Below are 44,524 nucleotides of genomic sequence, written 5' to 3'. Positions count from 1 at the left end.
TCGATTATTAATGATTATCCTCTTCTTACAGTTCTGTTTGGTTTCGGACTTACAAAATTTCAAAAAAAAAAACGAGAAAAAAAAATCGTTTTTTTGCTTGTTAATTTGAAATGAAAACAGTCGCTTAATAATCAATCCTATATGCCAATATGGTTGGATATTAATCTGTTAGCTAAAAACAAAGCCGCCTAATCGATTGAGATACAGAATCCTGCGATAAGTGTATATTCGTCACCATATTGTGGAAAAATGAGATGTTATTTGTCACTTAAATGCATTCAATCAAAGGGTTTATATCCTATCTGCGACGGGTGGTCATATTTAGAATTAATCTAAATAACATCTCTCGGGGGTAATCCTGACGACTTGCGGAAAGTTAAAACAGGCGTACCCTCACGCTTAAATACCGCTCGGGATTTTGACGCAGGTCTTCAAGCAGTTTTGTTGCTGTATGGATAGTGTTTGTCAGACTGTCGTGCAACTCGGAGTCGTTGGTCAATTTACCCAGTGAGTTGTCGGCGCTGTTCAGTTTCGATGAGAGAAGCCTCAGGTTCTCCACCGTGCTGTCTATCGTGTTGAATGTTTTCTGGAGCTCCAGCGAGCCAAGCTCTGCGGTAAACTCCTTCAGGTCGTTCGATACGGAGGTGAGGTTTTGGGTGACTGTGGGAAGATCCTGCCTGACCGACGCCATGATGGCGTTCATGCTTTTGCTCGATTGCTCCAGCTGGGTCACGGTCGATCCGATACCGGCCACCGACTGCTCCCACATGGGATTGCTCATCAGCTTGTTGATCGTGAGGATGACAGAGTCGATGTGTGTCAGGATGGAGTCGGCCTTGGGTACAACATTGGCCACGCCATTCATCATTCCGGGTTTCAGTCGCCCATACAGGGTGTCACCCGGAACCAGTAGCCGGGAGACATCCTTGTTTGCTATCAGGCTCACGGTTGAAGCTCCCAGCAGATCTGATCCGAATTCGAAAAAACTGCCGTAAGGTATCCGGTAATCCCCTTCGAGATTGATGTCCACTGCAAACTGTATAGGATCGGTGCTATGCATCCGGATGGCGTTGACCAGACCGATCTGGAATCCGTTCACGTAGACCGGCGAAGAGGGGTATAGCCCCGTAACATCATCAAACAGAACAATATATTTGTTCTGTTTTTTCAAGATGTTTGTCCCCTTCAGAAAGTTCACCCCGAAATAGAGGAGGGCCAGGGCGATAAGGAAGGAGACGCCGATGATGAAGTTTCTGCTGAATTTGCCTTGAGCTTGCATAGTCCTTTTTATTTTACTCTTTTCCCGTTCCTGAATTCGACGATGAAAGCATCCTTGAATTTGGACTGGACTGTTTTAAGTGTTTTGGTTGCTTCTTTAAGATCGGACGAACGGCCGTAGGTATACTTGTAGGTGGTCCCTTCGATGTAGTAATCGACCGGGTTCAGCCCTTTCAATTGAGGAGAGTTGTCGGCCAGTCTCCTGGGAGATGTCAGGAACTGTATCCGGTATTCGGTTGTTCCGTCGGGTGCGACTTCCGTCGTTACGGCAGCTGTTTCCGTTGTCCGTTGTTGTGCAGAGGGTAACACCTGGCTCTTCTTGTCATACTCCCGTTTATACTCCTTGAATGCCAGGTATACCGAGTTAGCCAGCGACTTTTGTCCGCTTTCGCTTTTCATATACCGTTCGTCTGTAGCATTTGAGATATATCCCAACTCCACAAGGATACTTGGCATGGCCACCTCGCGCAGTACCAGAAACCCGGCCTGTCTGACATTCCGGTTGACCCTTTTTGAATTGTTTACCAGCCTGTTCTGTACCAGTGATGCAAAATAGACGCTCTGCTGAAGATACTGGTCGGTCATAAATTCGAACATGATGTACGACTCCGGTTCGTTAGGATCGAAACCCTGATACTTGGTGGAGTAGTCCTCCTCATAGAGGATAACCGAGTTCTCCGCCTTGGCCACATCCAGGTTGTCCTTGCTCCGGTGAAGTCCCAGCACAAAAGTCTCAACACCTTGAGGCGAACGCTTTCTCCTGTCCAGTGCATTACAGTGCAGCGATATGAAGAGGTCGGCCTTGGCCTTGTTGGCGATCTCGGCCCTTCTGTTCAATTCCACAAACTTGTCGCTCTCCCTTGTATATAAAACGTTTACGTCGGGATGATTGTTCCGGATAAGTTCGCCGAGTCTTTTGCCGACAGCCAGGACAATATCTTTCTCTTTTGATCCTGAGCCGATTGCGCCCGGGTCGCGACCACCGTGACCGGGATCAATCACGACGGTAAATCCCTTTTTTTGAGCAAAGGCTCCCTCCATCGGAATCAGCAGTAAAACCCCAAAACAACAGATAACAATTTTTCTCAGTTGTAACAGCATTTTCCGTCACCTCTTATTTCATGCAAAAATAGATATTTATTTTGTACTAAATTGCACCGAACGGGTAATAGTCGTTTTTTTTACAAATGAAGCCGCACCTGTGGTACGGCCTCATTCCAGAAGGAGATCGGATATTCTTATTCTCCCAGCAGTTCGTTCAGCTTGTTGTGCAACTCGGCACCACGCAGATTCCGGGCGATGATTGTACCCTCTCCGTCCAGAAGAACGGTGTGGGGAATTGCGCGGAAGGCATAGAGTTCCACCACCGATGTATTCCAGAACTTCAGTTCCGACATCTGCGGCCAGGTCATGTTAAGCTCTTTAATACCGCTCAGCCATTTCTCCTGCTCCCTGTCCAGAGAAACACCAACAATCTCGAACCCCCTCTTTTTGTAGTTGTTGTAAGCAGCAACCAGATTGGGCATCTCCTCACGGCAGGGACCGCACCATGCTGCCCAGAAATCGATCAGGACCACCTTCCCTTTACCGGCATAGTCAGACAATGAGATGTCGTTTCCTTTCGGATCTTTCATTGTGAAATCGATATACTTCTGGCCGATGGCTACCCTTTCGGCATTTTCAAGGCGAGTGATGATGCGCTGGATATTCTCCTGAGACCGGTATGCCTCGTCGGTGAGCGCCAGGATCTCGCGTTGGGTTTCAGGTTCAAACATCTCTGCAGAGGTCATGAAGAGGAATTTTCCCAGCGGGTTTGAGATGTTGGACTTGATAAAATCTGCTGTCTTCGCAGTGATGTCGTCCGACAACTTCTCATATTGGGCGGTAAGGTCGGCATCCAGCGAATCGGTCATTGTGCCGGTAGAGGCGGCTTCCTGATACTGTTCGGAAAGTGAGCGGATCTGCTTCCTTATCTTGTCCTGTTCTTCCCTGAATGTCATGTAGGCGTCATTCAGCGGTGTACCTGAGACAGTGGATATGGAATCGAACTGAACGAGAAGGGTTCCCGGTTCAATAACTGCGAGCACTCTTGATGGCCGTTGTGGATTGACCGTTTCATCTAGGGCAATGAAGCGCAATACAGTTGAGTCGGCACTACCTTCAAAGGTGAATTTGCCATCGGTAATCAAGGTCGTATCGACCGACACCATCTGGTTCTGCATCATCTCCTGAACATATACATACTTGCCTTCGTAGGCAGGATCGGCAACGGTTCCGGTAATCTTGTAATTTTTGCTGTTTTGACAAGAGATCAAAACAAGGGCTGTGATAAACAGCAATGAAATCTTCTTCATACGGTTGTTTTTAGTTTGTGAACGATACAAAGATAGATAAAATTAAGAGAGTTGACTCATCTACAGGACTTTTTTTACTGCCCGGACAATAAATGGAGTAAGAGGACGTTATTAAAAGAGACCGAGATAGCCATGTACAACCTATCCAGCCGATTCTCCTCCTCCGGAAAGGGCGATAAAAAAGGACCCGACCGTCTGGCTCTCTGCATTGTACTGCAATATGCAGCATCGTTGCGGATAGTGAAAAATATGCCTCCACGCCTGGCCTCCCTCCTGATCAATTGATTTTTTTTATTACCTTTGACCTACAAAATTGATAACGACATGAATCATCTGGTTGCACCGTCGCTCTTGTCGGCGGATTTCCTCCATCTTGAAAAAGATATTGAAATGCTGAATCGGAGTGAAGCCGATTGGATACACCTCGATGTAATGGACGGTGTTTTTGTCCCCAACATCTCGTTCGGGTTCCCTATCCTGAACCTGTTGAAGGAGAAGACAGCCAAACCGCTGGATGTACACCTGATGATTGTTCAACCGGAGAAGTTTGTCAACGAGGTAGCCGAAATGGGTGCAGAGTATATGAACGTGCACTATGAGGCATGTCCGCATCTGCACCGCGTGGTCCATGCCATCAAGGACCGCGGGATGAAAGCGGGGGTTACACTCAACCCGCATACTCCCGTGTCGCTGCTCGAAGAGATTATCAGCGACCTGGATATGGTTCTGCTGATGTCGGTCAATCCCGGTTTCGGGGGACAACGATTTATCGAACATTCGGTAGAGAAGGTGGCAGCCTTGAAGCAGCTTATTGCCAGAAAGGGGGCCCATGCGCTTATCGAAGTCGACGGCGGAGTGAACCTTGAGACCGGCAAAAGGCTGGTGGATGCCGGGGCAGATGTCCTGGTGGCCGGAAATTTCGTCTTCTCTTCCGAGGATCCTGTCGAGACCATCCATCAATTGAAGATGCTGTAGCGCAGGATAGCTGCGCTCCCTCATAAGCGTGACAGTTATGAGCGGGTTGGTGGAAAAGATACCTTTTTTCAGGCTATTACTCCCGGCTGTAACCTCATTAACTGTATCAGCATTTCTAGTTGAACTCCCATTTCCCCTGCTGGGATGCATTGTGGGAGCGGGAGTAGTGGCCATCTCCTTACTTCTCCCGGAGAAACGGCAATTTGCCTGCCGCTGGCTCTTCGGTGGGGGGCTTTTTGTGTTGATCTTCTTTCTCTTCGCCATGCTGTTCCGCCAAAAGGAGATGGAATCGGCCTACGCTTTTTCCGACACTCCGTTGGCCTGCATCGCCACGGTGACCGATTTTCCGGAAGAGAAGTTACGCACCTACGCCTGCAATGTCCGTATCGGCTATCCGTTACAACGCCGGATTGTGGTTTATCTGCAGAAGGATGAGCGGGCAATGAGTATCGGTCCGGGCGACGAGATTTGGTTTGTAGCCCCGATACGTCCTTTCAGGAATTTTGGAAACCCCGACGATTTCAATTACGCCCGGTTTATGCGGAACAACGGTTTTTCGGGCCATGCCTTTCTCTCATCCACCAACTGGCACGTTACAGGTAAAAAGCATTTTTCCTTCTATATTGCAGCACAGAAAGTGCGGAGCAGGGTATTGAGATTCTACCGGCAGTTGGAGCTGGATCGGGATGCCCGCTCGTTTGTCTCCGCGCTTACCTTGGGATACAAGCAGGAGCTGACAAACGAACTCAAGGAGGCTTTCCGGGCCTCAGGCACTTCTCATGTGCTGGCCGTCAGCGGCCTGCATGTGGGGATTGTTTATGGAGTTTTTGCTTTTCTCTTTTCCTTCCTTGGGAAAAGCGGTGCACGGGCTGTGTTGAAACAGCTGCTGATTGTAGTCGCGCTATGGTTTTATGCCTTTCTTACAGGACTTTCCCCATCTGTTCTCCGGGCAACCCTGATGCTCACTATTGCCTCCATCGGATGGGCTGCCGGTAAAAAAGGGTTTACCCTCAACTCACTGGGGGCAGCAGCCTTTCTTATCCTCTTCTTTGATCCGATGAGCCTTTTCAATGTTGGATTCCAGTTGAGTTTTGCAGCCGTCCTGGCAATTCTTCTATACAAGCCGGTGATGGATAGGCTCTTTCGGCCACGTGGCTCAATCGGTAAGTTTGGATGGGGCCTCCTCTCGGTTTCAATATCTGCCCAGGCGGGAGTCTTTCCCATCGTGTTGTACTATTTCGGAACCTTTCCCACCTATTTCTTTATTGCCAATATGGTGGTGGTTCCCTTGACAGGCATTGCGATCTACGCTACTGTTCCGATACTTCTCCTTGAGGGGATGAGGCCCCATTTTCATATCGTTGCCGATGGCCTCTATCCGGTTTGCGAATGGGGGTTGAAGATGGTGGTCCATCTTGTGCTGAAGGTGGTTTATCTTGTCGAATCCCTGCCTTATGCAGAGTTGGCTGTAAAACAGCTCTCCGCGTTGCAGGCATTTTTGTTGTCACTCATGGTTTTCTTCACGTTTCGTTTTTTTGGTTGTAGAAAAGCGGGATCCCTGATCTCCGGCCTGACCTGCTCGCTTCTCCTTATGCTGACTCTCACTTTTAGTAACCTGTACCGGGATCAGATGCAGTTGGCGGTTTTTAACAGAACTGGGTTCAGCGATATCGGCCTCTATGGGAGAGGTAGACGGATCTACTTCGAAGTTGAGGAAAACGGTTTTATACCCCATCCGACAAAAAAAATAGTCCGGCTCTCCGAAAATCGTTATATGGGTGCGAAGAGTGATCGGCCGATGGAGATCGATCTGCTGATTCTCTCAAGGGATCCCACTTTCTCGATAAATCAGTTGAGTGCCATTTTCAGTGCCGACAAGATAGTGCTGGACAGTTCCCTCCCTCCACACTGCAGATCCCGGCTGGTTGAAGAGTGTAAAAAACTTGGAATCTCCTTCCATGATGTAGGGCAGGATGGAGCATATTTCATAAATTTGTAGTAATTTTGGCTTTTTTCATTAAAGATGAACTATTTCGAACCCTTATCGGAGATTATAGAGAAGGCTGCTCTACAGCGGCTGTTTAAGCTGGTGGAGAGGAGCCGGCAGATTTTGATCACTACACACCTCTCCCCCGACGGGGATGCGTTGGGGGCGTCGCTAGCCCTCTATCATTACCTGAAACTGCAACAGAAGGATGTAAGGCTGATGGTGCCCAACTCGTTTCCCTATTTCCTCAAGTGGATGAAAGGTTCCGACGATATCCTCATTCACGAGTATAACCCTAAGGCTGCACAGGTAATTTTTGATCATGCCGATCTGATTTTCTGTCTCGATTACAATATCCCGAAACGGGTGGGGGGCATGGCGCCGCTGCTGGAAAAATCGTCCGCGCACAAAATACTTGTCGATCATCACCTTTTCCCCGGCGACATCTTTGATGTGGTGATCTCCCATCCCGCTATTTCATCCACAAGCGAACTGATTTTCAGGTTGCTATATCAGGCCGGCCGGTATGAGGGTATCGACAGGACCGTGGCAGAGTGTATCTATTGCGGGATGATGACCGATACCGGAGGTTTTACATTCAACTCCAACAATCCGGAGATATACCTGATAATAAGCCTGCTGCTCCGCAAGGGAGTGGATAAGGACCGAATCTATTCGCTTGTCTACAATAACCTTACCGAAGATCGTTTTCGGCTTCTGGGCTTTACCTTGTCTCAACGGATGAAGGTTTACCCCGAGCTGCACACGGCACTCATCTGGCTCTCGCTCGAGGATCAGAAGCAGTTCAGATACAACAAGGGCGACACCGAGGGGTTTGTGAATTATCCGCTAAGCATCAAGGATATTATCTTTTCCGTTTTTATCCGCGAAGAGGAGGAGATGGTGAAACTTTCGTTCCGGTCGCAAGGCTCTTTCCCCACAAATGAATTTGCAGCGCAGTTCTTTCAGGGCGGAGGGCATCTGAACGCCTCGGGAGGAGAGTTCTTCGGTTCGTTGAGTGATGCTCTTGCCCGGTTTGAGGAGGGGGTCGCGCACTATGCAGACAAGCTGAGGAGCATCTCAAGGTAGGATTAAATGATCATTTGCCCTAAGTTCAACTTAGAAGTGCAACATCCACGTGTTGTTTTTTGAAATGATTCTTCACAACAATCATGAAAAACACCGGGGGGGTTTGCCTAACGGCCGGGGGCGCGCAAGCCCCCGAAGAGAGTCGGACAGCAACATAAAAGAAAAAGGAGACCGAAGTCTCCCTAAAATTAACTATTATGTTGCTTATGAAAAAATACAAACAGTTAACTTCAGAACAAAGGTACGCGATTTATTTAGGTTTAGAAAACGGTGACACCCAGCGGACGATCGCGAGCTTGATAGGTGTCAGTCCTTCAGCGGTGTCCAGGGAGTTGCAGCGCAACAAGGACAAGCGCGGGGGCTACTCGTGGCGACTGGCCCACGAGATGGCGATGGAGAGAAGGGAACGCCTGCCCGGCAACCGGTCCACCCCGGAATGGATCACGGAGATGCTGGAAGCCCCGGTGTACTTCACCGACCCCTATTCGGCATGGCAAAAAGGATCGATCGAAAACGCGAACAAGCTCATCCGGCAATACATCCCCAAGGGGGCGTCCTTCAAGGACTATCCACCCGACAGATTGAAGCGGATACAGCACAGGCTGAATGAAAGACCGAGGAAAAAATTGGACTTTAACACACCCAAAGTTGAGTTTTACAAACAATTAATGTAAATTGCACTTGCTGCTTGACTCTGCCTGCTAAAAAAATATCACTTTCTGTGACGGAAATTCAGATTTCTTATCTATATTTGCGAACCAGTCCCCCATTGGGATTTGGACAACAATATGAGTTGAGATGGACATTGCCTGTTTTCCGAATAGAAACGGCGTGTCGCTTAAATTGATACAGATGTCTGTAAGCCCCTGCTGTACAAGTTGTTATTCTCTTCAAGGTCTCTCCTTTTACCGGATAGTGTTTCAGTAACAGGTGATTACCCTTGGAGCTTTTCGTGTTTGCCATTCGCAACCGGATAGTACAACAAATATTATGGGCTTTTTGATATGTTCTTAGTTTCTAAGGGATAGTAGCGTATATGGTTCATGTCGCTGATATGTTAAAAATAGGTCGACCATACTTTGGTATGGAAGCCGGTCGATATTCCGGATGGTCTTGAGTATGCAATCAGTGAAGGGCTTTTTGTTTAAGAGTTGAAAAAACCTGTTGCTCATTTTTACTGGACGATATGGCGGGTCATTATCGTGGAGATGTTTTAAACCAAAAACAGCCAATAAACCGAACAACCTTCTCCATACGATGTCTGTCAGACTCGTTTTTTAATTAATTACATTAACTGGATAAATCAGCGAACATCTTTTTATTTGCAGGTTCGCATAAAGCTGAAACATCTACAATGATACATAAAACCTCGGTACTGATTGTTAATTCTAAGGACAGGGAGAGTAAAGTTCGTCAAGTTCCTACCCATATCATCATGAACTGGCGTAAATATGCAATGTTTTCGGCCTTGCTGGTAATTGCATTTTTTCTGGTTTCCGGTTTCATGATCTACCAAAATACCAGCCGTCAATACAAGGAAAGGCTCGAGAGAGCCAACTTCATACGGAGCCAGATCGACGTCAACAAGGCGCTTGCCTCATTTGCCTCCATCGATTCCGGAATATACCGGCTCAATATGTTCCTCGAGGAGAGAGGGTTGGAAAAATTGAAGATTGACAATATGGGCGGGGTGAGTTCCGATTTCGACATCATCAACATCAACGAGTTCGCTACCTTTTATGAGAACCAGGTAGAGGGATTGGAAGAGGTGGTGAACATGTTGCCCCTGGGAAAGCCATGTGAAGGAAAGATCACCTCCGAATTTGGATACCGTCGCAATCCCTTTACACGGGTTGGGCGGGAGTTCCATTCCGGCATGGATATAAAAGGGAAGGTTGGCGACAGTATCCGGGTTACCGGTAAGGGGAAGGTTGTCTTTGCAGGTCATAAGGGGGGACTTGGAGGATGTGTCATTGTGCGGCATAATGAAAATTTACAGACACTCTATGCACACCTTCACAAGGTATTGGTAAAAGAGGGTCAAACAGTTGAAAATACAGAGGTAGTCGGCTTGATGGGAAATACCGGAAGGAGTACGGGACCGCATCTTCATTACGAGATAATATTTAACAACAAACGAATTAACCCCAAAGAGTATTTAAATGTTAACACAAAAGAAAAAAGTTATGATTAAAGATGAAAGGAGAAAAGAGGCTGGCGTCTCAAATTTGGACTCCATGCCCATAAACACTATAGTCGGTAATGATATTGTCTTTAAAGGCGATCTTTTTGGCGATAGTGTTATTCGTATCGATGGCAAGGTTGAAGGCAACATCTCGCTGAAACAGGGCATCATCCTGGGTGAGAAGGCGTATGTGGAAGGGAATATGGAAAGCGACTACATCATCCTTTTCGGACACATCAAGGGAAACATTAAAAGCAAAGAGGTTATCCTGAAGTCCACCTGTTCCGTTCAGGGAGATATTGTGGCAGATGCAGTGGAGATCGAAATGGGTAGCCGTTACGACGGTAATTTGAAGATCAGCCATATCGAGGCTGTCAATAAGGATCTCGAGATGAAGAGCAAGACCCTCGAAATGGTTCCGCTTAACAAGAAGGTTGAGGGATAACACTCTCTTTCAGCTGGCGGTGACCGTAACTAACTGTATAGGGTTCCCGGAGCGGTTTATCCGGTAAATCGCCCGGGGCTTTTCTTTTTTTCCGGCCGAGGTCATAACTTTGGGGGCTGATCGGCTCTGGAGACGTTTTCGTTTATTTTGCCTCAAATAACATTTTTTTTAAAGCGGATTGCTTACATTTGTAGCCAATTTTAATTTTCTCATTTTTCCGCAATGAAAAAAACATATTGCATTATATTTTGTCTATTGGGCCTGGCGCTGGTAGGCACATCCTGCAACAAGAGGAGGACATATGCTGAGCTTCTCAAGGATGAGACCCGGGCAATCGAAAAGTTCATCCTTGAAAATAAACTGGTCATCCTGGATGAATTTCCCGAGAATCTGGTTTTCAAACCCAACGAGTTCTATCGAGACCCCGCTACCGGCGTATATTTCAACATTATCGTGCCGGGAGATACCGCCCATAAGGTGAAAATTGGCGAGGAGGTCTACGTGAGGTTCAGCGGCCTGCGCTACTTCACCTCTTCGAATGACACGACCGAATATAGCAACGACAATCTGATAACCAACCCCTTTCCTGAAACATTCATCTACCGCGGAGCAGTAAATGTCTCCAACCGCTCCCTCTATTCAGGAACAACCCCCGGTTGGGTCGTCCCGCTCACCTATATTGGACATACTGGTGTGGTGAAAATGATCGTCCCGTTCAATATGGGCTCCTCTTCCGACCAGCAATCCTATTCGACAACATATTACGGCAATGTTAAATACAGGTTTGAATCGCAATCATAACAAGATATGACACTAATCAAATCCATATCAGGTATTAGGGGAACCATTGGCGGGGTTGTGGGCGAAAACCTCACCCCGGTCGATATAGTAAAGTTTACATCGGCATATGCATTGTTTATCAAAAACTCCACCGGCAATCCAAGACCAAGGGTGGTTGTAGGAAGGGATGCAAGGATATCGGGCAGTATGGTACACAGTCTTGTAACCGGTACCCTGATCGGCATGGGGTGCGACGTTACGGATATTGGGATGGCAACCACGCCTACCACCGAGATGGCAGTGGTAAAAGAGGCTGCATCTGGCGGTATCATCGTAACGGCCAGTCACAACCCGAAACAGTGGAATGCCTTGAAATTGCTGAATGGCAAAGGGGAGTTCCTCAATGCTGAAGAGGGTAACCTGATCCTGCAACTGGCCGAGTCGGAAAGTTTCGTATATGCTTCTGTGGACCAGCTGGGAGAGGTGAGCTACAAACAATACCTGCATGCCCATATCCAGGAGATACTTAAACTCGATCTCGTGGATACGGATGCCATTAAGGCTGCCCGCTTCAGGGTTGCGGTGGATGCGGTTAACTCGGTTGGAGGAAACGCTGTTCCTGAGTTGCTCTATGCATTGGGTGTAAAGGAGATCTTCAAGTTGCATTGTGCGCCGCACGGCAATTTCTCGCACAACCCCGAGCCGTTGCCTCAAAACCTGACTGAACTCTCCTCCTTGATGAAAAGCTCCAAGGCGGATGTCGGCTTTGCCGTCGATCCCGATGTGGACCGGCTGGTAATCTATGGCGAGAACGGTGAGCCGTTTGGCGAAGAGTATACCCTGGTCGCCGTTTCGGACTACGTGCTGCAACACACCCCTGGCAATACGGTTTCGAACCTGAGCTCGACCCGTGCCTTGCGTGATGTTACGTTGCAACGGGGCGGCAAATATTATGCAGCTGCAGTAGGTGAGGTTAACGTGGTGACAAAAATGAAGGAGGTTGGTGCCGTCATCGGAGGCGAAGGAAACGGCGGAGTAATCTATCCGGCATCCCATTATGGAAGGGATGCGTTGGTGGGAATCGCTCTCTTTCTGACCCATCTGGCTAAGTCGGGGAAGAAGGTAAGCGAACTCAGGGCAGATTATCCCGGCTACTTCATGTCGAAACAGAAGATCGAGCTTACTCCCGATATCGACACCGATGCCCTACTGCAAAAGATAAAGGCTCACTACAGCGGAGAGGAGGTAACCGATATCGACGGTGTGAAGATCGATTTTCCCGATAAATGGGTGCACTTGCGCAAGTCGAATACCGAACCGATTATCCGGATCTATTCGGAGGCAAAATCCCTTGAAGCGGCTGAAGCGGCCGGAAAAGAGATGATAGAATATATTGAAAAATTCAAATAAAAAGAGAAATAGTGATTGATTTCATCGATTACCGTATATTAAGACAGCCGATGTTTTAGTTGCGGTAATTTTTTGTTGAAATACAGACGACAATATCGCATGAAAGAACGCCTGATCAGTGATGACGAGATAAGAAGGTTTCATCCGATCTTTCGTGGAAAGAACGGAGAGAAGTACATAAAATGGGGAATGAAGTTGTCGGGGCTCAAAAATGCCTGCGAGATTTATGACCGATCGAAACACCTTACCGGCGTAGCTTTCTGCACCGATCTGCTCGACAAGCTGGGCCTGAAGCGTACAGTTGTGAATGCCGAGGTGTTGGAGCCATTCAGGGTTAAACCATTTATTGTGGTCGCCAATCATCCCAACGGTCACGTCGACGGGATCGCCCTCATCGAGACCGTTGCCTCCCGGGTGGACAACTTCAAGGTGATGGTCAACTTCATTCTTGGACTGGTAGATACGATGGATGAGAACTTCATCAAGGTCAATCCGTACAAGCATACCGATAAGATGAAGCACATCTCGCTCTCCGGTATAAAGGAGTGCATCGACCACTTGCGGGGAGGCAACCCGATGGGCTTTTTCCCGGCAGGATCGGTCTCCCGGTTAAAATTCCGCAATGGGCGGCTTATGATCCACGACCGCACCTGGCAACCTTCGGTAATCAAGCTCATTGAGAAGGCCCGGGTACCCGTTATCCCGCTTTACATCGATTGTCGGAACAGGTATCTCTTCTATGCTACCCGTTTTATCTGCTGGCAGCTGCAGAGTCTTGTCCTGTGCCACGAACTGTACAACAAGAGGGGGAAGGAGATGACATTGACGTTTGGTGAGCCTATCATGCCCGAAACGATCCGTTCGTTTGGCAGCACGGATGAGTTGGGTGTTTTTTTGCGTGATAAGACCTACGCATTGGCAAAAAAAAGGTAATTTTGCAATTGTCGGCAACTGCTTGTTGCTCTCTGCTTTCATCGTCTCAATAGAATGGCTAAACAAAATATACAACAAGTCAAGCAGCGTTTCGGCATTATTGGAGTATCTCCCGGATTGGACAGGGCGATCGATATCGCCTTGCAGGTTGCACCGACCGACCTTTCGGTGCTGATTACGGGTGAGAGTGGTGTCGGAAAGGAGAATTTTCCGCAGATTATCCACCAGTACAGTCGCCGCAAGCACGGTCCCTATTTTGCGATCAATTGCGGATCCATTCCCGAGGGAACCATCGACTCCGAGCTCTTCGGTCACGAGAAAGGGTCGTTTACGGGGGCGCTGGCAACACGGAAGGGATATTTTGAAGTGGCCAACGGCGGCACCCTCTTTCTCGATGAGGTGGGAGAGCTGCCGTTGTCTACACAGGCCCGGTTGTTGCGTGTGCTGGAGACCGGTGAGTTTATCAAGGTGGGATCTTCCCAGGTGGAAAAAAGCGATGTCCGGGTGGTAGCGGCCACCAACGTGAATATTGCCCAGGCCATTGAACGGGGGAAATTCAGGGAAGACCTCTATTACCGGTTGAACTCTGTCCCCATCCGCATCCCTGCACTTCGTGACAGACAAGAGGATATTGTCTTGCTCTTCAGAAAGTTTGCGAGCGACTGTGCCGAGAAATACATGATGCCGCCCATCACTTTGACCGACGATGCCAAGGAGTTGCTGAAAAACTTCCGCTGGCCCGGCAATGTACGGCAACTGAAAAACGTGACGGAACAGATCTCGGTAATCGAACATGAACGGGTGATCACCTCCGAGATCCTGCAGAAATATCTACCCAAAACAGAAACTGCCTTGCCTGTATTGGTTTCACAGTTCAGGGATGCAGACCAGAAAAATTTCTCGTCCGAACGGGAGATTCTCTATCAGGTACTTTTCGATATGCGGAAAGATATCAATGACCTGAAAAATGTGGTGAAGACCATACTGGAGGATGCCGCATCTTCAGTTCCGAAAGAGGATAAAACCGTATTCCATTCCTCCGTCTCCCAGCAGGAGAACCCTTCGGTGGCCCTGCCGTTGCAATACGACGAGTTGATGCACAAGAAGATGCACCTGGGTGAAATGCACGACAATGCCGAGTTCCAGGAGGCGACTGAAGTTGAGTTTGCAAACCTGTCGCTGGAGGAGGCGGAGAAGGAGATGATCATGCTGGCGTTGGAGAAACATAACGGTAAGCGTAAGCAGGCTGCCAGTGAGCTGGGTATTTCCGAACGGACCTTGTACCGGAAGATCAAGGAGTACAATCTAGACAAATGATGAAAAGATCAACCAACATAGCAATAGCGCTGTTGCTCCTGCTGAACTCCTGTTCCATCTCTTACAAGTTCAGTGGGGCTTCCATCGACTATAACCTCACCAAGACGTTGCAGCTGGGTCATTTCGTGAACCAGGCCCCCTTGGTTTATCCGCCGCTGGAGGCTCGTTTCAATGAAGCCCTGAAAGATATGTTCACTCGCAACACCCGTCTGCAATTTGTGAACCAGAATGGCGATATGGAGATCGAGGGCGAGATTGTGGGGTACGAACTTACACCGCTTGCGGTGCAGGAAGATGCGTTTGCAGCCGAGACCCGTTTGACGATGAATGTCCGCATGCGTTTTCGCAACAACAAGATACCGGGGCAGGACAAGGAGGAGACTATATCTGCCAACCGCACTTTCTCCAGTAATGTCAACTTGACTGACGTGCAGGATCAGCTGATAAAGGAGCTTACCGACGAGATAGTGGATCAGATTTTCAATACGACAATGGCAAACTGGTAGAATGGATCGATCGGATTTTTTCAGTTATATTGCAGACTACGGAAAATTGACCGAGACCAGCCTGGAGGAGTTGAAGGCGCTGGTGGAGGAGTACCCCTGTTTTCAGGCGGCACACCTGTTGTTGGCCAGGAGTCGCTATCAATTCCGTCGGGAGGAGTTCGAGAAACACCTGCCCGAAGCGGCTGTCTGCTGTGCCGATCGGAGCCGGCTCTTTTACCTGATCAATAATGAAAAGTATGCCAGGTTCTTCCCGAAAGCCTCCTCCCTGGAGGAGACCGACCGGACCCAGACCCTGTTGGATGCCTTTCTGGATTCATTCTCTTTGGATGAGCCCGAGGAGAAGATGCCCGAGATCGAGACAAACATTATCTCTACCGACTATCTCTCCTACCTGCAGAGCCTGGAGGGAGAGTCGTCGCCGAAAGAGGAGGATTCGTCCCGGCCCGAACTTAAGCACCAGGAGATTATCGACACTTTTCTGGAGAAAGCTGCCGCCAATGAGATCACGATAACTTCGCGCGAACCGGAGCCGGCTAAACCCAGTGAAGTGGAGAAAATGCCTGGGGGTAATGGATTCTTAACGGAAACATTGGCAACAATTTACATCAAACAGAAAAAATATGAACAGGCGTTGGCAATTATTAGGCAATTAAGTTTGAATTTTCCAAAAAAAAGTGTTTACTTTGCCGACCAAATTCGTTTTTTGGAACTTTTGATACTCAACGAGAAAAATAAAAAAGAATAAAACATGTATATCTTCATTACCATCCTTATTTTGCTTGCTGCCATCCTGATGATTCTCATCGTGTTGGTGCAGAACTCCAAAGGCGGTGGATTGGCTGCAGGTTTCTCTTCATCGAATCAGATAATGGGTGTCCGCAAAACTACCGACTTCTTGGAGAAGGCAACTTGGACACTGGCTGCAACGATCATCGTTTTAAGTATCCTGACAGCGAAGTATACCACTTCAAGATCTACTGTTCCAGAATCGCAGGTTGAAGTAGAGCAACCGGCTCCGCTCAATCCGGCCACTGCGCCCGATGTAGCTCCGGTATTGCCGGTTACTCCTCCATCGGAATAAACCGATTCGATCAAGACGATAGATGAAAGAGAGAAGCTCACCGTTTCTCTCTTTTTCATATCCATCCTTTCCTGCCTTTCAAATCAACATTTATGTTCCACACTACCGGTTCAACCTCCCTCGTACAAGATAGAAAACCGCACTATGAGATACTCGACGGACTGCGCGGGGTTGCAGCCCTGATGGTCATTCTCTACCATATTTTCGAAGGGTTCGCAACCAGCCCCATCGATTAGCGGTTTAACCACGGATATCTGGCTGTCGATTTCTTCTTCGTCCTCTCCGGATTTGTTGTCGGTTATGCCTATGACGATCGGTGGAAGGGTGGATTGAAAGTGAAGGATTTCTTCCGGCGGAGATTGATCCGGCTGCATCCGATGATTATCCTGGGCTTTCTGTTGGGCGCCATCACCTTTTTTATTCATGGTGGCGAACAGTGGGACGGGACACCCGTCTCTCCGGCTCTTGTGATGCTTGCCCTGCTCCTGAGCCTCTTCCTGATTCCCGCGGCTCCCGGATCATCTGTCGAGGTGCGCGGTAACGGGGAGATGTTCCCGTTGAACGGACCGATATGGTCACTCTTCTTCGAGTATATTGGAAATATCCTGTATGCACTCTTCATCCGCCGCCTTCCTACCGGTGCCCTGACGCTGCTTGTGCTGCTTGCAGGTGGTGGATTGGCTTCGTTTGCCCTCTTCAACCTTTCCGGTTTCGGGCATCTGGGTGTGGGATGGACGATGGCCGACTACAACCTGTATGGCGGATCTCTTCGTCTGCTCTTCTCCTTTTCGGCAGGCCTGCTGATGACGCGAAATTTCAAGCCGGTACGGATCCGGGGCGCTTTCTGGATCTGTGCGCTGCTGATCGTCATCCTGCTCTCCGTCCCCTACATCGGTGACGGAACGGCTCCCTGGAAAAACGGGCTCTATGATGCGGTCTCTATCCTGATTGTTTTCCCGCTTCTGGTTTATCTCGGTGCTTCGGGGAAGATCACCGACAAAAAAAGCTCGAAACTTTGCAAATTGTTGGGCGATATATCTTATCCGCTTTACGCGGTTCACTACCCCTTCATGTATCTCTTCTATGCCTGGTTATGGGGCAACGGAGTTCTCTTCTCCCAGGCTTGGCCAGTGGCCCTGTTGCTCTTTGCGGGGAATATCCTGTTGGCCTATCTTCTCCTTAAGTTCTACGATGAGCCGGTACGCAGATATCTGACAGGAAAACTACGCCGAGGGTGAACGGAATTCCGGAGGCCCGCCTCTAATGGAACAGGATGTCGCTCACTACATCCATTCCTGCATGTTCGTTCAGCTTGTCGATCAGGTTCTGTTTGTTCATGATCAGTTCGGCCCGCAACACCGACGATGTCAGTTGCACATGGAGGACGTTCCGCCGGAAATAGACATTCCTGGTATAGTGCGAGACACCCTCGCCCAGCAGTTCCCGCCATGCCGATACGGCACGGTGTTCGGCCATCGAGCTCTTCAACCCGGGATTCTCATCGAAGAAAGCCGAGAGGATGGTTGCTATGGGTTGGGCATTTTTCTTATCCATAAATCGTAACTTCTCCGTTTTTTACCGAATAGATATGCTGACTGTTGTTGATGCGGCTCAATATCTTGTCGAACGACTCCCGGTTGGTGTCGGAGATGAAGATCTGGCCAAACTCATCACTTGATACCAGTTTCACGATCTCTTCCACCCGGTTGGCGTCGAGCCGGTCGAAAATATCGTCGAGCAACAGGATGGGTCTCCTTTTCCCGGTTTTGAGCAGGTAATGGAACTGTGCCAGCTTCATCGATACGAAATAGGTTTTGTTCTGTCCCTGCGACCCCACCTTCTTTATTGGGAACCCGTCGAGCAGCATCTCCAGTTCGTCGCGGTGAATACCGGTGGTAGTGTGTCCCAGCGCCATATCGCGTTGGCGGGTTTGGCGAAGGATCTCCCTGAAGTTGCCATCGTTCAGTTGCGAAACATAGTCGAAGGTGGCTTTCTCGTTGGAGAGACTGATCCTTTTGTAAAACTCGTCGAAAACAGGGATAAACTCCTTTACGAATGCTTGCCGTTTTTCAGCTATCAGCTCGCCGTCCATCACCATCTGCTCTTCCCAGAGCTCCAGCAGGGTGTGATCGATTGCGTTCCCCTCCATTTTCAGGGTGGCGTTACGCTGTTGCAGCGCATTGTTGTACCGGATCAGCGCCTGCATGTAGCTTTTGTCGAACTGCGAGATGGCGATGTCCATGAACCTCCGCCGCTCGTCGCTGCCTCCCTGGATAATCCCGATATCGGCCGGGGAGATCATTACCAGCGGAATAAAACCGATATGGTCAGACAATTTCTCGTACTCCTTTTTGTTTCGCTTGAACTGTTTCTTCTGTCGCCGGCGCAATCCGCAATAGATCTCCTCCTCCGTCTCCTGTCCCTCGATCAGGTATCTTCCCTGTATCATGCAGACATCGGCATCGTGCTTGATGATCTGGCTGTCGACAGGATTGGTGTAACTCCGGCAGAACGAGAGGTAGTAGACGGCATCCAGCAGATTGGTCTTGCCCATGCCGTTGTTTCCCACAAAGCAGTTTATCTTGGGCGACAACTCCAGTTCTACCTGGGCCAGGTTCTTATAATTGATGATGGATAGATGATGTAACGTCATTGTAGCGATACTATTCTGCCAGGATCAACTGCTGCAACTCTTCGGGATTTACGTTCACCTTCAGTCTTCCCTCCTCGGCAAATGTTATTTTTCCGGTCTCCTCCGAAACGACAATCACCTTGGCGTCGGTCTCCTGCGTTATGCCCAGTCCCGCACGGTGCCTGAGTCCCATATGCTTGGGAATGTTCGGGTTCTGGGAGATGGGGAGAATGCAGCCGGCGGCCTTGATCTTCTTCCCTACCACGATCATGGCGCCATCGTGCAACGGACTGTTCTTGAAGAAAATATTCTCAATCAGCCGGGAGGAGACATCGGCATTGATGATCTCACCGCTCTGCTCATACAGGCTGAGCTGAAGATCGCCCTGAATGACGATCAGTGCCCCGACCTTGGCTTTCGACATGTTCATGCAGGCCAGTACGATCGAGGTGATGTGAGAGATGTCTTTCTGCTGCTTGTCGACCGGCACAAAGAGTTTCGAGATGAACTTCCATCCCTTCTTCGAGCCGAGCGACATCAGGAATCTCCTGATCTCATCCTGAAAGAGGATCACCAGCAATATCAGTCCGATATCCACAAACTGATCGAGGATAGAGCCCAGAAGCACCATGTCGAACACTTGCGATACCAGTACCCAGATAATCATGAAGACCACAATTCCGATAAAGAGCGGGCGCATTCCCGATATCTTCACCATCTTGAACAGGTAGTACAACAGTGCGGCTACCAGCAGGATGTCGATAAAATCTTTTATTCCAAAGTGTTCGAACATATGACGCTGTTGCTTATCTTTTTTGCAATTTTCACACACTCCACCGCCTCTTTCACGTCATGAACGCGCAAGATGGCGGCTCCCGACAACAGGGCAACGGTATTCAGGACCGTTGTCCCATTCAGGCTCTCCTGTGGTGAGCATTCCAATAATTTGTAAATCATCGATTTTCGGGAGATGCCTGCCAGGATCGGTACCTCAAAGATATTGAAATATTTTAAATAAGCCATCAACTGATAATTCTGATCCATCGTTTTACTGAACCCGAAGCCTGGATCTATGATGATGTCGTTCACTCCCAGCAGGTTCAGCTTGGCTATCCTCTCGGAAAAATAGTAGAGAATCTCCTGGATAAGATTGTCGTAACCGGTATGCTGCTGCATGGTTTGCGGTGTGCCGCGCATATGCATCAGGATGTAGGGTACATTGAGCCGGGCAACCGTATCGAACATCTTGCCGTCGATCTGGCCGCCCGAGATATCGTTGATGATGTTTACGCCATATTTTTCTACTGCCGGTTTGGCCACTTCCGAATAGAAGGTGTCGACGGAGAGGATGGCATCGGGAAACTCCTTGCGGATGATCCGCAATGCCGGTTCCAGCCGGTTGAACTCTTCAGTTGCAGGAATCAGTGAAGAGGTGGGTGATGTGGATTGGCCTCCGATGTCGATGATCCTGCCACCCTCTTCCAGAATCTGCCTGACACGATTGACGATCTCGCTCTCCGACTGTTTTCTACTCTCCTGGAAAAAGGAGTCGGGCGTTATGTTCACGATTCCCATGACCAGCGGTGTGGAGAGGTCGATCAGGTTGCCGTTTATGTTGATGGATGGTCTCATGAATGGGCGGTTATAGGGTTGAGTCAGTGTTCTGGCCGGGATAATCGATGGTATAGTGCAGCCCGCGGCTCTCCTTGCGTGCCATGGCCTGCTTGATGACCATATATCCCACCTTGATGATGTTCCGGAGCTCACAGATCTCGCGTGATACTACCGAACGCTGGAACAGATTCTCGGTCTCGCGAAACAGGATGTTCAGCCTGTCCATGGCCCGCTGCAGACGGATATCGGAGCGGACGATCCCTACATAGGAAGACATGATCTGACCCACCTCCTTGTAGCTCTGAGTGATAAGCACCATCTCCTCGGTGGAGGTGGTGCCTTCTGCATTCCAGTCGGGAATATCTTCCCGGAAAGTGAAATTCCTGAAACGGGGCAGGGAGTGTTTGGCCGCCGAGTCGGCAAAGACCACCGCCTCGATGAGCGAGTTTGAAGCGAGGCGGTTGGCTCCGTGCAGGCCGGTGCATGCACACTCGCCATTGGCGTAAAGCCGGTTAATGCTGGTCTCTCCGTCAAGGCTGACCAGGATGCCTCCGCACAGGTAGTGCGCTGCGGGCGCTACCGGGATCATCTCCCTGGTGATGTCGATGCCGTAGCTCAGGCATTTCTCGTAGATGGTAGGGAAATGTTTTTTTGTCTCCTCCGGATCCTTGTGGGTCACATCCAGGTAGACGTGATCATCGCCCCTGTTCTTCATCTCCGTATCGATGGCACGGGCAACGATATCACGCGGTGCAAGCGATAACCGCTCGTCGTACTTCTGCATGAACTCCTTGCCATCCTTTGTCCTCAATATGCCACCGTATCCACGCATCGCCTCCGTGATGAGGAAGGAAGGGCGTACACCCGGATGATATAATGCGGTGGGATGAAACTGCACAAACTCCATGCCCCTTATCTCGCCCTTGGCCCGTGCAACCATTGCAATGCCGTCGCCGGTGGCAACCAGCGGATTGGTGGTCGTCTGATAGATGCACCCGATCCCTCCGGTAGCCATCATCGTTATGCGTGAAAGGAATGTCAATACTTCCTGTGTCTGTAAATCCAGGATATAGGCTCCGTAACACTCAATTCCGGGAGTGTGGCGGGTGACCACCTGTCCCAAGTGATGCTGGGTCAGTATCTCGATGGTAAAGTGGTTGTCGAATACATCAATGTTGGGATGGTTTCGGATGGCTTTGATCAGGCTTGTCTGGATCTCGGCTCCGGTACTGTCCTTATGGTGCAGGATCCTGAACTCGGAGTGTCCTCCCTCCCGGTGCAGATCGAAATTTCCCTCCTCATCCTTGTCGAAATCGACCCCCCAGCTGATCAACTCCTTGATTTGTGCAGGCGCCTCCTTTACAACACGCTCCACAACCCGGAGGTCGCAGAGACCTGCCCCGGCATCGAGCGTGTCGGCAATGTGCTTCTCGAAATTGTCCCAGGGATTTGTCACCGATGCAATGCCTCCCTGGGCATAAAAGGTGTTGGCATCCTCGAGTGTAGTCTTGGCAACAATGGCCACCTTGCCATATTTTGCCACTTTCAGGGCGTAGCTCATCCCTGCAATACCCGATCCGATGACCAGAAAATCGTATTTGTACGCCATGCTCTTTTTCCTGTTTTTCTCTACAAATTTAGGCAATTAATGTTTACCATTTGCTGACTCAGCCCCATTAATTGAAGGGCGGGAGATTCAAAACCTTCCGGTTGCCTGAACAGACCACACTCCGCAAGGTGGAGAAGGGAAGTAGCCCGGCCTATGGCGATTGATGAAAAAATAAAGTTAAAACATTGAGGTTTAGTTTGATTGTTTCATTAAAAATATTTACTTTGTGTAGCGTTCGGATCCTGATTGTGACTAACAACTTAATCTTTCCATCTCAATGAAAAATAGTCGGATGGCTCATTTGCTGATGCTTCTTCTCTTTAGTTTTCAACTCTTTGGCAATAATCTGTTGCCGGCAGAGAGCTATACGTTGCGTGGCAGGGTATTGGCGGCCGATAACCGTGAACCGCTCTCCAATGCGAGTGTGACCGTAGGAACCCTGAATATTTCGACCGTAACCAATCAGGATGGATACTTTACGCTTAGGGTTCCGGAATCGGCCAGGAACTCCAGACTGATCATCCGATACCTGGGATACGAGAACCTTGAGATTCCGGTCGTTACACTGATCGACAAGCCTAATAACCACATCGTGCTGCAGCCCTCGTTCATTGAACTGGGAACATTAGAGGTGGTGTCGGGAAATGGTCGCGAGCTGATACGGGAGGCGTTGAACCGCATACCGCAGAACTATGCCGTAGATCCCACCATGATGGTGGCGTTCTATCGGGAGTCGATCAAGAAAAATTCCAATTATATCTCGCTGGTGGAGACTGTGCTGGATGTCTACAAATCTTCCTACCGTTCCTACGAGACTGATCAGGCAAAGATCTATATCGGCAGGAAGGCGACCGACATCTCCCCGCGTGATACCGTGCTGTTGAAATTTCAGGGTGGAATCAGTACGGCTCTTATGCTGGATGTGGCCAAGAATCCCGAAATAGTATTTGGGGAAAGGGGCGATGAGTATAACTTCACCATCGAAAGAATGGTCAGCATCAACAACAAGCCGCATTACGAGATTAGCTTCTTGCCCCTGCCGGGAATAACCGATATTCTCTTCCGCGGGAAGCTCTTTCTCGACAGGGAGTCGTTGGCCATCAGCCGGATGGAGTTCAATATGAATGTGGAGGGGAGGAGGGATGCTTCCAATATCTTCATCCGCCGGAAGCCCTCGAAGATGAAGGTTGATGTGGAGGAGGCCAGCTATGTGGCCGATTTCATCGAAGATGACGGAAAGTGGTTTTTCAACTACAGCAGCACCCAGGTCAGATTCAGGGTGAGGTGGACCAACCGCTTCTTTGGGCTTTTTGCCACAAACTACACCATCAACTCCGAGATGGCCGTTACCGACAGGTACCGGGATGGGGTCAACAAATTTCCGAGGGAGGAGCGTATCCGGTCTACCGATGTGATTGCTGAAAAGGTGGAGCACTTTCAGGATCCCGATTTCTGGGGTGAATATAACGTGATTGAGCCTGATATTGAGATTACCAACGCCATACGAAGGTTGAGCGGGAGATTGATACGGCGTGCAGAATAAATAGTTCTAAAATGTTTGTAATCTGAAAATTTAGCTGTATCTTTGCCACCCGAAACTTTTTATATAATTTTATTTACAAACAAGTTTTATGTATTTAGACTCTGAAAAAAAGAAGGAAATCTTTGCCAAGTACGGGAAGTCTAACACTGACACTGGCTCGCCTGAAGCGCAGATAGCATTGTTTTCATACCGTATTTCGCATTTGACTGAACATTTGAAGTCAAATAAAAAAGATTATAACACTGAACGTGCACTGAAAATTTTAGTGGGTAAGCGTCGTCGCTTGCTCGATTACCTGGTCGAAAAAGATATCGAGAGGTATAGGGCCATTGTTAAGGAGCTGGGTCTGAGAAAATAAAATTTTCACTGGAAAAAGAAAAAAGAGAGTCGACGGGTTTAACGTAGCTCTCTTTTTTGTTCCCGTCCAGCAAGAATTGATGGACTGATGGCTTTGGAAGCAAAAAAAAGAGGAGAAATTGAAAAATATGTTATAGAACATGTAAAAATATTTGGCAAGTATGGTTAAAGTGACCTATCTTTGTATCGATAACCTAAAACAATCTTTTTTACCTTATTGATAATAGCAGGATAAACCGAAGACAAAAGAGGTCATCTCTAGCGAGGTGACCTTTTTTTATTCCATCATGTAACCGATCAGCGGCTCTTTTTCAGGAAAATATAAGGTGTACTCTTCTCCCATTTCAGCAATCCTGTAGCCAGTCAGCAGCCGCGTCAGTTCACCGGCATCCAGTTCCAGTTTCGGAGCCGCTCCCTCTTCAGGGATTGAGACCCTGCCGTTCTCCAGCTGGAAATAAGCGTTGTTTCTTTCAATCAGGGAATCTGACACCTTCAGGGTGAGTGCCGTTTCGGGATGGGCCGCGGCAAATATGGCCAGCAATTTCTCCGCATCGATCACGCGCGACATTCCCGTCAAGCTTCTTTTTGGCGGATAGCCGAAGAGGGCAGCCTCTTCGGCTATTGCCCTGAAGTGGTCGACACTGTGTTGAATGGCCATATCGCGATGCCGGAAAAAGGAGTTGAATTCCCCGTATGCCAGATCAAGATTCTCCGAGCCGGATAGAAGTTGATGCAGATCGGGCAGCACTACTCCCTCGTCGAAGGTTTGAACAAAGCCAAACTGCCTGTAGTAGTTCATTACCGGTTCATCCTGCGGAACCAGCATGACGAGGGGAACGGCTCTTTTCTCCAATTCGTCGAAAGCTCTTCGGATCAAGGCCCCCATAAACCCTTTTCGTCGCGCCTCGGGCAAGGTACATAGTCCGGAAAAATAGGCAACAGGAATCATCCGGCCATGAAACGAGAACCGGAATGGGAGCATTTGCAGGGAGGAGACCGCCTTTCCGCTGTCGAAATAGATCAGCGTGTTTTCGTTCCTGTATTTTTCCCTGAAATAGATCTCCATATATTCAGGCGAGTCCCCGAAGACGGTTTTCCACATGTCGAAAACCGCTTGACGGCTACTGTTGTCGGCATACCGTATCATCGCGATCGATCCTTTAGGCGTGCGTTGTACTTTTCGAGCAGGATATCGGGCTGATATGAGAGTTTGGCATTTCTCAGGTTCTCGAAACCCATATCCTCTTCACGGTTTATATAGGTAAACCCGGTTGTCTCATGTTCGGCGAATTGCTGGTTGATGATACTGTAGGCGCCATGAATGGAGGTGTACGCCTTCTCCACGTGTACCACAAACGTATCGCGGGTAAGCGGCTCCCCGATGGTGAATGCGACGATCTTGCCCCTCACCCGGATGCCCCCCCCCTTCAACCCCAGGTACTCAAAATTATCCAGCATCAGTGTGGTGGCCACATCATCGTAAACCAGCGACGGATCCTTGTCGGCCATGTTGATCTCCATCCATTGGTCGAGCATCTCCTTGCACTCTTTTATCAGTGACGGATTTCCCGAAAGCGATCCATACTCCCATTCATTCTCGCGCTTAAACCGGTTGATGTGGTTTCTCTTGCTCTGTAACTTCTTTCCGGTGAGGTTGACCAGTTTCTCCGAACTGTAGATATAGTCAGACACACTTCGATTGAACTTGTAATCGAAAATATCCGGCATCTCCGCTTCGATCTCATCCATCATCTCCCGGGTCAACCCCCTGATCTGGAATACAGTGTCAAACTGCTTGTGATCATCCATGATCATGTCGATAGCCTCCCTGATGTTCCTGCCACCAATTGGTTTGAGGTATGAGTTCCGGCCGTTGTTATCCCTGAACCTGACGAAAAACCATTCTCCTTTGGTCGCAAATTGGGTGTCAAACTTTTTACCCCAACAGAACAGGTTGGTGAAGCAGAGGTCGGATGCCCTGTAATTCTGTTTGCATAGATAGGAATTGATGACCTCCTTATCTTTTAACTCTATGGGCTTAAATGGTAGCATAAAACGGTTGTTAGTACTTACTGAGTCTGAACAATCTTTTATGCGAAAAGTTTAACAAAAAAAGGAATGACACCGTCATTCCTCAAATTTGGGTCACTTTTTTTATCCTGTGCTAAAATTTCTTGAACCCGATGATCTCTCTTACGGGGACAATGGTTCTCAACGCATTTTCCCGTGCCTTTTCGGCCCCTTCACGGGTGACTTTTCGCAGGTAGGCGTCGTCCCGCTCAATCTCCAGGATCCGTTCACGGATGGGCGTCGTCACTTTGATGATATCTTCGGCCAGCTGTTTTTTCAGGTCTCCATACCGGATCTCGCAGCTGTTCCATTTCTCCTCGTAATGTTGAACCACTTCGGGCGTTGAGACCACACGCAGAATGGTAAACAGATTCTCGATATAATCGGGCTTGACGGAGTTGGGCTCGGTGGGTCCGGAGTCGGTAAGGGCCCGTTTCACCTTCTTTTCGATCTCTTTGGGCGAATCTGCCAGATAGATGGCGTTTCCTTCCGATTTTCCCATCTTTCCGCTGCCATCCAGTCCCGGAATTTTCACCAGCTCTTTCCCGAAATTGTAAGCAACCGGCTCCTTGAAAAATTCCACGCCGTAAAAGTTGTTGAACCTGCGGGCAAATTTACGGGTCATCTCAAGGTGCTGCTCCTGGTCTTTCCCTACCGGTACCTTGTCGGCATTGTGAATAAGGATATCTGCAGCCATCAGTGTGGGGTAGGTGAGGAGTCCCGCATTCACGTTCTCCGGCTGTTTTCTCGCCTTTTCCTTGAACGAGGTGGTCTTGGCCAACTCTCCCATATAGGCATGCATGTTCAGGTAGAGATACAGCTCGGCAACTTCCGGCACATCGCTTTGGATGTAGATGACCGATTTTTCGGGGTCGATACCCGCCGCCAGATAGTCCACCAATACGTTTTTGACGTTTCCGTGCAGCTCCTTCGGGTCGGGATGCGTGGTCAGTGAATGAATGTCGGCAATAAAAAAGAAACACCGGTTTTCGTCCTGCATCCGGATAAAGTTGCGTAAAGCACCGAAATAATTTCCCAAATGGAGGTTGCCCGTCGACCGGATTCCGCTAAGTACTGTATCCATAAAAATTAACTGTTATATTGGTGTGCAAAGGTAATAAATATTTGCGATTTCGGTTTTGATCCGTGCCGATGTTTGACAAAACTGCTCGGCAGCATCTCTTTTTTTAGTAAATTTGCAATGGATAAGCACCGTTGTCAGATCTTGAACAGTAACGGCGACATATATGGCTGTTGTCTGAAACGGAACTTGCTCTTTTCTCTTGGCAAATCAGCGACAGATGGGTCGCTAAATACGAAACTGAAATAATTAAATAATTACAATGAAGAAGTTTTTCCTATTAATTACCGTCTCTCTATTCGCTCTTCTCTCTTTTGGCCAGCAGGTTGAACCTGAAATTTCAATCATTCCGGAGCCAGTTTCCGTGACAAGAAAGGGTGGCAGCTATCAGCTCCCCGACAAGATAGTGATCTCATCTCCCCGGGGAGATGGAATGGGTATTGTCAATGAATACCTGATAAAAAAACTTTCCGTTGCACCTGGCAAGCAGGTAACCCTGGACAGCAAGGGGTCCAATGCCGATATTGTTCTGAATATCAATAAAAAGGCTGATCCGGTCATTGGCGACGAAGGGTATGCTTTATCGGTCACCTCCAGCAGGATCAGCATCAGTGCAAACAAGCCGGCCGGATTGCTCTATGGGGTTCAGACCCTGCTCCAGCTACTCCCGCCCCAGATCGAGAGTGACCGCCCCGAGCCGGGGATAGTCTGGCAGATTCCCCAGGTGGAGATCACTGATTATCCCAGGGTGGCCTGGCGGGGACTGATGTTGGATGTTGCCCGCCACTTCTTTACCGTAGATGAGGTGAAGCGTTATCTGGACAATATGGTGAAGTATAAATACAACCGCTTCCACTGGCATCTTACCGACGACGAGGGGTGGCGTATCGAGATCAAGAGCCTGCCCAGGCTGACCGAGGTTGGGGCATGGCGGCAGGAGCAGATCGGCTGGTTTGGGGGCTTCTCCCTGCCCGATCCCGCCGCACCGAAGAGTTACGGTGGCTTCTATACGCAGGAGGAGGTGAAGGAGATTGTGCGTTATGCCAAGGAGCGGAACATCGAGGTGATGCCCGAGATCGATGTTCCCGGGCACAGTTCGGCTTTCCTGGCGGCATACCCCGAGCTGGCCTGTTTCCCGGAAAGCGGTGAGCACGCGGTTCGTACGGGGGCCCCTTTCATGGACTGGAATACGGGGGGACGTCCCGAAGCGTTATATGAAAACACGCTGAATCCTGCCAACGAGAAGGTGTATCAATACCTCGACAAGGTGATGGGGGAGGTGGCCGCACTTTTCCCGTTCGAGTATATTCATACTGGCGGCGACGAGGCGCCCTACACTTACTGGAAGAAGAGTCCCGATGTGAAACGGTTGATGGAGCGCGAGGGGATCAAGGATATGGCAGGCGTTCAATCCTATTTCGGCAAACGGCTCGAACGGATCATCCAGTCGAAAGGGAAGAAGATGATGGGCTGGGACGAGATCCTGGAGGGAGGCATCACCCCCACCACCGCCCTGATGAGCTGGCGCGGTGTAAATCATGGCATCGAGGCATCCAAGTCGGCCCATTTTGTCGTGATGAGTCCCACCACCTATGCCTATATCGATTACATGCAGGGTGACATCTCCACGGAACCGAAGGTCTACGCCTCGTTGCGGCTGAACCAGACCTACAAGTTCGATCCGGTTCCGGAAGGGGCCGATGCCCGGTTTATTCTGGGAGGGCAGGCCAACCTCTGGACAGAACAGGTCTACAATATCCGTCAGGCGGAGTACATGACCTGGCCACGCGGTTTTGCCATCGCCGAATCGCTTTGGTCCCCGAAGGAGAAAAAAGATTGGAAGCGGTTCGCTGCGAAGACCGAGCACCATTTTGTCCGGCTAGATTACGGCAAGACTAAATATTCACCGGCCATCTATGACCCGATCATACGTGTAACCCGCGAAGGGGAGCAGTATGTCGTAACGCTGACAACGGAGATCGACGGGTTGGAGATCTATACCAGTTTCGACAGCTCCACGCCCGACAATTTCTATCCCAGGTACGACAGCCCGCAACCGATACCCAGGGATGCATCCTTGATGCGCATCATCACCTACCGCAATGGCAAGCCGATCGGAAGGCTGATGAGCATTCCGGTGGAGGAGCTGAAGAAAAGAGTCAGGTGAATTTGCATAATAAAAAGAATATCACTATCTTTGCGCCGCTTTTGAAGGCTCCCTCGTGTGATGGGAAATAAAGAAGCAACTACTGGCTTTATTTTGAGTAACACAAACAAAATTTAAAAAGGATGAAAACGTACGATTTGAAAGGCGAAATCAGAGCAGATTTCGGAAAAAAAGCAGCGAGAAGCTACCGCAGTGAAGGGCTTATCCCGTGTGTGGTGTATGGTGGAAACAATGAGAACAATGTCCACTTTGTGGTGAAGAACAGCGATGTTCGCAACCTCATCTATACGCCCGAAGTTTATCTGATCAACCTTGTTCTGGATGGGAAGCCTTCAATGGCGATTCTGAAGGAGATACAGTTCCATCCCGTAAAGGATGACATTCTCCATATCGACTTCCTGCATGTATTCCCTAATGTTCCGGTGGAAATTGAACTTCCGGTACGGTTGGAAGGATTGGCAGCCGGTGTCAAGTCGGGTGGTAAACTGTCGCTCGATATGCGCAAGCTGAAAGTTAGGGCTCTGGCTGAGAAATTGCCGCAGGAACTGGTTATCAACGTAGAGAATCTCGAACTGGGCAAATCTATTCAGGTTGGTGAGTTGAGTTTCGAAGGACTTGAGCTGTTGAATGCCAAGAATGCCGTTGTTTGCCGCGTTCAGCTGACACGTGCCGCAAGAGGTGCTGCAGCCAAGGGACAGTAATGGTAAAGTGAAGAGATTGAAATGAAGTATTTGATTGTGGGGTTGGGCAATATCGGCCCGGAGTACGAGAATACCCGCCACAACATAGGATTTATGGTATTGGACGCTTTTGCAAAGGCGTCCAATACTGTTTTTCAGGACAGGCGCTACGGTTTTGTCGCCGAAACCCGGGTGAAGAACCGGTCGCTGCTGCTGCTGAAACCATCCACCTTTATGAATTTGAGCGGGAATGCAGTCCGTTATTGGTTGCAGAAGGAGAATATCGGGTTGGAAAACCTGCTTGTCATCGTGGACGACCTGGCCCTCCCATTTGGGACATTGCGACTGAAATCGAAGGGGAGCAGTGCCGGTCACAACGGGTTGAAACATATTGAACAGATATTGGGTACCCAGCAATATGCCAGGCTGAGGTTCGGTATCGGAAACGATTTTCCCCGCGGCGCACAGGTAGATTATGTGCTGGACGAGTTTTCCGGTGAAGAGAAGCAGTCTCTTCCGGAGCGGTTGGAGAAGGCTGCCGAGATTGTTCGCAGTTTTTGCCTGGCCGGGGTAGAGATAACAATGAATCAGTATAACAATAGATAGTCAGAACGGGAGTTTCCGGACAAGATGGATGAAGTTCGTATCGATAAGTGGCTGTGGGCTGTGCGGATTTTCAAAACCCGTACCGCAGCGGCGGAGGCGTGCAAGAAGGGTCGCGTGATGATCGGCGACCTCCCGGTGAAGCCCTCGAGGATGATCCGTACAGGAGATGTTGTGCAGGTGCGAAAACCACCGGTCACCTTCTCGTTCAAGGTGTTGGGGCTGACCGATAAACGGATGGGCGCAAAACTGGTTCCGCAATTCATGGAAAATGTCACCCCGCCCGAGCAGTATGAGATTCTGGAACTGAACAAGATCAGCGGGTTTGTCGACCGGCAGCGCGGTACAGGACGTCCCACCAAAAAAGAGCGGCGCGACCTGGAACAGTTTACCGATATGTTCGATTTCGACGAATTGGACTGGGACGATTAGGGGTTACCGCAAGAGGGTCAACTTCCCGTTTTCCCGGTTATAGCAGGGTAAGACCGGAGCTGTGTTCTGCTGCAGGCAGTAGGCGGCATCTCCTTCCACCCCGCTGGCTGTAAGGCGACTGTAATGGTCGCTCTTTTTCAGGTAATCCAGGGGGGAGCGGTTGGCCTTTCCCCACAACTCCAATGCTATCCGTGCGGCATCCGATCCGAAAACCACCTCATCCCTTTTCGACAACCTTTCCAGAAGCGCACCGCCAAACAGCGTATCTTCCAGGTTTACTCTACCGTTCCAGCCGGCGCACAAGACAACCACCCTCTTTCCCGACGAAAAACAGGCATCGGCCACTACATCGATATTGGAAAATGCCCCGATTAACAGTCTGTCACAATCTTTTGCCGCCTCAATGGCCCTTGTGCCGTTGGTCGTGGTGAAGACAATCTCACGGCCCGCCACTATTTCCGGCCTGTATTCAAACGGTGAGTTGCCGAAATCGGCAAACTCCACACGGCGGGTTTTCCGTTCGGCTCCTACCAGATACCCTTCTGCCCGGTACCGCCTTGCCTCTTCGATGTCGGCAACCGGGATTATGGCTGCAGCTCCGTTGTTGAATGCAGTACACATGGTAGTGGTAGCCCGGAATATATCGGCCACCACAACCAGATCGTTCTCTTGTTGATAATGGGGGTAAAGAACCGGTGAAAGGCAAATATCGACAGTCATAAGCAGTGAGTTTGCCACAAATTTACAAAAAACAAACTTGTTTTTGTACCTTTGTGTAAAATTCAAGGAATGTCAATTGCAAATTATCGTCTGATTCTCGCCTCCAATTCCCCCCGGCGAAAAGAGCTTCTCTCCGGTATCGATATCGGATATGAAGTGAGAACATTACCCGATATAGATGAATCGTACGGCGACGATCTCTCTCCCGAGCAGGTGGCAGAGTTCCTCGCGGGGAAGAAAGCATCGGCCTATATGTCGCAACTGAAGGAGGATGAACTCCTTATCACGGCCGACACCATTGTGTTGCTCGATGGAAAGGTCTACGGGAAACCGACCGACAATGCCGGGGCAAAAGAGATGCTCCGCGAGCTTTCCGGACAGACGCACCGGGTCATTACCGGTGTCTGCCTCACCTCATTGACCAAACAGGTAACCTTCTCCGAAGTTACCCGGGTGACCTTTGCCGACCTGTCGGAGGAGGAGATTGCATACTACGTGGAAAAATACAGCCCGATGGACAAGGCGGGCGCCTACGGTGTGCAGGAGTGGATCGGCTACGTGGCGGTGAAAAAGATCGAAGGCTCCTACTTTAACGTGATGGGTTTGCCTATCCACCGCCTTTATGAAGAGTTGAAATCGGGTTTCGGCTATCGGGTTACCGAATAAGAAAAAATATTTTATCTTTGTGCTTCCCAATAAATCATTACATTACGATGCTTACAGTAGAAAAAATCGGCGGAACATCCATGTCGCAGTTTCAGGATGTGTTGCAAAACATCATTAAGGGCAACCGCAAGGGCGATGAGTATTACAACCGGATATTTGTCGTCTCGGCATACAATAACGTCACCAACTGGTTACTGGAACACAAGAAAACAGGTGAACCCGGAATCTATAACAAGTTCCTCAGGGGCGAGGATTACAGCAGCGCACTCGATTCATTTTGTCAGCGACTGTTACTGATCAACGACGGATTTGCCGATATCGGGCTGGATCTGAAGGAGGCGCGCGACTTCATCCGTTTCAGGATCGACCAGGCCAAGACACTGCTCTACAGCTTGGGCAAGGTGCTGGCATCGGGATATGTGAATATGGCTGATATACACCTGGCTGCCAGGGAGATCCTGGCCTCTATCGGCGAGGCGCACTCGGGATGGAATTCGGTGAACATCCTGAACAACAACGGCATCAACGCGCGGTTTATCGATCTTTGCGGTTTTAACGACAACGAACCGCTGACTATCGACCAGCGGATCCATCGCGAATTTGCAGGGGTAGATTTCAGCAATATCGTTTGTGTCGCTACTGGCTATACCAAGGGAACCGAGGGGATCATGCGGGCATTCGACCGGGGTTACTCGGAGGTCACCTTCAGCAAGATTGCGGTTGAAGTGAAGGCCGACGAGGCGGTCATACACAAGGAGTACCACCTCTCCAGCGCAGATCCCAAGATTGTGGGAGTGGAGAACAGCATCCCCGTGGGACAAACCAACTACATCATTGCCGACCAGCTGGCCGATATCGGGATGGAGGCGATCCATCCGAAAGCGGCTAAACCCCTTGAGCTGGCGGGAATCAATATCCGGATCAAGAACACGTTCGAGCCGGAACACCCGGGAACCCTTATCTCCCGCGACTATGTCTCACCCGAACCGAGGGTGGAGATCGTATCGGGGTCGCGCAAGGTGATCGCCGTGGAGATCCATGATCCGATGATGGTGGGTGAAGTGGGTTACGACGCCCGGATCATGCACTATTTCCAGAAACATAACGTCAGCTATATCCTGAAGTCGACCAATGCCAACTCCATCACCATGGTGATCTGGGACAACGAACGGGCCAGCGAGCTGATCCGCGTACTCAAGGAGGTGTTCTATCAGGTTACGGTCAAGCCGGCGGCAATCATTTGTGCCATGGGAACCAATATCGCGATGCCCGGCTTCCTCTACCGGGCCGCAAAGGCATTGCACGAAAAGGGTATAAACGTGGAGAGTTTCGCCCAGTCGCTGATGCAGGTGAACATGCAGTTCGTCATCTCGCGTGAACATTACGAGGAGGGTGTGATAGCCCTTAACGAGGCCCTCTGTAAAAGATAGAGATATATTATTTGTTATGCCTATGAAAACATATGTTGTTCGCCGGACAACCATTGTCCTGGCGATCTTCCCGCTTTTGTTCAGCCTTGTTGTTGCATCCTGCAACAGAACAGGATCCAGTCGGGATGTCACTGAAGCGGAGTTCCGCAATCCTGGAAGGGAGCATTATCCCGAAACCTGGTACCATTTTATTGGCGGTAACGTCTCCAAGGCTGGAATAACTGCCGATCTCGAGGCAATCGCCGCTGCCGGGATCTCCGGTATCCAGTTCTTTCATGGTCAGTTTGGCGGCGCATGGCCCGGTGTGGATCCGCAGATAGGGGCCTTGAGTGAAGATTGGGACGAGCTGGTACAATGGACCGCGGAGGAGTGCAAACGGTTGAATCTGCGCTTTACCATGCAGAATTGCCCCGGATGGTCGTATGCCGGGGGACCGTGGATCGAGCCGGAGAACTCCATGCGCCATCTGGTATTCTCCCGGACCGATCTCACCGGTGGAGCCACGACCGACACCATCCTGTCCAACCCCCGCGGTAGTGAGGAGCCATGGCGCGACTACCGCGACCTGTTCGTGATCGCCTTTCCCACACCCGAGGGAGATACCGGTGAACGGTTGATTCCATCCACAGTTACAGCTAACCGGTCCGACCTGGCCTGGCGTGACTGCCTGGTAGATCAAAAACCGCTGATCCTCGCTCCATCGGCAGAGGAGCCTGCCACAATCGATATCACCTTTCCCCAGCAGGTCACCCTGCGGACCGTCGAGTTTCCCCCCATCGACTCCTATTCCCATGCCTGGGTCTATGAACCGGGGGTGAAGGTAACCCTCTATGCCAACCTGCCCGGTGGCGAACGACGTGAGGTTGCCTTTATCGACATGCCGCCAGCCAACTGGCAGGACGATATGCCCGTTTCGATCGCCTGTGAAGAGGTGAGATCCGACTCCTACCGGATCGAGATCGCCAACCTCCATGAGATGACTCTCCGCTACATCAACTTTTACTCTGCAGCCCGTCAGCAGAACTGGGAGTCGGAGGCTGCATGGACGTTAAGACGGATCGTGAGGGAGCCCTATCCCCGGCAAGATTCCCGTGCCTGGGTAGATCCCGCCACGGTGAGAGATATAACCGACCGGATGGATGCAAACGGAAAACTGATCTGGGATGTTCCTGCCGGAGAGTGGACCATCCTCCGTATCGGCCATGTCAACACCGGCCAGAAGAACGGGCCGGCACCCGCCGAGGCGACAGGCTGGGAGGCCACAAAACTTCATCCCGACGGCATCCGGACCAATTTCAATGGCTATATCGGCCGGCTGATCAGGGATGATGGCGTGCTCAATGGAGGATTACTGCAGGGCGTCCTGCTCGACAGCTGGGAGTGCAAACGGCAAACCTGGACCCCCGGTCTGGATGAGCTCTTCGGGCAGAAGTGGAGCTATCCGCTCCATCCCATGCTGCCTGCCCTGTTCGGATATGTCCTGGAGAATCCTGAAAATACCGCCCGATTCCTGCGCGACTGGCGGGTGACCCTGAACGATCTGCTGGTAGAGAATTTCTTCGGCGAGATGAAGCGGCTGGCCAATGAGCATGGGCTGACAGTCTCGTTCGAGACCGCCTCGGGCGATGTCTTCCCCGGTGATATCCTGGAGTATTACAAGCATGCCGACATTCCGATGTGCGAGTTCTGGCAGCCACGTTCCGACTCCTTTGTGGGAAGCATCGAATTCAAGCCGGTAAAGCCGGCGGTATCCGCCGCCAGAGGCTACGGCAAAAAACGGGTGGCCGCCGAAGCGTTCACCTCGTTCGAACTTACCTGGAATGAGCATCCCCGATTTCTGAAGGATTTTGCCGACGACCATTTTGCCCGCGGGGTGACCCACCTGGTGTTCCACACCTATACCCACAATCCGAGAACCGACTTCCTGCCGCCCGGTTCTTCGTTCGGGACCGGAATCGGGACCCCGTTTCTGCGCCTGCAGACCTGGTGGCAACACATGCCCGGTTTCACCGACTACCTGGCCAGGTGTAACTACATGCTGGAAGCGGGCAGGCCGGTATCTGACGTTTTGATGTACCTGGGTGACGAGCAGAATCACAAACCGCTCCAGAATCTTCCCTTCCCCGAGGGGTACTCTTATGACTATTGCAATCCCGACATATTGCTGAATCGCCTGTCGGTTCGTGACGGCCAGCTGGTCACTCCCGAAGGAATCAGCTACCGTCTGCTCTGGCTGTACGACTGCAAGCGGATGTTGCCCGAAACCCTGGAGAAGATTGCTTCGCTTGTCGAGGCCGGAGCGATCGTTGCCGGCGATCCTCCTGCTGGTCTCGCCACCTTGAGCGGAGGTGACGTTGCCCGGCGGAGGTTCGACATGGCAGTCAGGAAACTCTGGGGAGACGGTTCGCAGGAGCAGCTTACCCTGGGAAAAGGAAGGGTATACTCCACATCCGATATTGCCCGGGTGCTGGAGACAGAGGAGATCCTGCCCGATCTGGCGGCCCGCTCACCGAAGCTTCGCTGGCTGCACCGGCAGACCGGCCAGTCCGACATCTATTTCCTTTCGATGCCTCCTGAAGAGGGGTATAGCGGAGTCGTGGCCTTCCGTGTGTCGGGAAATGTAGAGATGTGGGATCCCATGACTGGCGAGATCTTTGCCCTCCCCTCCCGTACCTTGGGCGGTTATACTGAAGTTGAGGTGGATATTCCAGCCGGGAACTCCTGCTTCCTGAGGATCAGCAGAGAAAAATCGGTGAAACCGGTGAAACAGCCGGTATCCATTCCGGTTGCCCACCTTGGCCAGGCCGCCTGGAAGATCCACTTCCCCGAAGGATGGGGCGTGGAGCAGTCGCCAGTGACTATCGACCGGTTGCAGCCCTGGAAGGAGCTTCCGCTGACGGATGAGGGAAAAGCTTTCTCCGGAACTGCCGCCTATGAAACCACCTTCCGGCTGGACCGGATTGAGGAGAGCAGCGCCTACTTTCTTGATCTGGGCAGGGTGGAGATGATCGCCCGGGTAACGGTAAACGGCAGGGATGCGGGCAGGCGCTGGAGTTCTCCCTACCTGCTGGAGATCACCGGCTACCTACAGGAGGGTGAGAATAGCCTCCGGGTGGAGGTCACCAGCACCTGGTTCAACCGCCTGGTCTACGACGCCGGTCTGCCCGAAGCAGAGCGGAAGACCTGGACCATTGAGGGTCCCCGACCGGATCTCCCGTTAAAGGAGTATGGTCTCCTCGGTCCGGTTACCATTGTACGTACCGGCCAACCGCAATGATTAAAATAAGTTAAAGTCGGTACCGTGCGTACCGGCTTTACAATTTTCTTATTTACTTTGTACGACAAAGTACTTTTTATATGAAAAATCGTGAAGCTTTAGAAGCAGTAAAGGAGATCCGCTCGATGATGGAGCGGTCGACCCGCTTCATCTCCTTCAGCGGAACCTCCACCATCCTTGTCGGCCTCTATGCCCTTGTCGGATCATTTATCGCCAGGAATCTCCTCGCATCGGCCAGTTTCACAGCCGACAATTATCGCATCGTTTCTTGGCTGTTTGTTACCGCCCTCCTGCTATTTGTGCTGTCGCTGTCGACAATCCTCTTCTTCTCGATCAGAAAAGCGAGGAGGAGGCAACACCCATTCTTCAACAAGCCGGCATACCGTACCTTTTTCAACTTTTTTCTGCCCCTTGCGGCAGGAGCCCTTTTTTGCGGGGCCCTGCTCCTTAACGGGTACTTTGAGCTGATCTTGCCAGCCACATTGCTGTTTTACGGTGTCTCATTGATCAACGCCTCCAAGTACACCTACGGCAATATCTTCGGTTTAGGGTGTGCGGAGATGGTGCTGGGCTTGCTGGCCGCATTTTTCCCTGCCGAAGGATTGTGTTTCTGGGCTGCCGGTTTCGGTCTGCTCCATATTTTGTATGGAATCTATTTCTACGTCACTGTTGAAAGAAAAGAGGGTAAATCGTGAAGGAGTATCTCGACGATATCAACAAAGCCTTTGAAAGCAAGGTGCGCCTGGGAATCATGTCGATGCTGATGGTCAATGACGAGGTGGAGTTCAACACCTTCAAGGAGATGTTGGGACTTACCGACGGTAACCTGGCCAGCCATCTCAAGACGTTGGAAGGTCTGGGGTATATTGATGTGAAAAAGCAGTTTGTCGATCGGAAGCCGCGAACCACCTATTCCAGGTCGCCAGCAGGCGAACAGGCATTCAAGGTGCATCTGCAGGCCCTGGAGGCACTGATCAGGCAGACGGCCGACTAGACGCCCTCTCTGTTTGACGCCACCCTGGAGCGAATGTCGGATGCTTCCGTAAGATGGGTCAATAATCAATAACAATATGGAAACAGAAAAAAAAGAACAAATGAACCACTTCCCTCAAGGGGAAGAGAAGCCGGGTCTCGTTGAGCGCTACGCTACAACCATAAAACTCTTTTTTGTGGCTATGCTCACGCTGATGCTGCTTATCCCGCTCGCCATGATCCAGTCACTGATCGGGGAACGGCAGAACACCCGACAGGAGGTGGTAAGGGAGATTACGTCGAAGTGGGGCGGGGAGCAGACGATCACCGGACCGTGCCTGGTGATTCCTTATGAGGAGATTCGGGTAGAAGAGAAGCGGGAGATCGTTGAAAGAAGGAACCTGCTGCTACTGCCTGAAACGCTGGATGCGAAAATCTCCACCAGTGTGGAGGAGAGGAGACGGGGTATCTATGATGCGTCGGTCTACAGGTCGAATATCCTGTTGACAGGAGAGTTCGACATTTCGGTGATCGCCCGGCAAAATCTGAATCCCTCTCAAGTGAAGTGGAACGATGTGCGGATGATTATTGGCCTCTCCGATTTGAAAGGAATACAGGAGCAGGTCTCGTTGGAACAGGACGGGGAGGTCACCATTTTCGAACCGGGGATTCCTGTGGAAAACCTGGAACCCGGAAGAGGGAGTGCGTCAGACAACATGCTCTATGAACTGTTCAGTGTGGGCTTGAATGCGAAACCCGCTTTCCCAACTCCCGATTCGGCCCTGCAGGAGATCTACCCCTTTTCCGTCGCCATGCGACTCAACGGTTCACGGGGCATCTATGTCGTGCCAGCGGGCAAGACAACCACCGCATCCATCCAGTCGGACTGGACAACACCCAGTTTCGACGGGGAATTCCTTCCCCAGACCCGGGAGATCAGCGACAAGGGATTTGTGGCAGAGTGGAGAGTACTCGACCTTAACCGGAGTTTCGGACAGGTTATCCGTTCAGACAACAGCAATACCCTCAACCAGATGGCTGCTTCGCGGTTTGGCGTCCGGTTTATCCAGGCGGTGGACCAGTACCGGCAGAACATGAGGAGTGTGAAGTATGGCATTCTCGTTCTCCTGCTCACGTTTGTCGCGGTACTCTTTATTGAACTGATGCGGAAGAGGCGGATCAACCCCTTCCAGTATCTCCTCGTCGGATTGGCGCTTCTCCTCTTCTACACCCTGCTGCTCTCCATGTCGGAATTGCTCGGGTTCAATCTGGCCTACCTGATCGCGGCAGTCATGACCACCCTGCTGATCTCGCTCCATATGGGAAGTATCCTCGGCAGTCAAAGGCAGGGAGTGCAGATTGGAGTGTTGCTCCTCTTCCTTTATCTCTTCCTCTTCCTGCTGATCCAGATGGAGAGCTATGCCCTCCTTGCCGGCAGTCTGGGACTCTTTGTCATCCTGGCGGTGATCATGTACTATTCGAAGCAGTTGAGGTGATGGCATTGGGCTGGTTACGGGACGTACCGGCTTCTCCGGACAACCGTTACCGCTACAATAGAGGGGGCTCCTTTTCAAACATCCCGCAGTCAACTTTTCCAACCAGAATGAAGAGCGGATAGTTATGGGTCAATCTCCATTCCTGTGAAATGAACAGTAAGCCAGTGAGCATCTCCAGTAGTCTGCCCCGGGAGGTAATCTCCCGGGCAGACGAGGGGTTACATTTCCGTCTCTTCGTCGTAAGTCTGATACAGAAAATCGTTGTAGGGAAACCGCTGGATATGTATTTCACGTGCTTTTGTGTAGATGAGCGTTTTCAGTTCATCAATATTGGTTTTGTTCTTTGCTGAAATGAAAATGGCATTCTCCTTAAGTTTACCCATCCACGACTGTTTCAGTTCCTCGAGAGATCTGTTCTGCCGTGTCCTGGGGGTCAAGTCGTCCTCCTCTTTTTCAATGTGGCTAAATGCATCTATTTTATTGAAAACCAATATGGTAGGTTTTTCGGTTTTGTCGATTTCGTAAAGTGTCTTTTCAACCACCTCTATCTGCTCCTCGAACGCCGGATGTGAAATATCCACCACATGGATCAGGATGTCGGCTTCACGCACCTCATCGAGGGTCGATTTGAACGACTCGATCAGGTTGGTGGGCAGTTTCCTGATAAATCCCACCGTATCGGTCAACAGCAGGGGCAGGTTCTCAATAGTAATCTTTCTGACGGTGGTGTCGAGGGTGGCAAACAGTTTGTTCTCTGCAAATACTTCCGATTTGCTCAACAGGTTCATCAGTGTAGATTTGCCCACATTGGTGTAGCCGACAAGCGCTGCCCGCACAAGCTTCCCCCTGTTTTTACGCTGAACCGATTTCTGCTTGTCAATCTCCTTGAGTTCGTTCTTCAGCCGTGAAATGCGGTCGAGAATAATCCGGCGGTCGGTTTCCAGCTGTGTCTCCCCCGGTCCGCGCATGATGACTCCACCTCCGCCTCGCTGGCGCTCCAGGTGGGTCCACAGCCTGGTGAGCCGGGGTAACAGGTATTGATATTGGGCCAGCTCAACCTGCGCTTTCGCATGCGATGTCTGTGCGCGCATCGCGAAGATATCGAGAATCAGGCTTGTCCTGTCGAGAATCCTGAGCTTCAGTTCTTTTTCAATATTCCGTATCTGCTTTGCCGATAACTCATCATCGAAAATAACTACACCTACCCGATTATCTTCATCCAGCACATATTCGGCAATCTCTTTCAATTTGCCAGTGCCGACAAAAGTGACCGAGTTGGGCATCTCGAGGCGCTGGACGAATCGTTTGCCGGGATAGAGCCCTGCCGTTTCCGCCAGGAAAGCCAGCTCGTCCAGATACTCGTTGACCTTCTCCTCTCCCTGGTCAGGGGTGATCAACCCGACCAATACCGCGTTTTCGTTTTTTATCTCACTTGTAATAAAGTCTTTCATCCTGTAGAGTTGCCAATGTTGAGTTATTCAATCATATCCAGAATCCGATTCCCGCCATGAAACAGGAGTGCGAAAAGTCCCTGATAAACCGGTGCCGATATTCGAAACTGACCCTTGTCTTGTAGCCGAAGTCATACTGAAGCCCCATCCCCAGGTTAGCTCCAATGCGTCGCCTTGTAATGTCGACCGGGTCGGATCCATCCATTTTGGATGAGTCGAACTTCCGGTTGGAATAGTTCAGACCAGCCACCGGATAAAATGAGAAGAGCCATGTAACGGGAATCAGGTAATGTGCGTCAGCATCTACCTCCCACATGCTCACCCCTTTCCCCGGCAGGTAACGGGTATATGCCGGCGAAAACCGCAACTGGTTGGTATGGTAATAATGCAGATGGAGGCCTGCCCCGATATTTCCGGCACTGTTGCCGTATCCGGCATGCACCCCCACTCCGACGGTCCCCTCAAATTGTGCGAAAGCGACAGCTGAATAGAGGACAAGCAACAGAACAGATAACCCGATAACTCTTTTCATCTCCAAATCAACTAATCGTAACTCTTTTCTCCTTTCAAGGTCGGCAGGTGCCACTTGAACTTCACCGCCAGTATCCGGGTGAGTATGACAATGGATGCCGTAGCCACCTCATTGATAACAATATTCATCCCGCTGGCATATCCAATGGTGAAAAAGATAGCCCCTACAACACATGCAAGTGCATAGATCTCTTTTCTGAAGATGAGTGGAATCTGGGTAATCAGTATATCGCGGAGCATCCCCCCGAAAGAACCGGTAATTGTGCCCATGATCACTGCAACCCAGGGCGCAAATTCCATTGCCAGCGTTTTTTCCGTTCCAACCACCACAAAAAGTCCCAATCCGATGCTGTCGAAAAGGAAAAAGGTATACTGGAGCTTTACCACCTTGCTTTTGAACAGAATCACAAACAGGAGGGCCAGCAGTGTCGCCCATAAATAGACATGGTTCAGCATCCAGAAAGGAGTCACGCCGATAAATAGATCGCGGAGCGTTCCGCCACCAATCGCCGTCACAAATCCGATCGTAAATGCGCCGAACAGGTCGAAATTTTTGGTCGAAGCCATCCGGACCCCGCTGATGGCGAATGCAAATGTTCCAAGGAACTCGATGATATCCACAAAACGGACATGTCCAACAAACTCAATCATATGATCATTCCGCTTCCCAGACAAATCCTGCTCTCCAGATCGTACACCACGCCGAACTGACCGGCAGCGATGCCTTGAACGGGCAACTCGGAGGAGATGGTATAGAGATCGCCCTTTTTTGAAATATGTCCCCTGGTAAATTCGGGTGTGTGACGTATCTTGAATGTGATCTCTTTTTCCCCTTCGAAATCACCCCAGGGATCTTTGGTGATAAATGAAAATCCCTGAAGGTTGATCACGTTGCCATACTGGTATTTGGTGTCATATCCCTTTGATACATAGACAATATTTCGATTGACATCCTTTTTGATCACAAACCACGGACCACCGCTCAAGCCAAGACCTTTCCGCTGGCCGATGGTGTGAAACCAGTATCCCTGGTGCCGGCCGATGATATTCCCGGTCTCCAGTTCAACAATCAGTCCCTCTTTCTTGCCGAGGTAGCGTTCGATGAAACGGTTGTAGTTGACTTTCCCCAGGAAGCAGATTCCCTGACTGTCTTTCCGCTGGGCCGACGGGAGCCTGTTCTCCGCAGCGATCTCCCGGACCTCCGATTTCAACAGGTCCCCAATCGGGAACATCAGTTTTGAGACCTGTACATAACTTACCTGCCCAAGGAAATAGGTCTGATCCTTTACATGATCCTTTGCGGTGGAGAGCCATGTCAACCCTTCAGACTGGGTGGTTGTGGCGTAATGGCCGGTAGCAATCCTGTCGAACTGGTGACCCCATTTCTGCTCGAAGGTGCCAAACTTGATAAGCTTGTTGCACATCATGTCGGGGTTGGGGGTCAAACCGCGCTTGACCGATTCGATGGTGTAGTGCACGACACTGTTCCAGTACTCTTCGTGTAGTGAAACAATTTCAAAGCGGCAACCGTACTTTTTGGCAATAAAGGTTACGATCTCGATATCTTCTTCCGAGGGGCAATCGATATATCCCTCCTCGTCCTCCATGCCGATCTTGATATAGAAAATGGTGGGGTCGTAACCCATCTCCTTCAGTCGATGAACCACCACGGAGCTGTCCACTCCGCCCGACACCAATGCTGCAATTTCCATCCAGTTTTTACTTTTCGATGCAAAGTTACGAAATTGTTGAGAGTTAGGTTCAATCTTTCTGCCAAAAAATTGTATTTTTGCCGCTTCAAATCAACAAACATTATGTCAACAAATCACCCTGCCCACCCGAAAGGGCTCTACTTCATCTTCGTCACCGGCATGTCTGAACGCTTCAGCTATTACGGGATGCGTGCCATATTCACCCTCTATCTCATCAATGCGCTGATGCTCGACAAGGAGTTTACCTCGGCCATCTACGGCAACTATACCGGTCTGGTCTATCTCACTCCGCTGATTGGAGGGTATGTGGCCGACCGCTACCTGGGGATGCGCCGTTCCATCCTCTGGGGAGCCTTGATGATGGTGTTGGGACAGTTCCTGATGTTTTTCAGTGCGCTCAACTACGAAAATGTGGAGGTGGCCAAGTGGCTGATGTATGGGGGACTTGGCGGACTGATTCTTGGCAACGGCTTCTTCAAGCCCAATATCTCGTCGATTGTCGGCCGGCTATATGAACCGGGTGACAAAAGGCTTGATTCGGCCTACACCATCTTCTATATGGGGGTAAACCTGGGCGCTTTCATGGCACCGCTGCTGTGCGGCTTCCTGGGCGATACCGGGAATCCGGCCGACTTCAAGTGGGGCTTTCTTGCCGCGGCAGTGATTATGGTGGTCAGCCTGCTCTTCTATATTGCCAGGAAGAACCGCTATCTGGTGGGACCCGACGGGGAGCCCATCGGGGTTGTGCCTGCCAACAGGGGAGGTGGCGAACGGCGTGAGAGAACGGGCAGGCCGCAGCAAAAACTGAATCTTTGGCAGCTGGCCCTTTGGATAACAGGCGGTATCGTGCTCTTCCTGCTTTTTTTGAGAGGAGGCGAGGGCGATTTTATCGGCGCGCTGATCTATTCGGCCTGTATTGTCGTTCCAGGCTTTGTCATCTCCGATCCCTCGCTGAACAGGATCGAGCGTCAACGGATCCTGGTGATCTATATCATTGCATTTTTCGTCATTTTCTTCTGGGCTGCATTTGAACAGGCGGGAATCTCGCTCACCTACTTCGCCGAGGAGCAGACCAGGCGCAACCTGCTTGGATGGACCATGCCGGCCAGCTGGTTCCAATCGTTCAACGCTGTCTTTGTAG

Annotated in this window: 43 protein-coding genes and 1 pseudogene (1 of these 44 only partly in view); 28 read left to right on the top strand and 16 right to left on the bottom strand. The window is 50.4% G+C overall.

What is annotated here, in order from left to right; genetic code table 11:
• Positions 1-376: 376 nt before the first annotated feature.
• The 3 genes from ING2E5A_RS14915 to ING2E5A_RS14905 all read right to left on the bottom strand — a co-directional run bounded on the left by ING2E5A_RS14915 (position 377) and on the right by ING2E5A_RS14905 (position 3,632).
• Positions 377-1,279: an MlaD family protein gene (locus ING2E5A_RS14915; RefSeq protein WP_071138091.1), complete on the bottom strand. Its 903-nt coding sequence runs from the start codon at positions 1,277-1,279 to the stop codon at positions 377-379.
• Positions 1,280-1,287: 8 nt separating this feature from the next.
• A complete protein-coding gene (locus ING2E5A_RS14910; protein WP_071138090.1) occupies positions 1,288-2,379 on the bottom strand; it encodes an N-acetylmuramoyl-L-alanine amidase family protein in 1,092 nt (363 codons plus the stop codon).
• 137 nt (positions 2,380-2,516) lie between these two features.
• Complete coding sequence (locus tag ING2E5A_RS14905; RefSeq protein WP_071138089.1) at positions 2,517-3,632, bottom strand: TlpA disulfide reductase family protein; 1,116 nt, start codon at positions 3,630-3,632, stop codon at positions 2,517-2,519.
• 51 nt (positions 3,633-3,683) lie between these two features.
• Here ING2E5A_RS14905 and ING2E5A_RS15430 point away from each other — a divergent pair, with 51 nt between their 5' ends.
• The 15 genes and pseudogenes from ING2E5A_RS15430 to ING2E5A_RS14835 all read left to right on the top strand — a co-directional run bounded on the left by ING2E5A_RS15430 (position 3,684) and on the right by ING2E5A_RS14835 (position 17,578).
• Positions 3,684-3,917, top strand: coding sequence for a hypothetical protein (locus tag ING2E5A_RS15430; RefSeq protein ID WP_154670099.1), 234 nt, complete (start codon positions 3,684-3,686; stop codon positions 3,915-3,917).
• 39 nt (positions 3,918-3,956) lie between these two features.
• A complete protein-coding gene (gene rpe / locus ING2E5A_RS14900; RefSeq protein WP_071138405.1) occupies positions 3,957-4,607 on the top strand; it encodes a ribulose-phosphate 3-epimerase in 651 nt (216 codons plus the stop codon).
• A 37-nt stretch (positions 4,608-4,644) separates the two neighbouring features.
• Complete coding sequence (locus ING2E5A_RS14895; protein ID WP_071138088.1) at positions 4,645-6,606, top strand: ComEC/Rec2 family competence protein; 1,962 nt, start codon at positions 4,645-4,647, stop codon at positions 6,604-6,606.
• Positions 6,607-6,630: 24 nt separating this feature from the next.
• The gene (locus tag ING2E5A_RS14890) at positions 6,631-7,683 is read left to right on the top strand and encodes a DHH family phosphoesterase (protein ID WP_071138087.1); all 1,053 of its coding nucleotides are present in this window, start codon (positions 6,631-6,633) and stop codon (positions 7,681-7,683) included.
• Positions 7,684-7,889: 206 nt separating this feature from the next.
• Positions 7,890-8,357: a helix-turn-helix domain-containing protein gene (locus ING2E5A_RS14885; RefSeq protein ID WP_071138086.1), complete on the top strand. Its 468-nt coding sequence runs from the start codon at positions 7,890-7,892 to the stop codon at positions 8,355-8,357.
• Between the two features lie 680 nt (positions 8,358-9,037).
• Complete coding sequence (locus tag ING2E5A_RS14880) at positions 9,038-9,877, top strand: M23 family metallopeptidase (RefSeq protein WP_071138085.1); 840 nt, start codon at positions 9,038-9,040, stop codon at positions 9,875-9,877.
• On the top strand, positions 9,870-10,313 hold the full coding sequence (locus ING2E5A_RS14875; RefSeq protein ID WP_071138084.1) for a bactofilin family protein: 444 nt from the start codon (positions 9,870-9,872) through the stop codon (positions 10,311-10,313). Before ING2E5A_RS14880 ends, ING2E5A_RS14875 begins: the two co-directional genes overlap by 8 nt.
• A gap of 222 nt (positions 10,314-10,535) precedes the next feature.
• Complete coding sequence (locus ING2E5A_RS14870) at positions 10,536-11,114, top strand: DUF4827 family protein (protein ID WP_083373388.1); 579 nt, start codon at positions 10,536-10,538, stop codon at positions 11,112-11,114.
• Positions 11,115-11,120: 6 nt separating this feature from the next.
• The gene (gene glmM / locus ING2E5A_RS14865; protein WP_071138082.1) at positions 11,121-12,503 is read left to right on the top strand and encodes a phosphoglucosamine mutase; all 1,383 of its coding nucleotides are present in this window, start codon (positions 11,121-11,123) and stop codon (positions 12,501-12,503) included.
• Between the two features lie 99 nt (positions 12,504-12,602).
• Complete coding sequence (locus ING2E5A_RS14860) at positions 12,603-13,436, top strand: 1-acyl-sn-glycerol-3-phosphate acyltransferase (protein WP_071138081.1); 834 nt, start codon at positions 12,603-12,605, stop codon at positions 13,434-13,436.
• A 54-nt stretch (positions 13,437-13,490) separates the two neighbouring features.
• Entirely contained in the window at positions 13,491-14,753 is a 1,263-nt protein-coding gene (locus ING2E5A_RS14855) for a sigma-54 interaction domain-containing protein (protein ID WP_071138080.1), read from the top strand.
• Positions 14,750-15,259 (top strand): LPS assembly lipoprotein LptE, encoded by a 510-nt coding sequence (gene lptE, locus ING2E5A_RS14850; protein ID WP_071138079.1) that lies wholly within the window; start codon positions 14,750-14,752, stop codon positions 15,257-15,259. Before ING2E5A_RS14855 ends, lptE begins: the two co-directional genes overlap by 4 nt.
• Before the next feature lies 1 nt (position 15,260).
• A complete protein-coding gene (locus ING2E5A_RS14845) occupies positions 15,261-16,004 on the top strand; it encodes a hypothetical protein (RefSeq protein ID WP_071138078.1) in 744 nt (247 codons plus the stop codon).
• Between the two features lie 3 nt (positions 16,005-16,007).
• Entirely contained in the window at positions 16,008-16,340 is a 333-nt protein-coding gene (secG, locus tag ING2E5A_RS14840; RefSeq protein ID WP_071138077.1) for a preprotein translocase subunit SecG, read from the top strand.
• Between the two features lie 92 nt (positions 16,341-16,432).
• Positions 16,433-17,578: pseudogene (locus ING2E5A_RS14835) on the top strand (acyltransferase family protein).
• Positions 17,579-17,600: 22 nt separating this feature from the next.
• Here ING2E5A_RS14835 and ING2E5A_RS14830 read toward each other — a convergent pair.
• From ING2E5A_RS14830 to nadB, 5 genes are read right to left on the bottom strand one after another with little or no spacing between them, the layout of a single operon-like run.
• A complete protein-coding gene (locus tag ING2E5A_RS14830; RefSeq protein WP_071138076.1) occupies positions 17,601-17,894 on the bottom strand; it encodes a DUF721 domain-containing protein in 294 nt (97 codons plus the stop codon).
• Positions 17,887-18,993 carry a DNA replication/repair protein RecF gene (recF, locus tag ING2E5A_RS14825; RefSeq protein ID WP_071138075.1) on the bottom strand — a complete coding sequence of 369 codons (1,107 nt, stop codon included), beginning with the start codon at positions 18,991-18,993 and terminating at the stop codon, positions 17,887-17,889. Before recF ends, ING2E5A_RS14830 begins: the two co-directional genes overlap by 8 nt.
• Before the next feature lie 10 nt (positions 18,994-19,003).
• Positions 19,004-19,765 carry a diadenylate cyclase CdaA gene (gene cdaA, locus ING2E5A_RS14820; protein ID WP_071138074.1) on the bottom strand — a complete coding sequence of 254 codons (762 nt, stop codon included), beginning with the start codon at positions 19,763-19,765 and terminating at the stop codon, positions 19,004-19,006.
• Positions 19,744-20,604 (bottom strand): dihydropteroate synthase, encoded by an 861-nt coding sequence (gene folP / locus ING2E5A_RS14815; protein ID WP_071138073.1) that lies wholly within the window; start codon positions 20,602-20,604, stop codon positions 19,744-19,746. The genes cdaA and folP overlap by 22 nt, the downstream gene beginning before the upstream one ends.
• Before the next feature lie 10 nt (positions 20,605-20,614).
• A complete protein-coding gene (gene nadB, locus ING2E5A_RS14810) occupies positions 20,615-22,195 on the bottom strand; it encodes an L-aspartate oxidase (protein ID WP_071138072.1) in 1,581 nt (526 codons plus the stop codon).
• A gap of 277 nt (positions 22,196-22,472) precedes the next feature.
• On the opposite strand from nadB, the gene ING2E5A_RS14805 reads away from it, so the two are divergent.
• The gene (locus tag ING2E5A_RS14805) at positions 22,473-23,738 is read left to right on the top strand and encodes a carboxypeptidase-like regulatory domain-containing protein (RefSeq protein ID WP_083373387.1); all 1,266 of its coding nucleotides are present in this window, start codon (positions 22,473-22,475) and stop codon (positions 23,736-23,738) included.
• Between the two features lie 88 nt (positions 23,739-23,826).
• Positions 23,827-24,096, top strand: coding sequence for a 30S ribosomal protein S15 (gene rpsO / locus ING2E5A_RS14800; protein WP_071138070.1), 270 nt, complete (start codon positions 23,827-23,829; stop codon positions 24,094-24,096).
• Positions 24,097-24,372: 276 nt separating this feature from the next.
• Here the strand turns inward: rpsO and ING2E5A_RS14795 are convergent, their stop codons facing one another.
• From ING2E5A_RS14795 to trpS, 3 genes are all read right to left on the bottom strand, one after another.
• Positions 24,373-25,242 carry a GNAT family N-acetyltransferase gene (locus ING2E5A_RS14795; RefSeq protein ID WP_071138069.1) on the bottom strand — a complete coding sequence of 290 codons (870 nt, stop codon included), beginning with the start codon at positions 25,240-25,242 and terminating at the stop codon, positions 24,373-24,375.
• Positions 25,239-26,147, bottom strand: a complete 909-nt coding sequence (locus ING2E5A_RS14790; protein ID WP_071138068.1) for a DUF2156 domain-containing protein — start codon at positions 26,145-26,147, stop codon at positions 25,239-25,241. Before ING2E5A_RS14790 ends, ING2E5A_RS14795 begins: the two co-directional genes overlap by 4 nt.
• A 112-nt stretch (positions 26,148-26,259) precedes the next feature.
• On the bottom strand, positions 26,260-27,249 hold the full coding sequence (gene trpS / locus ING2E5A_RS14785) for a tryptophan--tRNA ligase (RefSeq protein WP_071138067.1): 990 nt from the start codon (positions 27,247-27,249) through the stop codon (positions 26,260-26,262).
• A gap of 259 nt (positions 27,250-27,508) precedes the next feature.
• On the opposite strand from trpS, the gene ING2E5A_RS14780 reads away from it, so the two are divergent.
• From ING2E5A_RS14780 to ING2E5A_RS14765, 4 genes are all read left to right on the top strand, one after another.
• Positions 27,509-29,413: a beta-N-acetylhexosaminidase gene (locus ING2E5A_RS14780; protein WP_071138066.1), complete on the top strand. Its 1,905-nt coding sequence runs from the start codon at positions 27,509-27,511 to the stop codon at positions 29,411-29,413.
• Positions 29,414-29,535: 122 nt separating this feature from the next.
• Positions 29,536-30,114, top strand: a complete 579-nt coding sequence (locus ING2E5A_RS14775; protein ID WP_071138065.1) for a 50S ribosomal protein L25/general stress protein Ctc — start codon at positions 29,536-29,538, stop codon at positions 30,112-30,114.
• A gap of 21 nt (positions 30,115-30,135) precedes the next feature.
• Positions 30,136-30,699 carry an aminoacyl-tRNA hydrolase gene (gene pth / locus ING2E5A_RS14770; protein WP_071138064.1) on the top strand — a complete coding sequence of 188 codons (564 nt, stop codon included), beginning with the start codon at positions 30,136-30,138 and terminating at the stop codon, positions 30,697-30,699.
• Positions 30,700-30,723: 24 nt separating this feature from the next.
• Entirely contained in the window at positions 30,724-31,128 is a 405-nt protein-coding gene (locus ING2E5A_RS14765; protein WP_071138063.1) for an RNA-binding S4 domain-containing protein, read from the top strand.
• 3 nt (positions 31,129-31,131) lie between these two features.
• Here ING2E5A_RS14765 and ING2E5A_RS14760 read toward each other — a convergent pair whose 3' ends face one another.
• Positions 31,132-31,848, bottom strand: a complete 717-nt coding sequence (locus ING2E5A_RS14760) for a 2-phosphosulfolactate phosphatase (RefSeq protein ID WP_071138404.1) — start codon at positions 31,846-31,848, stop codon at positions 31,132-31,134.
• A gap of 69 nt (positions 31,849-31,917) precedes the next feature.
• Here ING2E5A_RS14760 and ING2E5A_RS14755 point away from each other — a divergent pair, with 69 nt between their 5' ends.
• From ING2E5A_RS14755 to creD, 6 genes are all read left to right on the top strand, one after another.
• Entirely contained in the window at positions 31,918-32,514 is a 597-nt protein-coding gene (locus tag ING2E5A_RS14755) for a Maf-like protein (protein ID WP_071138062.1), read from the top strand.
• Positions 32,515-32,561: 47 nt separating this feature from the next.
• Complete coding sequence (locus tag ING2E5A_RS14750; protein ID WP_071138061.1) at positions 32,562-33,944, top strand: aspartate kinase; 1,383 nt, start codon at positions 32,562-32,564, stop codon at positions 33,942-33,944.
• A 22-nt stretch (positions 33,945-33,966) separates the two neighbouring features.
• Positions 33,967-37,221, top strand: coding sequence for a glycosyl hydrolase (locus ING2E5A_RS14745; protein WP_071138060.1), 3,255 nt, complete (start codon positions 33,967-33,969; stop codon positions 37,219-37,221).
• A gap of 80 nt (positions 37,222-37,301) precedes the next feature.
• The gene (locus ING2E5A_RS14740) at positions 37,302-37,916 is read left to right on the top strand and encodes a hypothetical protein (RefSeq protein WP_071138059.1); all 615 of its coding nucleotides are present in this window, start codon (positions 37,302-37,304) and stop codon (positions 37,914-37,916) included.
• Complete coding sequence (locus ING2E5A_RS14735) at positions 37,913-38,215, top strand: winged helix-turn-helix domain-containing protein (protein ID WP_083373385.1); 303 nt, start codon at positions 37,913-37,915, stop codon at positions 38,213-38,215. Before ING2E5A_RS14740 ends, ING2E5A_RS14735 begins: the two co-directional genes overlap by 4 nt.
• A 76-nt stretch (positions 38,216-38,291) precedes the next feature.
• Complete coding sequence (creD, locus tag ING2E5A_RS14730; protein WP_197678508.1) at positions 38,292-39,689, top strand: cell envelope integrity protein CreD; 1,398 nt, start codon at positions 38,292-38,294, stop codon at positions 39,687-39,689.
• Between the two features lie 218 nt (positions 39,690-39,907).
• Here the strand turns inward: creD and hflX are convergent, their stop codons facing one another.
• The 4 genes from hflX to mnmA are packed head-to-tail and all read right to left on the bottom strand — an operon-like array spanning position 39,908 to position 43,383.
• Positions 39,908-41,140, bottom strand: coding sequence for a GTPase HflX (gene hflX / locus ING2E5A_RS14725; RefSeq protein WP_071138058.1), 1,233 nt, complete (start codon positions 41,138-41,140; stop codon positions 39,908-39,910).
• A gap of 31 nt (positions 41,141-41,171) precedes the next feature.
• A complete protein-coding gene (locus ING2E5A_RS14720) occupies positions 41,172-41,672 on the bottom strand; it encodes an outer membrane protein (protein WP_071138057.1) in 501 nt (166 codons plus the stop codon).
• Positions 41,673-41,683: 11 nt separating this feature from the next.
• Entirely contained in the window at positions 41,684-42,322 is a 639-nt protein-coding gene (locus tag ING2E5A_RS14715) for a trimeric intracellular cation channel family protein (RefSeq protein WP_071138056.1), read from the bottom strand.
• Entirely contained in the window at positions 42,319-43,383 is a 1,065-nt protein-coding gene (gene mnmA / locus ING2E5A_RS14710) for a tRNA 2-thiouridine(34) synthase MnmA (RefSeq protein ID WP_071138055.1), read from the bottom strand. The genes ING2E5A_RS14715 and mnmA overlap by 4 nt, the downstream gene beginning before the upstream one ends.
• A 102-nt stretch (positions 43,384-43,485) precedes the next feature.
• On the opposite strand from mnmA, the gene ING2E5A_RS14705 reads away from it, so the two are divergent.
• On the top strand, positions 43,486-44,524 hold the 5' portion of the coding sequence (locus ING2E5A_RS14705) for a peptide MFS transporter (protein ID WP_071138054.1). 497 nt of this gene lie beyond the right edge of the window; the window shows 1,039 of its 1,536 coding nt (coding positions 1-1,039); it begins with the start codon at positions 43,486-43,488; the stop codon falls past the right edge of the window.

Source organism: Petrimonas mucosa (assembly GCF_900095795.1).
Taxonomy (GTDB): Bacteria; Bacteroidota; Bacteroidia; order Bacteroidales; family Dysgonomonadaceae; genus Petrimonas; species Petrimonas mucosa.
This window is presented reverse-complemented; position numbering and strand designations above follow the sequence as displayed.

What these genes read in the sequence shown, in the direction of transcription:
- ING2E5A_RS14915 (WP_071138091.1), bottom strand. Translation starts at nt 1,279, where the DNA reads ATGCAAGCTCAAGGCAAATTCAGCAGAAACTTCATCATCGGCGTCTCC.
- ING2E5A_RS14910 (WP_071138090.1), bottom strand. Translation starts at nt 2,379, where the DNA reads ATGCTGTTACAACTGAGAAAAATTGTTATCTGTTGTTTTGGGGTTTTA.
- ING2E5A_RS14905 (WP_071138089.1), bottom strand. Translation starts at nt 3,632, where the DNA reads ATGAAGAAGATTTCATTGCTGTTTATCACAGCCCTTGTTTTGATCTCT.
- rpe (WP_071138405.1), top strand. Translation starts at nt 3,957, where the DNA reads ATGAATCATCTGGTTGCACCGTCGCTCTTGTCGGCGGATTTCCTCCAT.
- ING2E5A_RS14895 (WP_071138088.1), top strand. Translation starts at nt 4,645, where the DNA reads ATGAGCGGGTTGGTGGAAAAGATACCTTTTTTCAGGCTATTACTCCCG.
- ING2E5A_RS14890 (WP_071138087.1), top strand. Translation starts at nt 6,631, where the DNA reads ATGAACTATTTCGAACCCTTATCGGAGATTATAGAGAAGGCTGCTCTA.
- ING2E5A_RS14885 (WP_071138086.1), top strand. Translation starts at nt 7,890, where the DNA reads ATGAAAAAATACAAACAGTTAACTTCAGAACAAAGGTACGCGATTTAT.
- ING2E5A_RS14880 (WP_071138085.1), top strand. Translation starts at nt 9,038, where the DNA reads ATGATACATAAAACCTCGGTACTGATTGTTAATTCTAAGGACAGGGAG.
- ING2E5A_RS14875 (WP_071138084.1), top strand. Translation starts at nt 9,870, where the DNA reads ATGATTAAAGATGAAAGGAGAAAAGAGGCTGGCGTCTCAAATTTGGAC.
- ING2E5A_RS14870 (WP_083373388.1), top strand. Translation starts at nt 10,536, where the DNA reads ATGAAAAAAACATATTGCATTATATTTTGTCTATTGGGCCTGGCGCTG.
- glmM (WP_071138082.1), top strand. Translation starts at nt 11,121, where the DNA reads ATGACACTAATCAAATCCATATCAGGTATTAGGGGAACCATTGGCGGG.
- ING2E5A_RS14860 (WP_071138081.1), top strand. Translation starts at nt 12,603, where the DNA reads ATGAAAGAACGCCTGATCAGTGATGACGAGATAAGAAGGTTTCATCCG.
- ING2E5A_RS14855 (WP_071138080.1), top strand. Translation starts at nt 13,491, where the DNA reads ATGGCTAAACAAAATATACAACAAGTCAAGCAGCGTTTCGGCATTATT.
- lptE (WP_071138079.1), top strand. Translation starts at nt 14,750, where the DNA reads ATGATGAAAAGATCAACCAACATAGCAATAGCGCTGTTGCTCCTGCTG.
- ING2E5A_RS14845 (WP_071138078.1), top strand. Translation starts at nt 15,261, where the DNA reads ATGGATCGATCGGATTTTTTCAGTTATATTGCAGACTACGGAAAATTG.
- secG (WP_071138077.1), top strand. Translation starts at nt 16,008, where the DNA reads ATGTATATCTTCATTACCATCCTTATTTTGCTTGCTGCCATCCTGATG.
- ING2E5A_RS14830 (WP_071138076.1), bottom strand. Translation starts at nt 17,894, where the DNA reads ATGGATAAGAAAAATGCCCAACCCATAGCAACCATCCTCTCGGCTTTC.
- recF (WP_071138075.1), bottom strand. Translation starts at nt 18,993, where the DNA reads ATGACGTTACATCATCTATCCATCATCAATTATAAGAACCTGGCCCAG.
- cdaA (WP_071138074.1), bottom strand. Translation starts at nt 19,765, where the DNA reads ATGTTCGAACACTTTGGAATAAAAGATTTTATCGACATCCTGCTGGTA.
- folP (WP_071138073.1), bottom strand. Translation starts at nt 20,604, where the DNA reads ATGAGACCATCCATCAACATAAACGGCAACCTGATCGACCTCTCCACA.
- nadB (WP_071138072.1), bottom strand. Translation starts at nt 22,195, where the DNA reads ATGGCGTACAAATACGATTTTCTGGTCATCGGATCGGGTATTGCAGGG.
- ING2E5A_RS14805 (WP_083373387.1), top strand. Translation starts at nt 22,473, where the DNA reads ATGAAAAATAGTCGGATGGCTCATTTGCTGATGCTTCTTCTCTTTAGT.
- rpsO (WP_071138070.1), top strand. Translation starts at nt 23,827, where the DNA reads ATGTATTTAGACTCTGAAAAAAAGAAGGAAATCTTTGCCAAGTACGGG.
- ING2E5A_RS14795 (WP_071138069.1), bottom strand. Translation starts at nt 25,242, where the DNA reads ATGATACGGTATGCCGACAACAGTAGCCGTCAAGCGGTTTTCGACATG.
- ING2E5A_RS14790 (WP_071138068.1), bottom strand. Translation starts at nt 26,147, where the DNA reads ATGCTACCATTTAAGCCCATAGAGTTAAAAGATAAGGAGGTCATCAAT.
- trpS (WP_071138067.1), bottom strand. Translation starts at nt 27,249, where the DNA reads ATGGATACAGTACTTAGCGGAATCCGGTCGACGGGCAACCTCCATTTG.
- ING2E5A_RS14780 (WP_071138066.1), top strand. Translation starts at nt 27,509, where the DNA reads ATGAAGAAGTTTTTCCTATTAATTACCGTCTCTCTATTCGCTCTTCTC.
- ING2E5A_RS14775 (WP_071138065.1), top strand. Translation starts at nt 29,536, where the DNA reads ATGAAAACGTACGATTTGAAAGGCGAAATCAGAGCAGATTTCGGAAAA.
- pth (WP_071138064.1), top strand. Translation starts at nt 30,136, where the DNA reads ATGAAGTATTTGATTGTGGGGTTGGGCAATATCGGCCCGGAGTACGAG.
- ING2E5A_RS14765 (WP_071138063.1), top strand. Translation starts at nt 30,724, where the DNA reads ATGGATGAAGTTCGTATCGATAAGTGGCTGTGGGCTGTGCGGATTTTC.
- ING2E5A_RS14760 (WP_071138404.1), bottom strand. Translation starts at nt 31,848, where the DNA reads ATGACTGTCGATATTTGCCTTTCACCGGTTCTTTACCCCCATTATCAA.
- ING2E5A_RS14755 (WP_071138062.1), top strand. Translation starts at nt 31,918, where the DNA reads ATGTCAATTGCAAATTATCGTCTGATTCTCGCCTCCAATTCCCCCCGG.
- ING2E5A_RS14750 (WP_071138061.1), top strand. Translation starts at nt 32,562, where the DNA reads ATGCTTACAGTAGAAAAAATCGGCGGAACATCCATGTCGCAGTTTCAG.
- ING2E5A_RS14745 (WP_071138060.1), top strand. Translation starts at nt 33,967, where the DNA reads ATGAAAACATATGTTGTTCGCCGGACAACCATTGTCCTGGCGATCTTC.
- ING2E5A_RS14740 (WP_071138059.1), top strand. Translation starts at nt 37,302, where the DNA reads ATGAAAAATCGTGAAGCTTTAGAAGCAGTAAAGGAGATCCGCTCGATG.
- creD (WP_197678508.1), top strand. Translation starts at nt 38,292, where the DNA reads ATGGAAACAGAAAAAAAAGAACAAATGAACCACTTCCCTCAAGGGGAA.
- hflX (WP_071138058.1), bottom strand. Translation starts at nt 41,140, where the DNA reads ATGAAAGACTTTATTACAAGTGAGATAAAAAACGAAAACGCGGTATTG.
- ING2E5A_RS14720 (WP_071138057.1), bottom strand. Translation starts at nt 41,672, where the DNA reads ATGAAAAGAGTTATCGGGTTATCTGTTCTGTTGCTTGTCCTCTATTCA.
- ING2E5A_RS14715 (WP_071138056.1), bottom strand. Translation starts at nt 42,322, where the DNA reads ATGATTGAGTTTGTTGGACATGTCCGTTTTGTGGATATCATCGAGTTC.
- mnmA (WP_071138055.1), bottom strand. Translation starts at nt 43,383, where the DNA reads ATGGAAATTGCAGCATTGGTGTCGGGCGGAGTGGACAGCTCCGTGGTG.